This is a genomic window from Neobacillus sp. plas4 (assembly GCF_057221695.1).
In genome coordinates this window covers 285,001-342,671 of record NZ_CM170152.1, presented here as the reverse complement: position 1 = coordinate 342,671, position 57,671 = coordinate 285,001, and the positions used below count along the sequence as shown (strand labels likewise).

General features: G+C 37.6%; 52 protein-coding genes and 4 pseudogenes (2 of these 56 only partly in view). 15 read left to right on the top strand and 41 right to left on the bottom strand.

Features of this window, described 5'->3' with window-relative positions; all coding sequences use genetic code 11:
- Nucleotides 1–602: the 3' portion of a hypothetical protein gene (locus tag AC2TFD_RS01790; protein WP_335517020.1), read on the top strand. Its footprint begins 238 nt before the window's first position; 602 of the gene's 840 nt are visible here — the last part of the coding sequence; the start codon falls outside the window, past its left edge; it ends in the stop codon at nt 600–602.
- A 134-nt stretch (nt 603–736) separates the two neighbouring features.
- Here AC2TFD_RS01790 and AC2TFD_RS01785 read toward each other — a convergent pair whose 3' ends face one another.
- The 3 genes from AC2TFD_RS01785 to AC2TFD_RS01775 form a co-directional block, all read right to left on the bottom strand.
- A complete protein-coding gene (locus AC2TFD_RS01785; RefSeq protein ID WP_335517022.1) occupies nt 737–1,147 on the bottom strand; it encodes a hypothetical protein in 411 nt (136 codons plus the stop codon).
- A gap of 406 nt (nt 1,148–1,553) precedes the next feature.
- Complete coding sequence (locus AC2TFD_RS01780) at nt 1,554–2,150, bottom strand: 50S ribosomal protein L25 (protein WP_484674841.1); 597 nt, start codon at nt 2,148–2,150, stop codon at nt 1,554–1,556.
- Between the two features lie 321 nt (nt 2,151–2,471).
- Nucleotides 2,472–3,254 carry an alpha/beta fold hydrolase gene (locus AC2TFD_RS01775; RefSeq protein WP_335518415.1) on the bottom strand — a complete coding sequence of 261 codons (783 nt, stop codon included), beginning with the start codon at nt 3,252–3,254 and terminating at the stop codon, nt 2,472–2,474.
- A gap of 281 nt (nt 3,255–3,535) precedes the next feature.
- Here AC2TFD_RS01775 and AC2TFD_RS01770 point away from each other — a divergent pair, with 281 nt between their 5' ends.
- A complete protein-coding gene (locus AC2TFD_RS01770) occupies nt 3,536–3,667 on the top strand; it encodes a hypothetical protein (RefSeq protein ID WP_335518419.1) in 132 nt (43 codons plus the stop codon).
- Between the two features lie 378 nt (nt 3,668–4,045).
- Here the strand turns inward: AC2TFD_RS01770 and AC2TFD_RS01765 are convergent, their stop codons facing one another.
- From AC2TFD_RS01765 to AC2TFD_RS01730, 8 genes and pseudogenes are all read right to left on the bottom strand, one after another.
- Nucleotides 4,046–4,432 (bottom strand): YidH family protein, encoded by a 387-nt coding sequence (locus tag AC2TFD_RS01765; protein WP_484674840.1) that lies wholly within the window; start codon nt 4,430–4,432, stop codon nt 4,046–4,048.
- Nucleotides 4,433–4,544: 112 nt separating this feature from the next.
- Nucleotides 4,545–4,835, bottom strand: coding sequence for a hypothetical protein (locus AC2TFD_RS01760; protein ID WP_484674839.1), 291 nt, complete (start codon nt 4,833–4,835; stop codon nt 4,545–4,547).
- Nucleotides 4,836–4,945: 110 nt separating this feature from the next.
- Nucleotides 4,946–5,440, bottom strand: a complete 495-nt coding sequence (locus AC2TFD_RS01755) for a carbonic anhydrase (RefSeq protein WP_335518425.1) — start codon at nt 5,438–5,440, stop codon at nt 4,946–4,948.
- Nucleotides 5,441–5,538: 98 nt separating this feature from the next.
- Nucleotides 5,539–5,904, bottom strand: a complete 366-nt coding sequence (locus tag AC2TFD_RS01750) for a Na-translocating system protein MpsC family protein (RefSeq protein ID WP_335518428.1) — start codon at nt 5,902–5,904, stop codon at nt 5,539–5,541.
- A gap of 185 nt (nt 5,905–6,089) precedes the next feature.
- On the bottom strand, nt 6,090–8,702 hold the full coding sequence (locus AC2TFD_RS01745; RefSeq protein WP_484674838.1) for a DUF2309 domain-containing protein: 2,613 nt from the start codon (nt 8,700–8,702) through the stop codon (nt 6,090–6,092).
- Nucleotides 8,699–10,237, bottom strand: a complete 1,539-nt coding sequence (locus AC2TFD_RS01740) for an NADH dehydrogenase subunit 5 (protein WP_484674837.1) — start codon at nt 10,235–10,237, stop codon at nt 8,699–8,701. Before AC2TFD_RS01740 ends, AC2TFD_RS01745 begins: the two co-directional genes overlap by 4 nt.
- A gap of 440 nt (nt 10,238–10,677) precedes the next feature.
- On the bottom strand, nt 10,678–11,238 hold the full coding sequence (locus AC2TFD_RS01735) for an integrase (RefSeq protein WP_335518438.1): 561 nt from the start codon (nt 11,236–11,238) through the stop codon (nt 10,678–10,680).
- A gap of 400 nt (nt 11,239–11,638) precedes the next feature.
- A pseudogene (locus tag AC2TFD_RS01730) lies at nt 11,639–11,929 on the bottom strand (KGG domain-containing protein); the annotation flags it as partial.
- Nucleotides 11,930–12,295: 366 nt separating this feature from the next.
- Between AC2TFD_RS01730 and AC2TFD_RS01725 the strand changes: the two are divergent.
- Nucleotides 12,296–13,756, top strand: coding sequence for an IS1182 family transposase (locus AC2TFD_RS01725; RefSeq protein WP_484674836.1), 1,461 nt, complete (start codon nt 12,296–12,298; stop codon nt 13,754–13,756).
- A gap of 268 nt (nt 13,757–14,024) precedes the next feature.
- Here the strand turns inward: AC2TFD_RS01725 and AC2TFD_RS01720 are convergent, their stop codons facing one another.
- Entirely contained in the window at nt 14,025–14,453 is a 429-nt protein-coding gene (locus AC2TFD_RS01720; protein ID WP_335519445.1) for a hypothetical protein, read from the bottom strand.
- Between the two features lie 312 nt (nt 14,454–14,765).
- Complete coding sequence (locus AC2TFD_RS01715) at nt 14,766–15,269, bottom strand: hypothetical protein (RefSeq protein ID WP_484674835.1); 504 nt, start codon at nt 15,267–15,269, stop codon at nt 14,766–14,768.
- A 378-nt stretch (nt 15,270–15,647) separates the two neighbouring features.
- On the opposite strand from AC2TFD_RS01715, the gene AC2TFD_RS01710 reads away from it, so the two are divergent.
- The gene (locus AC2TFD_RS01710) at nt 15,648–17,108 is read left to right on the top strand and encodes an alpha-amylase (protein ID WP_484674834.1); all 1,461 of its coding nucleotides are present in this window, start codon (nt 15,648–15,650) and stop codon (nt 17,106–17,108) included.
- 103 nt (nt 17,109–17,211) lie between these two features.
- Here AC2TFD_RS01710 and AC2TFD_RS01705 read toward each other — a convergent pair whose 3' ends face one another.
- Nucleotides 17,212–17,997 (bottom strand): SDR family oxidoreductase, encoded by a 786-nt coding sequence (locus tag AC2TFD_RS01705; protein WP_335519437.1) that lies wholly within the window; start codon nt 17,995–17,997, stop codon nt 17,212–17,214.
- Nucleotides 17,998–18,177: 180 nt separating this feature from the next.
- On the opposite strand from AC2TFD_RS01705, the gene AC2TFD_RS01700 reads away from it, so the two are divergent.
- Nucleotides 18,178–20,184: a catalase gene (locus tag AC2TFD_RS01700; protein ID WP_335569656.1), complete on the top strand. Its 2,007-nt coding sequence runs from the start codon at nt 18,178–18,180 to the stop codon at nt 20,182–20,184.
- Between the two features lie 63 nt (nt 20,185–20,247).
- Here the strand turns inward: AC2TFD_RS01700 and AC2TFD_RS01695 are convergent, their stop codons facing one another.
- Nucleotides 20,248–20,487 carry a hypothetical protein gene (locus AC2TFD_RS01695; protein ID WP_484676395.1) on the bottom strand — a complete coding sequence of 80 codons (240 nt, stop codon included), beginning with the start codon at nt 20,485–20,487 and terminating at the stop codon, nt 20,248–20,250.
- A gap of 501 nt (nt 20,488–20,988) precedes the next feature.
- A complete protein-coding gene (locus AC2TFD_RS01690; protein ID WP_484674833.1) occupies nt 20,989–21,234 on the bottom strand; it encodes a hypothetical protein in 246 nt (81 codons plus the stop codon).
- Nucleotides 21,235–21,538: 304 nt separating this feature from the next.
- Here AC2TFD_RS01690 and AC2TFD_RS01685 point away from each other — a divergent pair, with 304 nt between their 5' ends.
- Nucleotides 21,539–22,414: a YsnF/AvaK domain-containing protein gene (locus AC2TFD_RS01685; RefSeq protein ID WP_335519431.1), complete on the top strand. Its 876-nt coding sequence runs from the start codon at nt 21,539–21,541 to the stop codon at nt 22,412–22,414.
- 236 nt (nt 22,415–22,650) lie between these two features.
- Here AC2TFD_RS01685 and AC2TFD_RS01680 read toward each other — a convergent pair whose 3' ends face one another.
- On the bottom strand, nt 22,651–22,845 hold the full coding sequence (locus tag AC2TFD_RS01680) for a hypothetical protein (protein ID WP_484674832.1): 195 nt from the start codon (nt 22,843–22,845) through the stop codon (nt 22,651–22,653).
- A 301-nt stretch (nt 22,846–23,146) separates the two neighbouring features.
- On the opposite strand from AC2TFD_RS01680, the gene AC2TFD_RS01675 reads away from it, so the two are divergent.
- A complete protein-coding gene (locus AC2TFD_RS01675; protein WP_484674831.1) occupies nt 23,147–24,181 on the top strand; it encodes an ATP-grasp domain-containing protein in 1,035 nt (344 codons plus the stop codon).
- 66 nt (nt 24,182–24,247) lie between these two features.
- Nucleotides 24,248–25,336, top strand: a complete 1,089-nt coding sequence (locus AC2TFD_RS01670) for a M20 family metallopeptidase (protein ID WP_484674830.1) — start codon at nt 24,248–24,250, stop codon at nt 25,334–25,336.
- A 168-nt stretch (nt 25,337–25,504) separates the two neighbouring features.
- Here AC2TFD_RS01670 and AC2TFD_RS01665 read toward each other — a convergent pair whose 3' ends face one another.
- From AC2TFD_RS01665 to AC2TFD_RS01650, 4 genes are all read right to left on the bottom strand, one after another.
- The gene (locus AC2TFD_RS01665; RefSeq protein ID WP_484674829.1) at nt 25,505–25,993 is read right to left on the bottom strand and encodes a hypothetical protein; all 489 of its coding nucleotides are present in this window, start codon (nt 25,991–25,993) and stop codon (nt 25,505–25,507) included.
- Entirely contained in the window at nt 25,974–26,780 is an 807-nt protein-coding gene (locus AC2TFD_RS01660) for a DUF3100 domain-containing protein (protein WP_484674828.1), read from the bottom strand. The genes AC2TFD_RS01665 and AC2TFD_RS01660 overlap by 20 nt, the downstream gene beginning before the upstream one ends.
- Nucleotides 26,773–28,053 carry a zinc-binding metallopeptidase family protein gene (locus tag AC2TFD_RS01655; protein ID WP_484674827.1) on the bottom strand — a complete coding sequence of 427 codons (1,281 nt, stop codon included), beginning with the start codon at nt 28,051–28,053 and terminating at the stop codon, nt 26,773–26,775. The genes AC2TFD_RS01660 and AC2TFD_RS01655 overlap by 8 nt, the downstream gene beginning before the upstream one ends.
- A 450-nt stretch (nt 28,054–28,503) precedes the next feature.
- Complete coding sequence (locus tag AC2TFD_RS01650; RefSeq protein WP_484674826.1) at nt 28,504–28,890, bottom strand: YidH family protein; 387 nt, start codon at nt 28,888–28,890, stop codon at nt 28,504–28,506.
- Between the two features lie 874 nt (nt 28,891–29,764).
- Here AC2TFD_RS01650 and AC2TFD_RS01645 point away from each other — a divergent pair.
- Nucleotides 29,765–30,934: an MFS transporter gene (locus tag AC2TFD_RS01645; RefSeq protein WP_335520448.1), complete on the top strand. Its 1,170-nt coding sequence runs from the start codon at nt 29,765–29,767 to the stop codon at nt 30,932–30,934.
- A gap of 190 nt (nt 30,935–31,124) precedes the next feature.
- On the opposite strand, the gene argH is transcribed toward AC2TFD_RS01645, so the two are convergent.
- Both argH and AC2TFD_RS01635 read right to left on the bottom strand, forming a co-directional pair.
- Nucleotides 31,125–32,453 carry an argininosuccinate lyase gene (gene argH, locus AC2TFD_RS01640; RefSeq protein WP_484674825.1) on the bottom strand — a complete coding sequence of 443 codons (1,329 nt, stop codon included), beginning with the start codon at nt 32,451–32,453 and terminating at the stop codon, nt 31,125–31,127.
- Nucleotides 32,454–33,983 (bottom strand): Na+/H+ antiporter NhaC family protein, encoded by a 1,530-nt coding sequence (locus AC2TFD_RS01635; RefSeq protein WP_484674824.1) that lies wholly within the window; start codon nt 33,981–33,983, stop codon nt 32,454–32,456.
- Nucleotides 33,984–34,351: 368 nt separating this feature from the next.
- Here AC2TFD_RS01635 and AC2TFD_RS01630 point away from each other — a divergent pair.
- A pseudogene (locus AC2TFD_RS01630) lies at nt 34,352–34,533 on the top strand (tyrosine-type recombinase/integrase); the annotation flags it as partial.
- A 552-nt stretch (nt 34,534–35,085) separates the two neighbouring features.
- Here AC2TFD_RS01630 and AC2TFD_RS01625 read toward each other — a convergent pair.
- From AC2TFD_RS01625 to AC2TFD_RS01605, 5 genes are all read right to left on the bottom strand, one after another.
- Nucleotides 35,086–36,126 (bottom strand): aldose epimerase family protein, encoded by a 1,041-nt coding sequence (locus AC2TFD_RS01625; protein WP_484674823.1) that lies wholly within the window; start codon nt 36,124–36,126, stop codon nt 35,086–35,088.
- A 118-nt stretch (nt 36,127–36,244) separates the two neighbouring features.
- Entirely contained in the window at nt 36,245–37,633 is a 1,389-nt protein-coding gene (locus AC2TFD_RS01620) for an MFS transporter (RefSeq protein ID WP_484674822.1), read from the bottom strand.
- A 17-nt stretch (nt 37,634–37,650) separates the two neighbouring features.
- A complete protein-coding gene (locus AC2TFD_RS01615) occupies nt 37,651–39,414 on the bottom strand; it encodes a glycoside hydrolase family 2 protein (protein WP_484674821.1) in 1,764 nt (587 codons plus the stop codon).
- Nucleotides 39,415–39,502: 88 nt separating this feature from the next.
- Nucleotides 39,503–41,266 carry a dihydroxyacetone kinase subunit DhaK gene (gene dhaK / locus AC2TFD_RS01610; protein WP_484674820.1) on the bottom strand — a complete coding sequence of 588 codons (1,764 nt, stop codon included), beginning with the start codon at nt 41,264–41,266 and terminating at the stop codon, nt 39,503–39,505.
- 1 nt (nt 41,267) lies between these two features.
- On the bottom strand, nt 41,268–42,401 hold the full coding sequence (locus AC2TFD_RS01605; protein WP_484674819.1) for a glycerol dehydrogenase: 1,134 nt from the start codon (nt 42,399–42,401) through the stop codon (nt 41,268–41,270).
- 309 nt (nt 42,402–42,710) lie between these two features.
- On the opposite strand from AC2TFD_RS01605, the gene AC2TFD_RS01600 reads away from it, so the two are divergent.
- Together AC2TFD_RS01600 and AC2TFD_RS01595 are read left to right on the top strand one after the other, a co-directional pair.
- Complete coding sequence (locus AC2TFD_RS01600; RefSeq protein ID WP_484674818.1) at nt 42,711–43,751, top strand: PocR ligand-binding domain-containing protein; 1,041 nt, start codon at nt 42,711–42,713, stop codon at nt 43,749–43,751.
- Between the two features lie 33 nt (nt 43,752–43,784).
- Nucleotides 43,785–43,901: pseudogene (locus tag AC2TFD_RS01595) on the top strand (tyrosine-type recombinase/integrase); the annotation flags it as partial.
- A 95-nt stretch (nt 43,902–43,996) separates the two neighbouring features.
- On the opposite strand, the pseudogene AC2TFD_RS01590 reads toward AC2TFD_RS01595, so the two are convergent.
- The 4 genes and pseudogenes from AC2TFD_RS01590 to groES all read right to left on the bottom strand — a co-directional run.
- Nucleotides 43,997–44,331 (bottom strand): annotated as a pseudogene (locus AC2TFD_RS01590) (phosphorylase family protein); the annotation flags it as partial.
- Between the two features lie 40 nt (nt 44,332–44,371).
- Complete coding sequence (locus AC2TFD_RS01585) at nt 44,372–45,484, bottom strand: alpha/beta hydrolase family protein (protein WP_484676260.1); 1,113 nt, start codon at nt 45,482–45,484, stop codon at nt 44,372–44,374.
- 598 nt (nt 45,485–46,082) lie between these two features.
- Nucleotides 46,083–47,711 carry a chaperonin GroEL gene (groL, locus tag AC2TFD_RS01580; protein ID WP_484674817.1) on the bottom strand — a complete coding sequence of 543 codons (1,629 nt, stop codon included), beginning with the start codon at nt 47,709–47,711 and terminating at the stop codon, nt 46,083–46,085.
- Between the two features lie 53 nt (nt 47,712–47,764).
- Nucleotides 47,765–48,052, bottom strand: coding sequence for a co-chaperone GroES (gene groES, locus AC2TFD_RS01575; protein ID WP_283863119.1), 288 nt, complete (start codon nt 48,050–48,052; stop codon nt 47,765–47,767).
- A 276-nt stretch (nt 48,053–48,328) separates the two neighbouring features.
- Between groES and AC2TFD_RS01570 the strand changes: the two genes are divergently transcribed.
- Together AC2TFD_RS01570 and AC2TFD_RS01565 are read left to right on the top strand one after the other, a co-directional pair.
- Entirely contained in the window at nt 48,329–49,051 is a 723-nt protein-coding gene (locus AC2TFD_RS01570) for a CPBP family intramembrane glutamic endopeptidase (RefSeq protein WP_484674816.1), read from the top strand.
- On the top strand, nt 49,048–49,248 hold the full coding sequence (locus tag AC2TFD_RS01565) for a YdiK family protein (protein ID WP_335518383.1): 201 nt from the start codon (nt 49,048–49,050) through the stop codon (nt 49,246–49,248). The genes AC2TFD_RS01570 and AC2TFD_RS01565 overlap by 4 nt, the downstream gene beginning before the upstream one ends.
- 553 nt (nt 49,249–49,801) lie before the next feature.
- Here AC2TFD_RS01565 and AC2TFD_RS01560 read toward each other — a convergent pair.
- The 5 genes from AC2TFD_RS01560 to moaC all read right to left on the bottom strand — a co-directional run bounded on the left by AC2TFD_RS01560 (nt 49,802) and on the right by moaC (nt 53,175).
- The gene (locus AC2TFD_RS01560; RefSeq protein ID WP_484674815.1) at nt 49,802–50,509 is read right to left on the bottom strand and encodes a cytoplasmic protein; all 708 of its coding nucleotides are present in this window, start codon (nt 50,507–50,509) and stop codon (nt 49,802–49,804) included.
- Nucleotides 50,510–50,522: 13 nt separating this feature from the next.
- Nucleotides 50,523–51,239, bottom strand: a complete 717-nt coding sequence (locus AC2TFD_RS01555) for a bactofilin family protein (protein WP_335518376.1) — start codon at nt 51,237–51,239, stop codon at nt 50,523–50,525.
- A gap of 13 nt (nt 51,240–51,252) precedes the next feature.
- On the bottom strand, nt 51,253–51,876 hold the full coding sequence (locus AC2TFD_RS01550; protein WP_484674814.1) for a YhbD family protein: 624 nt from the start codon (nt 51,874–51,876) through the stop codon (nt 51,253–51,255).
- Between the two features lie 118 nt (nt 51,877–51,994).
- Entirely contained in the window at nt 51,995–52,648 is a 654-nt protein-coding gene (locus AC2TFD_RS01545) for a redox-sensing transcriptional repressor Rex (RefSeq protein ID WP_335518370.1), read from the bottom strand.
- A gap of 29 nt (nt 52,649–52,677) precedes the next feature.
- Nucleotides 52,678–53,175, bottom strand: coding sequence for a cyclic pyranopterin monophosphate synthase MoaC (gene moaC / locus AC2TFD_RS01540; RefSeq protein ID WP_484674813.1), 498 nt, complete (start codon nt 53,173–53,175; stop codon nt 52,678–52,680).
- A 187-nt stretch (nt 53,176–53,362) separates the two neighbouring features.
- Here moaC and AC2TFD_RS01535 point away from each other — a divergent pair, with 187 nt between their 5' ends.
- Nucleotides 53,363–55,282, top strand: coding sequence for an ABC-F family ATP-binding cassette domain-containing protein (locus AC2TFD_RS01535; RefSeq protein ID WP_335518365.1), 1,920 nt, complete (start codon nt 53,363–53,365; stop codon nt 55,280–55,282).
- 38 nt (nt 55,283–55,320) lie between these two features.
- Here the strand turns inward: AC2TFD_RS01535 and AC2TFD_RS01530 are convergent, their stop codons facing one another.
- The 4 genes from AC2TFD_RS01530 to tsaB all read right to left on the bottom strand — a co-directional run.
- The gene (locus AC2TFD_RS01530; protein ID WP_484674812.1) at nt 55,321–55,812 is read right to left on the bottom strand and encodes a Gmad2 immunoglobulin-like domain-containing protein; all 492 of its coding nucleotides are present in this window, start codon (nt 55,810–55,812) and stop codon (nt 55,321–55,323) included.
- A gap of 333 nt (nt 55,813–56,145) precedes the next feature.
- Nucleotides 56,146–57,168 carry a tRNA (adenosine(37)-N6)-threonylcarbamoyltransferase complex transferase subunit TsaD gene (gene tsaD, locus AC2TFD_RS01525; protein ID WP_484674811.1) on the bottom strand — a complete coding sequence of 341 codons (1,023 nt, stop codon included), beginning with the start codon at nt 57,166–57,168 and terminating at the stop codon, nt 56,146–56,148.
- A complete protein-coding gene (gene rimI, locus AC2TFD_RS01520; RefSeq protein WP_335518356.1) occupies nt 57,165–57,614 on the bottom strand; it encodes a ribosomal protein S18-alanine N-acetyltransferase in 450 nt (149 codons plus the stop codon). Before rimI ends, tsaD begins: the two co-directional genes overlap by 4 nt.
- Nucleotides 57,615–57,635: 21 nt before the next feature.
- Nucleotides 57,636–57,671 carry the end of a tRNA (adenosine(37)-N6)-threonylcarbamoyltransferase complex dimerization subunit type 1 TsaB gene (tsaB, locus tag AC2TFD_RS01515; RefSeq protein WP_335518354.1) on the bottom strand. 663 nt of this gene lie beyond the right edge of the window, so the window shows 36 of its 699 coding nt (coding positions 664–699); the start codon falls outside the window, past its right edge — the gene reads right to left on this strand; its stop codon occupies nt 57,636–57,638.

Sequence of the window (57,671 nt, the reverse complement as noted above, 5' to 3'; positions counted from 1 at the left end):
CTAACTACATGACCGACGTTTTGGAAGATAACTGTCCACCCTCATGGAAAAAATGCAAGCGACCATTCTGGGAAGAACTAATTTTCACCCAATTGCCTCATGTTATGAAACTTACCCCTGATGAAAAACAAGTAGAAACCTTCCTTTCCCAATTAAAGATGTTTATTCAGTGGCTTGATAAGCGCGTTGGCACAACATGGTTTACAGTCGTTGATAAGTATTCAAAAGAGGCAATTTCCGACCTGAAATTATGTGAACAAGTGCTGAATACTCTCTTTTTGAGAGACTTTCCACAACTCCATCAGAAAGATTTTAGCCCCGAAAAACAAATTGAAATAGTTAACCAGAGTTTTAAGGAATGTACGAAAAGATGGGATAGCCTCTTTGAGGTTACAAGTATCATTGACCAGATTACTGTCTTAAAGGAATTTAACACCAATATAACCTATTACGTAAAAGGCTTGCCCACCTATATAATCGTTCCTAGACTTATTATGAGCGGATGTATTGGACGAAAAAGCGGAACCTTACTTTGGGAGTGGTTTCAAACCGAAGGAATCTATCCACAAAAGGGGAGGAAATACCTTAAACTGAATAGTTAGGATGATAAGGAAGCCTTCGGAATAGACACTCATAGTTTTATATCTAGATAACGAGGTTCTATAATGGCTTTAGGCTGTCGAGAAAGTCTCGACAGCCATTATCTGCGTTCGCATATAGGTGTGTGTAGGTTTTACTATTCCTTGGAAAAGGAATTATAATTTTTGAGTCTTGAAGATGGTTTTTTCTTTTTTAAGTACTTTTCATTAAGAACAACCACTTTTCTGTTATCCGTGGGTATGTATTTTCGATAAATTGTTTTATACTTCTCAAATGCAAGGTGCCCTATTAAATAAATTGGCAGGATAATGAGCATAAGGATTACTGTTTGTAAGAACCAATTGACTTCATTCCCAATGATATATTTCGTCATTACAGTATGTGCCAACATAGAAACCATTAAGATAATAACGACATTGCATATATGAAAAGGAAGCACACTTTTTTCTCGAAATAATCGTTCTAGTTCATTCTTAACAAAAAGTGTGGTAAATACTGATATCACAATGACAAAAAGGGAAACAAAATATGCTAGACCAGCGTACATTTTTTCCGCCCCTCACTCTCACTCTAATATGATTGTATCGAACAAAAATTATATCATCATTGTAACACATGATATGGAAAAAGAAGCTTTCCACAAGTTTGCTCAACTCATGAGAAGCTTCTTTAAAAATCAGCTATATCAGCTGTTCAATCCAATTTACTTAAAACCGTTAGCAGAAGAACAATAAATGCTTAAGCCAAAGACGATTAATAAGATCAAAAGTGCTTAAAAAAAATATTGACATAGTTTTTCGTTTTATTTATACTTTTAATGGTAAAAGACAAACAGTATTAAAAAATACGAAATATTGTCAGAGATAATGAAGTTTAGCGTGGAGTGCTAATCTTCGTAAGTTGATTCCTATTTCTTTAACTTATTTCTATTATTTTTTAATATATAACAGAGACTAAACTGTCGGTGCTTCAACTTTAGCATCCTCTTCGTCCTCTGTTATAGCTTTCACATAGTCGACCATCATGATAGCTTCTTCATCCTCATGTTTGAAGGTACAGTTACTATACTCTTTTTTAATATCTGCTATTTGAACGGTATGACCGATTTCAAAGTTTGTGATATCAATTTCAATACTATCAGGCAAATCATTAACTTTTGCTGTTATATTTAATTCGTGAAGAAACTGTTTAACAACTCCTCCAACTTTTTCTCCACTAGATGTTCCCTTTAAAATTACACTAACACTTGTATCAATTTCAGTGTAATTATCAACTTGAAGGAAATCCACATGAAGTATATCCTTTGTAACAGGGTTATTTTGGTAACTTCTTAATATAACATCTTCTGATTTCCCATCAACGTTTAGCGATATAATACCATTTCTACCAACGTCCTTAATCACATTTCGTAATTCTTTGTTCTTAATAAAAATAGATTTAGTATCAATCTTTCTTCCATAAACAATCCCAGGGATTCCCCCATCATTTCTCAACGATTTCAGAGTAGATCTTTTAAAATCTCTTCTTTCTTGAGCTACTAATGTATTCACTATTTACTTCCACCTTCCTGATTAGTTAATCTTAGACTTGTATTTTAATAGACTAGGTCTATTAAAAAATCATCATACTCTTCAAGTATATCTAATTCTGTATATTATTTCAAAAAAAGAGCTTATCCTTTTTTTTACTTCAAAAGCCTATTTTAAGTAATTTGTTCGTAAAAAGAACCATTCTAAATGTTTTTTCAGTATCTCATTGCCGCCTCAACTAAACACTACTAAGTAACTCTCATGCCCGTTACTTCAAAAAGAAAAGCCGCCAATTGGGCAGCTTGGTTTTCGAAACTTGCTTCCTTTAGTTGAAGAGGACTATCAACCAATAAATTGCCTTAATAATTGGTTAAACTTGTCACGTTCTTCCCAGAAAGGACCATGACCGCTGTACTGGAACGGAACAAGCTGTGAATTTTTTATGGTTTGATTTAGTTCATGAGCCTGTGCAAATGGAATAACTTTGTCATGAACACCATGGATGATTAAGGTAGGGACATGTATGTTTGGCAAATCTCCATAAAGTTTCTCGTCTCTTAGTGTAATGATGATCGCTGCCGTTGACCAACCTGCTGCTTGTAAGCCCATTTGAATAAACCACTCAGAGAATGGGCTTGTTATATATTGAAAGAAAAAGTTGTCTGTCACTTCTAGCATCATCTTAGGACGGTCATTTAACGCTTGAGTAAGAAATTTAGTCGCAGTTTCAGTAGTAAATCCTATAGGAGCTGCAGCGTCAACTAGGACAAGTTTGGATACTCCATAACCATTATGTCGGGACATATATCGAATTGCGATCGCTCCACCTGTAGAATGACCTGCAAGAATAAAATTGTTTAATTGAAGTACATCCACTACTGTACGTATATCATCCGCCAATCGGTTAAAACTATATCCACTTATTGGCTTATCCGACTTTCCAAATCCTCTCCAGTCAATTCCGATACAGCGGTAACCCATGAAGGGAAGAACATCAAATTGATATTCAAACTGTTTATGGCTTAGCGGCCAGCCATGTAAAAACACGATCGTCTTACTGCCCTCGGGATTTATATCTTCCACATATAATTTTACGCCTGATTCTACATTAACATAGTACCCCACTCCGATTCCCCCTTGAAAGCTTTACCAATAAGATATTCACTTAGTTAAGTCTGGGTGAATGCCTATTTTTTTTCAGCCGGGAAAACACCCTATTAAAAAACGAATCTTAAATGAATTGTCGTCACTTCAGAAATTTCTTTATCAAGGATAAGGTTTACAATAGCATTTCCCTATAAAAAGAGAAGGGAGTGAAATAGATTGCTGATATCAACAAACGCAAACGTGAGGATAACAAAACTGAGGCAGCAGGAACCGGTGTAGGTGCTTTTACTGGGGATACTATGGCTTCTGCTATTGATCCATTTGGTTCAGTTGCAGCGGCAGGTGCTGTTTCAGGTAGAGCGCAAAGAAAAAGTCCCATGCACTTCTTAAAACTTATTGTCATTAATACTCTTACTGTTCTCGGTAAATAAGAAAAGAACTACTTCCCTGCACTTGGAAGTTGCTACTATGAATATTGGGATGAATATATTACATCATGCCACCCGTAAGATGAGAATGTGTAATATCTTTAATGACGTGTACGAAAAGTGCGGTCGGTTTATCCCTATTTTGTAAATTCTGTTTGTAACATCTTTACGGGATATCACTGTTTTTCACTGGATTGCATTAGCAAAATGGTAGCAAAGTCAAAAAGATAATCTATTGGCGGTGTACACACACTCCACGTGTCCAGAGTTATTCGGCAATACATGGGATGCTGGTGATTCTTCTTTTCATTTTTTGTTTTTCTTAACATTAAAGCATAAAAACTGTGTTAAAAATAAGAAGGAAAATAAATGGATTTTATATTATAAAAGTAAGAAATAAGAACCAAATAACAGGGCAATTACAATAATAAATATACTTAGAGTAATAATGTATTTCCTTGATGCTGTATATGTTTGATTATTAATCGTATGGATTTTTATTAGATAAACAATGGTTGCCATTATGATTGTTATAATGCCTATACCAACGGAAGCAATTCCTATCATATTTGCAAGTATATCCCCAGCTGGGGAGAGGTTTTCTTTCATATTAATATGTAGATTTGTTACTAGGAATCCAACCCCAATGATGGCAATCGCAGTTCGAATCCAGGCTAAAAACGTCCTTTCATTTGCCAAATGCTGCTGAATATATTTTGAATCGAGTGTTGGTATATTTTCACCCGCTTTTTCTTTCCCCTTGCTCATTGCTTCCAACTCCTTAATCTAGGTTTTTAATTTATACCCTGAATTCCCGTATTACCTGCTTTTCAATATAACTGATACCTTAATTGTTCACGAACACTTATTATTAATAAACCTAACACCCCCCTGTCCTTGGAGCAACTTCAAACCAGCAGACCGGAGACTGACTCTTTTTCTCTAAAGAGCGAATCGTCCGCTTTATCGTACTCACTGACCAAAATGGCAGCTGCCTCTGCCATTCTTCATATGTATTATAAACCCAAGCTCTTCCTGCAATTTTTTTGCTTATTGATTCCAAGCCAAAAATGGATTTGCTGCAATACCACTGCTCATTCAAACCAATCTTAGCTGCCACACGAGCTTTAACATGCCTAGAATTAGTAAAAACATTATCACTATTAGTCAATTTATTTTAATTACTGCAACTATAATTAATCTATAAAACAAAAAGTCTTAATCCCTATAGATTGGAGGAATTAAGACTTTTATTTCATTATATACATAAGCAATAGTTTCTTAGACAATTTCTGATAGCCTTTTATTCGCTTGTTCAATATATAATTCTTTGACCTTAACATGTGACGGCAGAAGCGGATGATTGCGTATGATGTTGACAGATTTTCGTACGCTCTCCGCTAAAGTATTGCCTCCATGCAGCCATACACTTACCGTGCCCTCAGGAAATTCCGGCATGCAATTTTTAAAAAGATAATCTAATGTTTGAATCTTGTCCTGTAATTCTTTGTTTTTATATATTTTGTTCAGTATATCCCTAGTATTCTTGTGATAATCATTTGTGGAGACCACAACGATTTCCTCAACATTATCCTGAAACACAGCAATAATGATGTCCCTCATTAGATCATCGAAGGGGTGTGAAATGACTGGCTGATATGTTTGTAAGATGATCATGTTTTCCGAATTAACATTGGTTTCTTCTTTAATGAATCGTTCTAACTTCTGATCCATTCCAATCACAAATAGTACTTTTTTCTTTTCATCTCTAGACATCAAATTCACCCCATATATGTTTTGATTTTTGTTCCAAATAAGTTTCCCGACTCTTCCTTATCTGAAAAATGCACGAGTCACAACATATCCTTTTGTTTTTAAGATAATTTGCTTTGCAGGTCACTGGAAAGCTTAAAGACCATTACTCGTTCTCCAGTTTGTGTACTAATATCGGTGTAAAAACTTACTACTTCTTCCCCTGTTATCGTTAAGATAATTTCTTTTAAATCATCCAAACCGGATTCCACTAAACTGTTGCGATGTTCTTTTACTGATAACAATCCTTCTTTATCCTGACATACTGTATATTCAGCAGCAGTTAGTATACCGCGGAGTATTACAATCACCATATCCCGTAAGATATCCGATTTAACAGCTACGGAGCCTCGTCCAAGATAATTTTTCTCCCAATGTGTTAAAGCTTTGCTTATTTCAGCTTCAAGTGTTCCTTTTGTTTTTTCCATACAGATCCCTTTTCCTTTTTTCAAAGTTACATTCATTGATGGCCAAATATTGCCTATAATATTCTAAAAAACAATCTTTTCCGCCCATGTGACGACTTTCTTAGGAAAGCTTTGTCATTGTTAGAAAAGCGCCGGAAAGAAAAGCAGCCTTCACACATGGACTTATATAAAAACCGGGAAAGGGGTTAAGACCAACTCTCCCAGTGTCCTTCCGGATCAATGGACGCAAGCCGAATCCATCCGTTTTTCACTTTTTGATGAAAGGCATGATCGTGGTCCAGCATCCGTTTCACATAACCCCTCGGTGCTTGGATGACCACCAGCAAACGCAGTGGCTCATGATAGGCCTCTTCGTCCGATTTCATAACAGACTGCCAGGGTAGTCCGGATAATAAGTCACTGGCATTACCCTGCATGACCCCGAGACCTGCTGTCACGGTCTGGGTTATTTTATTCCCGCTGCCATAATAATGAGGGGCTACAGTAGAGGCATAATATTGCAGGTTAATCCATTGAGCCACCGTTGCCGGCCCGGAAATAATGTTGGCGAGAATGGCACCGTTTTTATCCTTCTTCCAGTTATAATTGTTGAGGAAAACTCTTCCTCCCAGATTGCAGTCTTGGGTCAGCCTGCGTTCCCCAATGATAAACGCAGCGTTACGTGCCAAGCCCCATTCCGGTCGAACCTCACTCCAATCTTCTGAAAGACGCTGCGCCTCAGCCTTCGGATTCTTAAGAAGAGTTCCGAGATTTGGCAATTGCGGAATCCGATCAGCATTGGCTTCCTCACTCACCGTTGTCAGCTCGGCTTGAATCCGTTTAAATGCTTCCTTAGCTTTCACTGAAAGTTCCGGAACATAAAGCCAACGTAATTCATCAAGAGTGGTAATATGCTCCGCGGCTGCAAAAACAGTATCTTTCGGAATGATAATTCCCTCTGTTTCGAGGCTCTTCCTTACATTTGGAAGATTACATAAGGCTGCCAGCACCCGTGCATTAAATCCGCTTGATGCTCCCCCGCATGCACCGCAGTCGAGTGCGGAACGATATGGATTGTTCGTGCTGTGACTTCCATGTCCGCAAATAACCACTAGTGGTGCAAATTGGTCGGTGAGTCCCATCATTTTTAGTGCTTGCCGTACATAGTGTACTTTTTCTTTCATGGAAAAGCCAATTGGCAGACCTGTTTCTGATTTTTGCATATAGTCAAGTGAGAGTTCCGTGGATGGTTTATGCAGCCATGTTTCGAGCAATTTACTTATTGTCCGGCCTGCACTCCGAGGCATAAAGCTGCGGGCCAGCGTTTGCAGGCTGAGCCAGGGACCGCTAATTTCCGGAAGCGCCATGCTGGAAACCAAATTATTTTTCATCGTTTTAAATGTATAACCGAGTGTACTGACTACCTGATGCCGTTGTTGAAAGGATTCAAAATCTGGTGATATCTCTTTTACCTTGTATTGCGGTTTAAACATTACCGGCAAAGAGTTATGCGTGTGGGTACTGCCTAGGTCGCAGGTTTCAATCGGCAATCCGAAAAAGCCTGCTGTTCCAAAGGTCTCAAAATCTCCTGCCTTTTCAAGTTTGCGGCGAAAAGGCTCTGAACGCACATCAATACAAAATACAAATTGAGCGAGTGCCTGCTTTACATTTTCTTCAGCTACAGCAGGCCTTTGGGATGTAATCATCGTCCTCAACTGGTCTTCATATGTTTTTTCCCATGCTTCAAGCAAAAGCCGATTGCGTAGAGTCTTATCAAAACGATACGCAAGGGCCAAACGTGCCTTTATTTCTGTAGAGGATAACTGTAACCAAGCATTGATTGGCAGGTTCCCCCATTCCGCCCAAGCTGCAATTAATGGTTCTAGATTTACTTTATCATTTCTTTTTTCAGGCAAGGGAAGACAGGGTTTAACCAAAGCCCATTCCATCGAAATTCGTACAGCAAAATAGTCCAGCAGGAGTGAAGTTTCTTCGGCTGATTGCTGTGAGCGCCAAAGCAGCATTCCCCCCCAGCCTGGCAAAGCAAGGAAATGTGCTTCAAAATAGTCCTGGATTTCTGAGAAAGGAATTTCCAGCAAAAGCAAAACTTCCATTAAGGCAGCCTCTGCCTCTACCGGCAACTCACTTAGTTGTTTACGTACCTTACGGCTAAGTGCCGGGTCATGCTGGACTAGTTTCCGCCACGCATGATAGAAACCTTCTTCCCGATTAGGCATCGACCAGACAGCCTGGGATTTATCCAAATACAATTTACACCACTTGATCATATGGCGGTTTAACTCGTGTGCTGCATTCACCCTTCCCAATTGTTCCAAGCGCTGACTATAGGTTTTGACACAATGTTTTTCTGTCATTTGGGATGTAAAACGATTTAGTTTTCTTGCCATGCTTTTTAACTCAGGTGCTTCCAAAGTGCTTGAATATGGTTGATTCTGTAAAAGTGCAGTCCGGCAAAACCTCTCTGCGGCCACACGCGGCAACTCCAAAGATTGTGAGTTTAGCCAATGTTGAAATCCCTTTTCTAAAAAGTCCTGATGAATCTCTCCTCGATCTCGTGCTGACTGAAATACGGAGTCATTGGGGTAGATATCTACATCACAAGTATCCTTGAGCCAGCGTGCCATTTTTTCAAACGGTTGTCCCTCTAACCCTACCCAGGGGTTGCGTGCTGCAAATGTGTTAATAGGACCGAGCGGTACAATGACCCTGCTCGCGGATTTCACCAAGTCATTGAGATCAATATCGAGGGTTTCAGGCAGCTTTTCCCAATGTAATGTTTTTGCTAATGTTGTATTCATTGTAAATGACCTCCTTTAAAGAATGATTGTGTCAAATGCTTAGGATGACTTTCGACCGAATCATTTTGAGGCTCACCTAATCGTACAAGCCAAAGATAAATGAGAGCATAGGCAGTTGATGAACGATGACGAGCCAGCCATACAACCGCAGCACTTCCGGCCAATAAGGTAATCAGCAGAAAAATGGCCGCTGGTGCCGGTGGCTGAATTCCTTTCGGGATTGTATCTTGTAACACACCATAAAAAGCGTCATGTACCAAACTGTATACAATTGCGGCTCCTGCAAACAAAGAAAATCCTGCTATGCGCCCGACACGTCCGGATCCAAAAGCCACGAGATGGGTCCAGGAAAATGATACTGACCATCCTAAGGTAAGAGCGCTTATCAATCGATAACCCTCTCCAGGAGAAGACATCCAAAGACCAATTGCCACCAGGAGACCTAAAATCCCGCCAGTAATTGTCAATAACAATGATGTTGGCTGGTTCGTCCCAGAGGTTGGCTTCTCGTGGTCGTGAAGCACAGAGCCAGCTTGTAAGAAAAGGGTTGATTTGAATAGACCATGTAAGACAGCGTGGATAATTGCTGCCAAATAAGCACCTAATGCACATTGGATTAACATGAATCCCATTTGAGCAATCGTAGACCCGACTAGCTGCCGTTTATAATCAACATGAACCAGCATAATTCCGGTCCCTATTATGACGGAAACACTGGACAATAGCAGCAAAACAATTTGGGCTATATCTCCGCTAAAAAGCGGTGAAAATCGAGTCAAGATAATTCCGCCTGCATTCACTAATCCCGCATGCATTACCGCGGAGACAGGAGTTGGAGCCACTACTGAATCTAACAGCCAGCGTTGGAAAGGCCATTGTGCTGCCGGAATCACAACAGACAAGATTAGCAGCAGGTTAATACAAGTCCTTTCCCATGATTCAAGCTGTGCAAGACTGCTTTTGGTAAGGACGAGCGACAGCTGCCAATGCCCGGTGCTTTGGGTAATCCAGATGACAGCTCCCAACAGAATAAGCCAGCCTAGTGCAAACAGACGGCCGGATTGCTTTGCAGCGTTTCTAGCAACACTCCACTCTTTTTTTAATTTTATAAGCAAAGTCAGTCCTAGGAGTGTAATCCCCCAGCAAACCAGCAGCAGGCGAAGGTCATTACTTAGCCAGGCACCTGAATCAGCAGTAGTAGTAATCGTCAGCAGAGCAAAATATTTTCGATAAGAACGATCACCAAGTAAGTAACGAACAGAATAGCGCTGCACGATAAAACCGATGGTAAGGACAAACAAAGCCAGCAGCCATGATAAAGAATCAAGCCGCCAAGGGCCGTAATCAATAGTCTCATTGTTCGTAACAAGGGCCAGCAGGGCAACAACCGGGGGCAGCAGTGTGATACCGACGTGAAACTGAACAAAAGACAGCGGAACCCTGGGGTATAACAGGAATAACCCGCTAAGCACCGAAATGGCAAGCAATGCAAAAAATATTTCTGGCAGAGAAATTAACATTTTACTTCCCCCCATCGGTGTATAGAAGAAACCATCATTCTGAGAATATGACCTTGACCGATTCCCTTCATTTCACTACATTCCTATCTGTTTAATTTTTAAAAACAAAAAAACCGACAATTTTTAAGTATAATGGTTCAAAACCATTAAACTTTGAAAATTGTCGGTTTACTTTTAACTGGCCCAATCTGGCCTTTTATTAGTCTACCTAATTATTTAATATTTTCTTTCTTCCAATTCGGAAGTATATTTAGAGTTTACCCTCATTTTATAGATTTACCTTTTCATAATGTCAATTTTGATGTTATTAACCTTATGCTAAAGTAATCTATTTATATAGAGATATAATTAGCAATTAATTTATGGTAGTAATGTTACTATTTATCAAACATTCTGTCAAGTTAAAGTTTTGTCCTTGTGAATTTCAAGGAACAGAACCTTACAGGTTATAGTCATTAAGCAATTTGCTCGGTTTGTTGCTCCGATATAAGCTTATTGTATATCTGTAAATCTTTTGAAAATAAATTCAAATAAGTTGCCATTCCCTGATTCTTTACTTTTTCAAAGCTTTCCCAGTCAACAATACCGTATTCCATATTCAACTTTTCAGCATTTACCCAAGCCGTTTCTTCAAACGCAATATTCATCTCATGCTCTTCGATTATCATTTTAAGAAGATCGTAATCACTGTATTGTTCGGATATTGTATGGTTTTTTTTCATCTCGTAAAATTCAAGCGTTTTTGTCAGTGAATCCATTAAAGCTTTCCGGTCCAAGGCATGCCCTAACTCATGTAGGGTGAAAGCTTTAATATACGATTTAAGTGAAACTTGAGCCTGCATTTCCTTTATTGCTTCTTCTATACGTTTAACATCATATCCTATATGGTCAAGGATAAAATTATAGCTCATATTCACCCCAGTATGCTCTTGCTTCAGTTCAATTTCTATTCCAACTGCTCTTATAGTTGACTGTATTAATTGCTCAATCCAGTTTTCCCCATTTTTATAGTTCAATTTTTCCCCTTGCTTTCTCATTTAATTTATCTATTGAGATTTATGCTAATTGATTAGTGTGGAAGACTTCTATTCACAAATTTTATGAAATGAAGTTTTCTTTAACTATATGAATATATATCAAAAAAAATTCCGTAGCAACAAGTAGGCGTTCCCTAAATAAAAACCGGGTTCCGTTTTGGAAAAATCCGCTTAAAAAATAGCCTGAATAGACTTAGGGATTTCGCCTATTGGCTCGAGAAATTCAAAAATGGGATCATTTGGAATAAAAAGAAGAACGCCTTCTATGTAATTAGCTTATTGATTTGATTCAACGCAAAAAGGGCGTCCCATAATGTATGGGGCACCCTTTTTGGAAAATATGTCGGATTAACTTTGATGAGAGTTGCTCACGTATTTAATTATTGTCACGTTGTTTGGCGCGGGCTTCGCCGCCTTTTCGTCCAATTTCCTCATAAAACTCTCTGTCGTGGTTTTCTGAAGTGGCTTCGCCGCCTTTTCTACCGATTTCTTCATAAAAATCTCTGTCATGATTTGCAGCGGTAGCTTCTCCACCTTTTCGCCCGATTCTTTCATAAAACTCCCTATCATGGTTTGAGGAGGTGGCTTCTCCACCTTTTCGTCCCGCTTCTTCGACAGTCATGTTACCATTATTGTCTTCACTGCGATTGTTCTTGGTATTCTTAGCCATAGAAAAATTCCTCCTTAATTTTACTAGAATTCAGTTGCACTCTTTATATTCCCGCCCCCTATTAAATTAAACATCATTTTTTTCATTTGCTATTAGAACAATCAAGTAAATACCCTATAGGTCCAAGTAATTTAACCCCCTGCCCCTACTAGTTTTTTCTACCAAATTGGGTAAATATTCAAATACTTTAGATTAACGAACTGGGGAAAAGAACATGCAAAGAAACAACACAAAAAAACACTCCCTAAACTTTAGAGGGCACTGAAAAAGTCCAATATTTAATAAAGGCAGTTGAAAGTTCAATGAACTTTCAACTGCCTTTTTACTTTATAATATTGTTATCAAATGTATGTAGGTGGTATCCAAGTGATTTCAAATCAAGAATCTCTTAACTTAAGTCCATTCATGGCTTTATACGATATTGTTGTTCCAAAAGATAATATGCTTCGTAAAATTAATGAGCTTGTAGATTTTTCATTCATACTGGAAGAATTGAAAACAAAATATTGTCTTGATAATGGTCGTAATGCCGTTTCGCCAATTCGTATGTTCAGATATTTACTTCTTAAATCTATCTATGATTTGTCAGATGTGGATGTTGTAGAACGTTCCAAATACGATATGTCATTTAAATATTTTCTCGACATGGCACCAGAGGATTCTGTTATTGACCCGAGTTCTTTAACGAAATTCCGAAAACTCCGTCTTAATGATGTGGGTTTATTAGATATGCTTATTGGAAAAACCGTTGAGATTGCTCTAGAAAAAGAGATCATTAAAAGTAAAACCATTATTGTGGATGCAACACATACAAAGGCACGTTATAACCAAAAATCACCGAAAGAGTTCTTACAAGAGAAATCAAAAAATGTCCGAAAAGCAGTATATCAAATTGATGAATCAATGAAAGAAAAATTTCCACCAAAAACGACTTCTAACGAAGTTAATGATGAATTGGATTATTGTCGTCAGGTAATTACAGTTATTGAAACTCAGCCACAAATCGCCGAGATTCCTGCTGTCAAAGAAAAATTAAACGTACTAAAAGAAGTTGTAGAAGATTATGCAGAACAACTATGTTTTTCAAATGATCCAGATGCACGCCTCGGACATAAATCGGCTGATTCTTCTTTCTTTGGATTTAAAACACATATTGCTATGAGTGATGAACGGATTATTACAGCTGCAATTGTTACTACTGGTGAGAAAAGTGATGGAAAATACTTAAAAGACCTAGTTGAAAAAAGCAAAAGTGCAGGAATGACAATAGATAGAATCATTGGTGATACAGCTTATTCAGAGAAGGATAATATCCAATATGCAAAAACCGAAGAATTTCAACTAGTATCTAAACTAAATCCACAGATCACACAAGGTGGACGTGCTAAAGAGGATGAGTTTGAGTTTAATAAAGATGCAGGTATGTACGTTTGTAAAGCAGGTCACATGGCAATACGAAAAGCACGAACAGGAAAGAAGAATCAAGGGCAAAATCAAAAAGACACCTATTACTTTGATATTAAAAAATGTAGAGTATGTCCGTTCCGTGATGGCTGTTATAAGGAAGGAGCAAAAAGTAAAACATATTCAGTTTCAATAAGATCCACTGAACACAAGGAACAAGAAGCATTCCAAAACAGTGAAGAGTTTAAGGAACATGCACGCTCTCGTTATAAAATTGAGGCAAAAAATAGTGAATTAAAACATAGACACGGGTATGAAACGGCATCATCTGCGGGTTTATTTGGTATGGAAATTCAAGGAGCCACAGCGATATTTACAGTTAACATCAAGCGAATTCTGAAACTCCTTAATGAAAAAGAATAAAAAAAAAAGGCAATTTTCCGCCTAAAAAACAGACGGAAAATTGCCTTTTTGTATTCATTTTAGATTACAGAAATAAAAAACGTAAGTTTTTCAGTGCCCTCAAACTTTATAGGAAGTGTTTTTTGTTATAGATATAAATTATTTACATGACTACTTCTCAGATAGTGGAAAATGCACTTATCCATTTCTCAAAAAAGAGTGGGCTAGATTACACTACTTATAAGTCAACGTTTTATTCCCTTAACGTTGTAAACTGTCAATTCCTGACCTATTCTTTTTCATGAATCTCTGTTTCAATCGCTTCAACATGCTCTTCATTAAGCTTTTGTTTTGGTTGAGGATGAAACCACTGGATTTCTCCTTCGTGAACAAACCCTTTGAACTCGTGTCCTTGCACTTTAAGAGTGACTTGGCGGCGCTCGTGCAGTCGGTCTTCAAACGCTTGCGTCATTTCAATGTCATCAATCCCACCTGGAACCCCATGCTCTCCCAACAATTCACGGATTTTGTTTTCAATTTTCGCTTCTTTTTCCTCACCTAGTATTTGTTTTGGATAGGGATGCATCCACGTAATTTCACCCTCTTGAAAATGACCTTTAAACTCATTGTCATCAACCTTAAAAGAGAATTCGTGTCTTTGGTGTTCTGGGTGGCCACTAAGTATTTGTTCAACTTCAAAATTCCTAACTTCCGTCATCTGCTTTCCTCCTTAGTACTCTACATATTAAGAGGATGTCCAAAATCTCAGAAAAAATGACTAACCAACTCTCCATTTGATTAAATTTAAATGAATCCTTTGAATAAAAAAACACTATCAATTATTCTTTACTGTTATAAACTCTTTCATAACCGTTATATATACCTTTTAAAAATGGGTCAATTCCTAAATCATATAGTTGATTGAATGTTACATTATAACCCATTGCTAAATCTATCTATCAAGGGAAACATTCACTAATAGGATTCCCTTTTAATTCACTCATTTATCACCATTAAAATTTAACAGGACCTATATATTAAAGACAGGTTTATAGGTTAGCTCAATTTTAATTAAGTATGTTTCTTCATTAGACTTTTCATCCTCTAAAACTATCGTCCAGTTTTTTGAGATGATTCCACGCAGCGATTTAAGGTTGTCTGATGTAATTTTAACTTGATCAAGGAATTCACCAGTATCAACAAAATCTACGCCCTCTTTCATTCCAAACTTTATGGATAAAAGGGTTTTAAGAGCACCTTTTGTCAAGAATGTAATTTCATATCCTTCTTTAAGGACCTTGTGAAATTTCGCTTTATCCATGTGGTAATAATCGACCAGCGTTTTCCATGTTGGAATTCCATCACCACAACTGCCAAGTATTTTTTCATCTCCCTCATTCAAGAGCGCGACTATTGTTGTACTGTCATAACCTTTAGCCTTTATCATTTCAAGCATAAGGGCATAATTTAAAGCTAACTTAACCTTTTCCACAATACCTTCCTTCCCTTCATTAAAATAAATGACAGACCACATAATGTCATCATCCACTTGTTTTAATTGTTGATTAGCTTCTGCGCAGATTGGTTTAGCAAATTTATACTCTTAAATTTGTATCGTCCTGTACCAACTGGGTGAGCATTTTGTGGGCTGTTAGCAATAATTGGTACCACCTTCATAAATATGTTTTGGCACAATGAAAATGTTTCCTCAAGCCTCGAACGCTTCCATACATATTTTACGCAAAGTGAATTTACCTGTATAGTCATCTACCTTTTCAACCTTAACTGGTTGATTATTAAAATAGAGTAGTGTTTTGTCCCAGCCTCATTAGTTTTTTGGCAGGATTCGTTTGGTATCAAACTGGGTAAGTATTGATATACCTATAGATCAATAAACGAGGAGGATTGGAACATGGAAAGAAACAACACAATCATGCAATTTTTCGAGTGGCATCTAGAGCCAGATGGAAGCCACTGGAGACGTTTGAAGGAGATGGCGCCAGAATTAAAAGAAAAAGGAATTACCTCTATCTGGATACCACCAGTAACAAAAGCGACCTCACCTGATGATAATGGCTACGCCCCATATGATTTATACGACCTGGGTCAATTTAGTCAAAAAGGTTCCATTCGGACAAAATATGGGACGAAACAAGAATTGATAGAAGCAATAATTGACTGTCAAAATGTCGGGATTAAAGTGTATGTAGATGTAGTTATGAACCATAAAGCAGGCGCTGACGAGACGGAAATGATTAAAGTTATTGAAGTGGACCAAGAGGACCGGACCGCAGAAATTTCGGAACCCTTTGAAATTGAAGCTTGGACAAAATTTACATTTCCAGGACGTGAAGGAAAATATTCTCCTTTTGAATGGAGGTATGAGCATTTTACCGGTACGGATTATGATGAAAAGACAGGGAAATCAGGAATATTTAAAATTCTTGCCGATGACAAGGATTGGAGTAAACATGTAGATGATGAAAACGGAAATTATGACTATCTAATGCTTGCAGATATTGACTATGAACATCCTGAAGTAAAACAAGAAATGATAGAATGGGGAAAATGGCTTGCGGATACCCTTAACTGCGATGGATACAGGCTTGATGCAATCAAGCACATTAATCACTATTTCATTAGCGAGTTTGTAGAGGAGATGCGTAAACATCGAGGCAATGATTTTTATTTTGTCGGAGAAGTCTGGAAACCTCAGCTTCATGCATGTCAAAAATACCTTGACCATGTCGATTATCGAATAGATTTGTTCGATGTCCCTTTGCATTATAAGCTGCATAAAGCCTCCATCGAAGGCAGTGATTTTGATTTAACCAGTATTTTCGAGGATACCCTTGTAGCTTCCCACCCTAAAAATGCTGTTACATTCGTTGATAATCATGACACTCAGCCCCAAGAATCCCTTGAATCGTGGGTTCAGGACTGGTTTAAGCCAAGTGCGTATGCCCTGATTCTCCTAAGAAAAGATGGAAATCCATGTCTCTTCTATGGTGATTACTACGGAATCGGAGGTCCAGAACCGGCAGAAGGAAAAAAGGCAATCCTGGACCGCCTCCTCTTTGCCAGATACGATAAAGCATACGGGGAACAGCATGATTACTTCGACCATCCAAATACCATTGGCTGGGTTCGGCTTGGTGTGAAAGAACTTACGAACTCTGGTTGTGCAGTCGTCATCTCCAATGGAGAGGATGGCGAGAAAAGGATGTACGTTGGCGAAAGGAAGGCTGGAGAAACATGGGTAGACCTAACAAACTCGAGGCATGACCAAATTACCATCGAAGAAGATGGATATGCCACTTTCCCAGTTAACGGCGGCAGCGTATCCGTTTGGGCTTACCATCCAAGCGAGTAATGCAAACTATAAATGGGAAATTCAAGCAATCCTAAATGCAAAAACAAAATGTCCGCTGTACGTGGACATTTTGTGTGTTTTGTCTTTTTGTGGTGACAGGCACCTATAAAAGCGATTCCGCCCCATCAATGTAGATTTCACTTCCGGTGATGTGGTTTGATAGGTTGGTAGCGAGGAATAGTACTAGGTCGGCGACTTGTTCTGGTTTTCCGGATTTGTGCTCTAATGGTTGGTTCCCTTCCGGGTATTCAATGGGGATTTCGACCTTTTTTAATTTTTCGGACTCTTTCCATGTGTTTTTATTGATATTTGTTTCAATCGCTCCTGGGCAGATTATGTTGACTCTAATACCATAGTTGGCAAGCTCAAGAGCTGCCATTTTTCCAAAGCCCATCTGACCAATTTTTGATGTACTATATGCGGACATGCCAATATTTTTATAGATTCTGTTCCCATTAATGGAACTAGTAATAATGATACTTCCCCCATTTGTCTTTAAATGCGGGATTGCATATTTTACCGTTAAAAAGGTACTCGTTAAATTATTGGAGATGGTTAAGTCCCATTCTTCCGGCTCCAAGTCTTCTATAGGCGCCACTTCCCCATTAATCCCCGCGTTAGCAAAGACAACATCGAGTCTTCCCCACTGATCAATGATTCTTTTGTAGAAGTTCTCTACTTCCTTCGGGTGAGAAACATTGGCTTCCAAGACAAGCGCTTCACTTCCCATATCTTCAATTTGTTTTTTGACCTCTTCCACGTTTTCTTTATGCAAATCTACTAACGCAATTTTTCCTCCATTCTGAGCAAGCTTCAAAGCAGAAGCCCTTCCTATCCCTGAGCCAGCCCCTGTAACAACAGCAACCTGATTTTGAAGTAGATTTTTCACGTTAAAAAACCTCCTTAATGGTGATGTATATTACTATATCCACCATGGAGATTTTGAAACATAAGGATTATATTACTAGGTTTCACTTTCCTTTAAAAAGGGTACCGAATGGAGAGTGTAATTCCTTTACATGCTCTTTTTTTAATTTTGTGGTTACATATTTTCGTGAGGAGGATTTCTATGGATAATAAGAAGGCTGTTCAATTAAGTAGCTTTACCATTAACAATGAAAAAACTGCTCCTTTAACTACTAACCAAGGGCTAAAAGTATCTGAAGATGAGTTTTCATTAAAGGCTGGGTTAAGAGGGCCTACATTGATGGAGGATTTTCATTTTCGAGAAAAGATGACACATTTTGACCATGAACGAATCCCTGAACGGGTTGTTCATGCCCGTGGTGCAGGGGCACATGGAGACTTTCAGCTTTATGAATCTCTAGTTGAATATACAAAAGCTGATTTTCTTACTGACACATCCAAAACTACACCGGTTTTTGTCCGCTTCTCAACGGTACAGGGCTCGAGAGGGTCTAGCGATACGGTTCGTGACGTTCGAGGGTTTGCGACCAAATTTTATACGGATGAAGGTAACTTTGATTTAGTCGGTAATAATATGCCCGTTTTCTTTATTCAAGACGCGATTAAGTTCCCTGACTTTGTACATGCTCTTAAACCCGAACCACATACGGAAATTCCACAAGGGGCTAGCGCTCACGATACGTTTTGGGACTTCATTGGCCAAAATCATGAATCGGCCCATATGGTCATGTGGGCCATGAGTGACCGTGCCATTCCGCGCAGCCTACGTATGATGGAAGGCTTTGGTGTGCACACCTTCAGACTGATTAATGCGGATGGCGAAGCACATTTTGTCAAATTCCACTGGAAGCCTCTTCTTGGTGTACACTCACTAGTCTGGGATGAAGCACAGAGAATTGCAGGTAAAAACCCTGACTTCCATCGCCAAGACTTGTATGAAGCGATTGAGAAAGGGGATTTTCCGGAATGGGAGTTAGGCTTGCAAATTATACCTGAAAAAGATGAGTTCAACTTTGATTTTGACATTTTAGATCCGACAAAATTATGGCCAGAAGAAGAAGTCCCCATAAAGATTGTGGGTAAAATGACCTTGAATCGTAATGTTCAAAACTTTTTTGCCGAAACAGAACAAGTCGCTTTTCATCCTGGTCATGTCGTACCAGGGATTGATTTTTCAAACGATCCTCTCTTACAAGGACGTTTATTTTCCTATACAGATACACAGCTATCCCGCCTGGGAGGTCCGAATTTCCACCAGATTCCAATTAATCAGCCTGTCTGTCCATTTCATAATAATCAGCGGGATGGAATGCATCAGATGGTGATCCATAAAGGACAAACAAGCTATCATCGGAACGGTTTAAATGCCAATCAGCCAGAACCGGCACCGGTTGAACTAGGGGGCTATGAATCTTATCAGGAAAAAATCGATGGTCGTAAAATTAGAGGTCGAAGTGACAGTTTTCTAGATTTCTACTCTCAAGCGAAGTTATTCTACAACAGTTTAGCTCCATTTGAACAAAAGCACTTAAAGGATGCATTAAGCTTTGAGCTAGGGAAATGTAAATCGGAAATGGTTAAAAATAACGCGGTTGCGCTATTAAATCATATTGACCGGCAAGTGGCGGAAGAAGTCGCAGGCAATATTGGAGCAGAACTTCCTCAGGAAAATCTTGAATTAAAATCGGATAAAAAGTCTCCTGCCCTTAGTATGGCAAACACAGTGAAGCAACCGGCTACTAAATGTGCCGCCATTTTGTTAGATGGTGAGCCCGATGATGAAAAATTAACCGATTGGATTCGAACGCTGGCGCAATATAATATCAATTATAGTATTGTGGCAAAAAAGATGTATACGATTAGTCCTGTTCTAAAAGTAACAGATACGTTTGATACGGCAGATTCCAGTCTTTTTGATGCAGCAATATTGATTAGTACGAGTTCCGAAGCTGATCCGTCTGTATTAGATTTTATTGAAACTACCTATAAACACTTCAAACCTTTGGCAATGGCCGTTGAAGATTACACAGCCCTAGAAAGATGCCGTGTGGTGTTAGATGCACCTGGTGTTTATGATTTAACCAAGGCTGATATTCCTAAATTCATAGAAGGAGTAGCACAGGGCCGTTTCTGGGAACGCACATTATAAGCATAAAATCCTGAACATTAAAATTTGCCAGGGCTTTGTGCTAATTTCAACAACATGAAAAGACTACTTCCTTGTTTTTAGGAGTAGTCTTTTCTTTAGAAAAAAGTTATTGGCTTGTCGGCAACCAACTGCTTCAGTTGCTAAGAACATAGCCGCTATAGACGCAGCATTTTGAAGAGCTGAACTAGTAACTTTAGTTGGACCCACGATACTAGCGTCGATCATGTTTACCCACTCACCGCAAGCGGCAGTTTCTCCTGCACTTTTCCCATGTTGTTTTGGGATACCTATCGATACCAGCAAAAAGCTTTCCACCACTAATTACTAGACCCTTCTCCCCGCTCATATCGATTTGTCCTCAAGACCTTTGATTAAGGACTAAACTTCATCTCGACAAAATTTTTTATACTAAGGAGGATTAAACCTAGTTTTGACAGCATTTCAAGCTTTTCTAATCAATCGTTTAATTAAAACTGATTTAGCTAATTAAACGTTTGATTGAATAGTGGATAAACCCTTTAAACAAACATGTATTTGGCTGTTTTCAAATGAAATAATTGTCGTATAAAAGTTGTGTTGTTAAGAATCAACTTAAAAACCGACAATAGAAACTAACGAAATATATAATCTAACAATAAGAAACAAATTTTATACTAACTAATCGATTGATTGAAAGTGTAGTAATCCCTTTTAAACTAAGCTTTTTCCCTTTTCCAAGAAAATAAATTGTCGAGGAAAACACCTGTTTTTCTACAATAGGTGAAACAAATATGGAACAAATCGATGAATAAAAATGTTCAAGTACTAATAGTGTCGGTATGTTCCATACCGATCTTCTCCTGCATTTATATCTAGATCAAACCCACTAGGAATATACCGCCAACTTAATGAATTCTGGACCAAATGACTAATTTTTGGCGGGTGTGGCATATCTACCACAAATTTTAATTGCAATTTATCATACGAATATTTTTGCAGGGCTATGTGCCAGGCATCCAGCTTCTGTTGATCAAAATGAAATTTTTCATAGTATGCTTGTATAAGCACCATTAACGTATAACTCTCTCTTATTCATCTAAGTTAAAATCCTCCTCAGATATTCTATTACCTAGGCTTCCTGTACCCAACGTTCAGATTATTCGCCTTGTGTCTTCCATCTTTTCCGTTTTGATAAAGACATCTGACGAGACCCACTCCAATATTGCTAGACGGTCTATAATTCCTTCTTCCGCAACAACCACGGTCGGTTCTGTTTTGACCAGACAGAGAAAATTTGTTTCCAATGGTGTTAAACCGGGTATGTATATTTTGTACGCTTTTATCAGCAAACAAAAGGGAAAAGGAGGCTATAACTATGAGTAAAATAGTTTTAGGAGTTTATGATTCCAGCGATGAAGTAATTAAGGCCATTGAGGTATTCCAAAACAGAGGATATTCCGTAAAAGACTTTTCTATTATTGCTAAGACAGTAGATGTCCCTTCTACCATCGAAGAGGAAACAGGGGTAACTTCTCAGGAGATAACCACAAGGGATAATTCACCATCAGAAGACCACCTAGGGTTCTTAACAAGCCTGTTTACCCCATTTGTGAATATTACTGCCCAAAATGACGGCAGAAATACCTATTATGATCATTTGATTGCTCAAGGTATTAATCAAGCAGATGCGCTTAAATATGAAGAAGATATCAATTCCGGAATGATTCTGCTTCTCGCAGAAAAAGGAGTAGCGACTGATAGTGCTGCCAACGGTATCTCTACAGAAGACTTTGCTCGTGATAAAACTGGTCTTGAAGATACTTTCGAAACAGATAAGGAGCAATCACTAGAGCTGCGCGAAGAGCAGTTGGATGTGAATAAACAGCGTGTTCAGACAGGTGAGGTAGAGGTGAAAAAAGATGTGGTTGAAGAACAGAAAACAGTAAATGTCCCAGTAACGCATGAAGAGGTCTATGTAGAGAGACGGTCAGTCGACAATACTGATGCAGACACAACCACACCAATAGGCGATGCTGAAACCATCCGCGTACCAATTGTCGAGGAGAAAGTAGAAGTGACGAAGAAACCAGTCGTTGCTGAAGAATTGGTGATTGGCAAGAAACAAGTTACGGAAACCCAACAGGTAACAGAAAATATTAAGCGTGAGGAAGCAGAAGTGACCAAAGAGGGCGAAGCTTCGGTCAATGAAACTACTACTGGCAGCAATAGTTTGAATACTGATAGATTTTAATGGATGGTGTCTAAAGAGTATATCTATTAGGGTCAGTCCCCCGCTACATTAGCACTTTAGCAGACTGGGGGACTGACCCTTTTTCCCTTTTTCCAGAAAGAAAAGACCTCCCAACAGTTTAGTATACTGATGAAAGGCCTTCTCCAATAACTTTCTTTTTCTATTATAGATTTACGCGGACAAATTCTCTGACAACTTTGTCAGTTTATCATTTAAAACTTTGATCTAACATGGTTTTATTCCCTAATATCATTTCTATTATACTTTCGTTCACTTTGTGAATCATCCTTAGTCTTAAATTTTTTCCTTTCATCTTCCATCTCGATTTTCAAATCTTCTAACGGTATTTCATCAACAAATTCCTGACCTTCTAACTTTTCAGCAGCATTTTGTTTTTTCTCTTTTGGTGATTTATTATCTTTACTACTCATACTTTTCACCTCAGATATATCGTTTTGTATTATATAACCTTAAATAATAAGTATTAAACCTTTACTCGTAACCAAACTCCTGTTTTTTGTAATCCAATTAATCCAGAGAAAACCTTTATGGAAGGTTAGGCATTAGAGAATTTTAAGAGCTGAACAACATTGATATGATAGATCGTTTGATAAAAGATAGCATACTTTCATTTCTATATTACTAGAAAAGAGGGTTAAATTTTAAAATGGCGGGTAAATATTAGTATCTTGTTTTCTAGCAACTGATTTAAACAGTGAGGAGTGGAATAAATTGAATATCTTATTGACATCAACTGCAAGACGAATAGACTTTGTAGGATTTTTTCAGGATGCTTTAAAAAATGCTGGCATCGATGGGAAAGTAATTGCTACTGATCCTGAATATAATGCCCCATCGCTCCAAGCAGGGGACGAAAACTATGTCATTCCAGAGCAAACGGATTCAGATTATATGGAAAAAATAATGGAGATTTGTAAGAAACATCATGTGGACTGTCTTGTCCCATTGAATGATTGGGAAGTGCCCCAAATATCTGCACACAAAAAGGAACTGGAGAAATTAGGTGTATCCGTATTTGCGCCGGATTCAGATATTGTCAAAAAGGTACGGGACAAGGGAAAGTACCAGGAGCTGCTTGATCCGTTGGGCGTTAAGAGTCCACTTTCCTACTTGAATGTTGAAGATGCGAAGAAGGCATTGGAAAAACAAGAAGTATCCTTTCCGTTAATTGTGAAGCCCCGTAACGGTTCAGCCTCAATCGGTGTTGAAATTATCGATAATTTAGAGGATATGGATTTTGCCTATCAGCAGGTCGTTCGACAGATTAAAGAAAGTCCATTGGATGGCGCCACATCCAGAGAACCGGAGGACAATGTCATTATTCAGGAAGTGATTGAAGGTGATAAATTTAGTTTGGATATGTTTAATGATTTAAATGGCCGCTTTCTTACTTCATTCGCTCGGAAGCAATTAGGTATGAGGGGCGGAGATATCGATCGGTGCATTACGGTAAATATCCCGGAATTAACAGAAATCGCACAGCGTTTAGGTCAAAGCTTTGGCCATGCAGGCTATATGAACACAGATGTCTATTTCAATGGTACCGATTATTACATTATTGACATCAACCCCCGCTTTGGCGGCGGTTATGCTTTTACCCATTCAGCAGGAGCGGATATTCCATCGGCAATCATTGCGCTAACCGCTGGTAAACAGTTACAAGAGGATTGGCTGCGTCAAAAACCTGATATCGAGCTAGCTCGACATGACACTGTTGTTTCAATAAATAAACAAAAGGTAATGTAAGTACTTCAAGAGGAACAATGAATGGAAAACGATGGATCAAACTTTTAAAAATTGAGGAGGGATAAAATGAGCGATCCAATCCCCCTATTAGAAGAATTAATAAAAATAGATAGTTCTACAAAAGCAGGTGCGAATCAAGCGATTGCCTATTGTGAACAATGGTTAACAGATCAAGGCCTACCCGTAAAAAAATTAGAGAATAATGGGTTTCACATGCTCGTTTCTGAAATAGGCCAAGGTGATCATACGGTTGTATTAAACGGACATATCGATGTCATTGAAGCGGAGGAAAGACAGTTCCAACCCTATATCAAAGATGGAAAAATGTATGGCCGCGGTGCAGTGGATATGAAAGCAGGAGTGGCTGCTTCCATGGTGGCAGCAGCACAATTGAAAGATAGGAACTTAACATCCAGGGTCATGCTTCAAATCGTTCCAGACGAGGAGACCGGCGGCATCAACGGGACCAAATTTTTAACAAAAAATGGATATTTGGGTGATTTTATTATTTGTGGTGAACCAACAAATATGGGGATTGCCATCCAATCTAAAGGCGTGCTTCAGCTCGATATTACCATCCAGGGGAAATCAGCCCATGGGAGTCGTCCATGGGAAGGCACGAATGCAATAACTAAAGCTATTAATCTCTTTGAAGAAATTTTAGAGCTTCCTTTTGCACAAGAAAGCTCCCCTATGTTTAATAAGCCATCTATCAATCTCGCGAAGATCCAAGGAGGAACCGTCTATAATAAGGTACCGGATCTATGCGAAATGTTCCTGGATATCAGATATCTGCCAGACCAGTCTCCGGAGGATATTGTTCATCAGATTCAGGCAATAACAGACAGTACAGTAACAATCCATAATTGTAATAATCCGGTCAAAACAAAAGCAGATAATCCTTATGTAGAAGCATTGGGCGAATCAATCAAACGAATCACCCAGCTCGAAAAAGTAACCATATTCGGTCAGCATGGTTCTAACGATGGACAGTTTTTCAACGAGTACGGAGGTTCAGCCGTAGAATTTGGCCCCGTTGGCAGCGACTGGCATGGGGAGAACGAAATGGTTTTTATCGATTCTGTGAGAGAATATCAGGATGTGCTGGTGGATTTTATTTTGACCTTGGATGATTATCAAAAAACTCATCGATGATTATTTGATTAGGAACTACCTGGTTACCCGATATATATATAAAATTAGAGAATCGTATGAGACGCTTATTGAAAATAGCTGAGCTAAATCCTGAACTAACAAAAGATGAATAAAGAGGCTTCCCATAAGTTCAAGAACTCATGGAAGCCTCTAATTCATCATGCCTTATTACCTTCCTGCCAAAAGTAATCCAATTTGTGCCATCAATGTACTGCCAATATATGTTCCACTAAATACGAAAATAGCAACAATGGCAACTTTCCAAGAAGTATTCTTTAAATCTACCAAACGGTTTGCAACAGAAATTCCGGCAAAAGTAAGAATGGGTGTTGTGATAGAAAGGAAATCCACCGCTCGAATAGCCTGCACAAAAAAGTCAGAGATCAAACACATGACAAGAGAAGTAATAGCCACCCACCCTAATACCGGAAATTCCCTTAGAAAATTAATTGAACATGTTTTGAGCTTTTCCGAAATAAAGATTCCAATCATAGAGAAGACCCATAATGCAATCAGTCCCGCAACTGTCATCCCGGTAACTGCCATGGACTCAGGATTTTTTAAATGCTTAATAAATTGGGTAAACATGATAAGTGAAAGACTTAATAAAATGATTAAACCGTATTTAATATATGAATTACGCAGCGCTTTTTGCATTTTTATCACCTCTGACTAAAAGTCTGTAAATAAATTTCTGTAATGGAGCCGCAAGAAATACCATTGTAAAAGTACCTAGGAAACTAGTAAGCAATTGACTTGCGGACGCATAAGCTAAAATGGTGCTCTCCATTTCTGGAACTTGTGCAACTAAAGAAGCGGAAGCGGCACTCATCATACTCCCTGAACCCATACCTGATGCCATAGCTAAGGCTTCAATACTAAAACCGAACTTGAGTAACAATGGTGCGAAAACACTGAAAAATATCGTTCCAAATAATGTCCCGATGATATATAAAGATAAAACTCCTCTTCCTTCATCAGAATCCAACGTATATTTTTCTGAAATATAAGCAAGTTCCCCTTCACGGCCAATTCCTAGTGTAGCTCCAATTGCTTCTCGTCGTAACCCAAGCATAAGTGCAACCGGCAGGCCTAATAGGACGGTTCCTAGAGCTCCAATTTCCTGAGTGATGAATACCCAGCCAATCTGTAGAATTTCACCTAATTTTGGAGCAACATCTGCACCATATCTCGCCATAAGTGGCAGCATTAAGAAAATCAAGTACTTCCCAGCAAATTCAACGTTTTCTTTACTATAGACTTTTTTCCAAAATCCTTTGCGGAAAACATTTATCCCTAAAACCATCGTTATGATAATGGCAAATACAAGCGGCAATAAGCCTATTGAAAAAGTGCCAAGTTGAACACTTTGGAACCCAATCATCTCAGAAGCTGTAATGACTGCTAGTGCAAAAATAATGAGATAAATAAAATTCTTATTCATTTTCGTTTCCTTTCTTATCCATGATTTCATCTATTAAATTCTTATATTCTTCATAACTTCTTTTATACAATCTTGAAGAATCGATGTTTCCATTCATTTTTTCAAAAACCTGTGCTAAAAATCTTGGGAAAATCTCATATATAAATGGAGGGTCGATATCGATAAAGTCATCACCATGAATCGTTCCCGTAAACCCGCTGTAACCAATCTGAATGCAAGGAAGCATATAAGAAAGATCACCAATATCTCCAGCTGCACTGATCGGATCATCATTATACAGCACTTCAATTTCATTATTTTCTTCAAATGCTTTCCATACAAAATCCGATAAATAACGATCTTGTTTAAAAGGTAAATACCCCATCTGTGTAGAAATTTCTACATCTCCTTGTAACGCTAGAGCACTTCCCCTTGCAGCATCATCTAGTTTAACTGCAACATCCTTCATATAATCAACGGATAAAGTCCTCAAATCTGTCCCTACTGTAATAGCGTTTGGTATAACATTGGTTGACATATCTGATTCGATTACAATTGGATTCATTCGTACCTTTTCTGAATCTTTGAGTTGTTGACGACTTAAGCCGACAGCTACATTAAATAAGGTAGACATGTTATAAGCATTTTTTGAGGAGAACGGATCGAACCCTGCATGAGTTGCTTTTCCGATAAATTTATATCTTTTATACAGGAACCCAGCTAAATCACAGTTTGTATTAATCGTTCGTTTCGCAAATTCTCCGCCTATAGCATGAACACAGAGGCTTAAATCAATATCATCAAAAACACCAAGTTTCATTGCTTCCGGCTTACCGCCATAATGCGTGATCTTGTTTTGCTTTATTAACTCGTCACGATAAGCTAGATCCAAATATTCCTCTGCTGGGATAAAGACAAAGGATATTTTATAATCAAAATCCTTGTATACATTTGACTTCACTAAATAATTGTATAAAGCAAGCGCAATGGCCACCTGTGTGTAATGACCACAGTTATGGGCAGCACCCGTATTTTTATCCGCATACATATGTGAAGGGGCATACACCGCATCTAATTCTGCAATAAATGCAACATGTAATGTTTTATCTTCATCTCCCAACGTTGTTTTGAAACCAGTAGTACTGAATTCTTCAATCTCAATATTCGGATTCATAGACTTTAAAGAAGCTATAATCTTCTCTTTTGTTCGTTCTTCTTTATAACCTAGCTCCGGATGATAATATATATCTTCTGCAACCTTTTTTATTTCCTCGTATTGGTTTTTGAAAATCATTTTGTTAACCCCTTTACTATTAAGTAATCTATCGAAGCAACTTATCATTCTTGAATCGGAATCCTCCACGACTCCACACAACTCAATGAACTATATGGTTAGTTCATTAGAACATTTGTGTTTAATCTCAAAAAAACAATAAAAACGTGTTATCTACCGTGAATTCTGATAAATAACACGAACATTTTTTATTTTATTCTTTTTATTGTTCGTTATCAACCCTAAATTTTTAATTTTTAAAATTTATAATATTCCTATTATTTAAATAAAATGTCTTTCTCCACGGTACACAAAAATAAAAAAAGAGGATTCTCAAAAGTTTGGTCAACTAATGAGAAAACCTCTTTTAATTTACATTATGTTAGCATATTACTCAAAAGCCCTTATTGTTCAAGGGCTGGAGGACATGATTACATCATGCCGCCCGTAAGATGAGAGTGTGTAATAATATTATAAAAGTAAGAAATAAGAACCAAATAACAAGGCAATTACAATAATAAGTATACTTAGAGTAAGAATGTATTTCCTTGATGCTGTATATGTTTGATTATTAATCGTATTGATTTTTATTAGATAAACAATGGTTGCCATTATGATTGTTATAATTCCTATACCAACGGAAGCAATGCCTATCATATTTGCAAGTATATCCCCAGCTGGTGAGAGGCTTTCTTTCATATTAAAATGTAGATTCGTTACTAGGAAACCAACCCCAATGATGGCAATAGCAGTTCTGATCCAGGCTAAATACGTCCTTTCATTTGCCAAATGCTGCTGAATATATTTGGAATCGAGTGTTGGAATGTTTTCACCCACTTTTTCTTTGCCCTTACTCATTGCTTCCATCTCCTTAATCTAGGTTTTTAGTTTATAACCTGATTTCCTTTAAAACCGTAGGGCCTTATTCTATACATATAGATGGCTCCTAGACAATCCGATATATCTCATCCCGTATTTACCTACTTTTCAATATAATTGATACCTAAACCCAAACGAACTACCCACGGTAAGTACCTCAACTGATCGTACTGCATCAATTTTTAATATTACTATAAATCTGTTAACTGCAGAAGCATTTGTAGTATCCCCACAGCTAAAACTAGGGTTTTATGCTGCATTTTGATAAATGTGCTCTCCACCATTTTTTACCAGATCTTTTTCTCGACAATATTTTTTCTACTAAGGAGGAATAAACACTAGTTTGACAGGATTTAAGGCTTTTCTAATTAATCGTTTGGTTAAAACGAATTCAACTAAATTAAACGTTTGAGTGAATGAAGGGTAAACCCTTTAAATTATTGAACTTTGGGCTGTTTTCAAGAGAATTAATTGTCGTATAAAAGTTGTGTTGTTAGGAATCAACTTAAAAACTGACAATAGAAACTAACGAAATACATATTCTAACAAGGACAAACAAATATTATACTAACTAATCGTTTAATTGAAATTGCAGGAAACCCCTTTAAACCATGCTTTCCCCCATTTTTCCAGATAAACTTTTTGTTGAGGAAAATTCTTGTATTTCTACTATCGATGAAATGATAGTGGAACAAATTTATGACTTAGATTCCAAACTAGTCCTGAGCTACCTCTTTATATGCTTTTTCACCATTATGTAATTATGTTAGTGTGACAATTATTATCTTATTCTTGAGTAAACTCTCATCAAAAGATAGTATATAGTCTGGGATATATTTAGGAAGGAGACAACATGGATAAGCGTATTTATTTTTTAATGATCATATCCTTTATTATAGGTCTGGTTGAACTGATCATTAGCGGGATATTAGATTTGATTGCAGAGGATTTACATGTAAGCATCGGCCAAGCCGGTTTGCTGATCACTGTTTTTGCTGTCATTTTTGCAGTTGCAGCGCCAATTTTACTTGTCATGACAGCTAAAATAGAAAGAAAACGGCTAACATTAGTTTGCTTGTACATCTTTTTAATTGGTTGTATCGTAACAGTATTTGCACCTACTTTTTCTATTTTGTTTATAGGAAGAATTATTTTAGCGTTAAGTGGAGCGCTATTAATCATATTGTGTTTAGTTATGGCTCCTAGCTTAGTAGGAGAACAGTATAAAGGCAGGGCCATTGGGATCGTCTCTGTGGGAGTAAGTGCTTCGTTAGTTTTAGGGGTACCGCTTGGGCTTATCATCGGAGATAGTTTTGGCTGGAGAGCTCCATTCGTACTTATAACTATTTTAACAGCATTATCAATTATTGGCGTTCATGTATTAATGGGAAGTATACAACCGAAACCCCAAATTCCGTTGAGGCAGCAGCTTGCAGCATTTAAAAATCATAAGATCACATTAGGGCTAACAACGACATTCCTCTATATGACTGGCCATACGATTATGTATGCCTATTTTAAGCCTTATTTAGAAGCAACCTCTGATTTTAATGCTACTTGGATTAGTGTCATCTATTTCATTTTTGGTTTTTCTGCTGTAGTTGGTGGAGGTCTTGGCGGTGTAATGGCAGATTTATTGGGATCAAGAAAAACAATGGTTATTGCCCTAGTCGTTTTTAGTGCTTTATTCTTTATATTTCCATATTCAACAGATTTCTTTCCGGTATTTCTCATCATCATTATCATTTGGGGGATTCTCAGTTGGGCGATTTCACCGGCCATGCAATCTTATTTGATTGAAATAGCGCCTGAAACATCGGAAATTCAGCAAAGCTTGAATAATTCAGCTCTTCATTTAGGTGTTGCTGTTGGTTCAGTGATTGGAGCTGGAATTGTAGATACACTCTCAGTCGAAGTAAATCCTTTTGCAGGTGGAATATTCATCATTTTATCATTCATTACTGCCGTCATTTCTATTAGCAGTAAGAAAAAGACTTCTTATAAAACAAAGAGCGCAATTTGAATTATTTCAAGATGCGCTCTTTTGATGTATATTTCTTTTCCTACATGGTAGTTTAAAAAAGGATATTAAATACTTTTTGAATTTGAGTCAATATTTTGTACCTATAATATCCAATTTATTTAAATTCTCCTAGGTTAAAGCCTACCTTTTGCAAAAAAAGGACCAATCACATGATTGATCCAAGAATTATTTATTCTGCTATCTGCTTTATTAGTTTTTTATTTCCTTTGTTTAATATATTCTCGTAATCGATATATTCATAAATATCATCTGAAACTCTGTTACTGAATTTGGCTAACTCATCCAAAGTTAAATCTTCAATGCCTTTCTTGTACTGTTCACAATAGATGATGATTTTTCCAACAATTTCGTGGGCATCTCTAAATGCTATTCCTTTACTGACTAAATAGTCTGCAACCTCAGTAGCATTTAGAAAGCCAGCCTTAATGGCAGCTTTCATGTTATCTTCTTTGACATGAAGGGTATCAATCATTTTTGACATAATTTCTAGACAGTCCATTACGGTATCAAGAGCATCGAAAAATTGTTCTTTATCTTCCTGCATATCTTTGTTATATGTGAGGGGTAAGCCCTTTAGTGTTGTCAATAAGGAAAAAAGCGAGCCGTAAACTCTTCCTGTCTTTCCTCTAATCAGTTCTGCAGCGTCAGGGTTTTTCTTCTGTGGCATGATACTGCTACCTGTTGAATACGCATCATCCATTTCAATAAATCTGAACTCTTGGCTGCTCCAGAGTATAAGCTCTTCGCTTAGTCTGCTTAAGTGCATCATGGTGATGGAAAAGCTCGACATAAGTTCTAGCAAATAATCACGATCGCTAACGCCATCTAAAAAATTATCTACTGGCTTAGAAAAACCTAAAAGCTCTGTAGTTATTTGCCGATCAATATTATGCGTCGTTCCCGCTAATGCACCGCAACCCAGTGGGTTTTCATCCATGATATCAATGGCGTTGCTGATTCTATTTTTATCACGGGTAAACATTTGTACATACGCACCAAGGTGATGGCTGAATGTGACAACCTGGGCACGCTGCAAATGAGTATATCCAGGCATGATGACATTGTTTTGAACAGCTTTGTTTTTTAACGATTCTATTAGTTGTTGAAGGGCAGCCATTACGTCCTTTGCCGTTTGTTTAGCATAAAGTCTCATATCGACAGCTACCTGGTCATTTCTACTTCTAGCCGTATGTAATTTTTTACCAGTTTCACCGATTCGTTCCGTTAAGTTCATTTCTACAAAGGAGTGTATATCTTCATAATTGCCTTCTACTTGTAGAAGACCAGACTCAATATCCTTTAAAATGGACTCTAGACCGTTTACAAGTAAAGTACCCTCAGCTTCTGACAGCAATTCACATTTTACAAGCATTTTTACATGGGCAATGCTTCCTGTTATATCCTGAAGGTAAAGTCTATGATCGACAGGTAGAGAAGTATTAAACTTCTCCATCATTTGATCTTCTCGCTTTGTAAAGCGTCCGCCCCATAATTTCACCTATATTCCAACTCCTTCGGTTCCATCATACTTCTTTTTATGAATTTTAGATAAAATATAAATAGCAAGAATGAGTAAAACAAAGATTAATAGTAAGGTGAACACACTGCCTGTAATGCCAGCAACAATATATCCAATTAAGGCAATAAATGCATTAAGAAGGGCATATGGAAATTGTGTTTTCACGTGGTCAATATGGTCTGCACCCGCTCCTGTAGATGATAGAATGGTTGTATCAGAAATAGGTGAACTATGATCACCCATTATTCCACCAGAAAGGACAGCCCCTATACAAACTAATAAATGTGCATCTAGTGCAACAGCCATAGGAATGGCAATTGGTAACATAATCGCAAATGTTCCCCATGAAGTACCTGAAGCAAGAGACATTAAAACTCCCACTATGAATAAAACAGCTGGGATAATGAAGGCAGGCACATTTCCATTCATTGCTTCAACCACAAAGTTAGCCGTACCCATTTCCTTCATTACCTTTCCAAGGGACCAAGCCAGGATTAATGTAACTGCAACATAAACCATCTTTTGCATCCCGGTTGTATAGATGGTAAAAATATCACTGAATTTTTTTAATTTGTATACAAGCATTAAGATGATAATCGTAATAGCTGCAAATAAATAGGCTGTACTTAAGGAAACTCTAAAATCATTTCCTGGTACTGGCTTAAATGGGAAGCCATATGAAATCAACAAACCGAATAGAGTAACAAATAATACTGCCAAAGGCAGCCAAATTAATATGGCATGTCCGTGTTCTGTTCCTTCTTCACCAATCTCTGCTCTTCTTAGCGGCTTAGAAGTTGGCCAGTACAGCTCACCGGAAGTTTGAACTCTTCGCTCAGCTTTTGCCATTGGCCCAAAATCTAACTTAGAAAGAGCAATTAAAGGGACCATCGTCACAGCCAATATGGCATAAAACTGAAAAGGTATAACCTGAACCAGAGTAGTAAATTCAGATGTAGTAATATTTAACGCTTCATATTCCTTTTGAATAAGTCCCATAATGTATACGCCCCATCCAATAAAAGGAACTAATACAGCGACAGGAGAAGATGTTGAATCAATAATCCAAGCGAGCTTTTCTCTTGAAATTTTCGCCTTATCAAAGATTTTTTCAAATACTGGTCCTACGATAAGCGGCGTACCCAAATCAGAGAAGAAGATGATAATTCCTCCGATCCAAGCTGAAATCTGTGCCTTTGCCTTTGTATTAATAAATTTTATCGAATTTGCTGCAAGAGCGGCTCCACCTCCAGACTTCTCCATAAGCCCTACAAATCCGCCAATAAAGAATAATAATACGATAATAGCTGCATTGTAGCCATCCGCTGCAAGTGGGAAAAAGTAATTTCCGATTGTCTCTGTTGTTGCTGCAATAGGATTTCCTCCAACAAGAATGAGCACTCCGATAAAAGCACCGGAAAAAAGAGACACTACTACATTCTTCGTTATAATTGCAAGAATGATTGCTATTATAGGGGGGAGTAAAGATATCCAGCCCATGTGTTCCATAAAACATTTCTCCTTTTAATAAATAAGTATAGTATTGCATAAATATAAATGGGTAAATATTTAGAATTTACCTTAAAGTTAGATTATAAGGAACACTGACATGAAATGCAATAAGCTATTTAAATATAATTTTTTAAATAAACATTAGCTATGATTTTGGTTCCAAGTATCGATGGTATTAGTGATAATCCTAAGGAGTATAAAAAAGATTTAACCTTTTATTTAATTTAATCTTAGAAAGTCAGGCTGCTAATGAAAGATTTTTCAAAAGGCACTAGAACTGGAGCTAATTACGAAGGACCCTACAGAATTTGCTTATGTGAAAAAGGATAAGAAAACGATTGAACAGCTAGAAGAAGAGGAGGTCTATGTCCGGTCTAAATTACGATTTAACACCGCATAGTTTAAGACATAAGCATACATCTCTCTTAGCAGAGGCAGGAGTCTCACTCAAACAAAATATCGATCGGCTGGTTATACTGATGATCAAATTACAAAAAATGTGTATCCCCACGTAACGCAAGAAATGAAAAAAGAAGCTTCCCATTAGTTTTGTGAACTAATGAAAAACCTCTATAAGAAATTCTCTATGTTAGCAAAATGTTAGCATTTCACTCAAAAACCCTTATATATCAGGGGTTTAAGCAGCTATTACATCATGCCGCCCCTAAGGTGAGAGTGAGTAATATCTTTAACGATATGTTTCAAAAGTGCGGTATATCAAGGTTTAAAGAAATCTGAAGTGTAACATCTTTAACGGGAATTTACCGTTTTTTATAGGATGGCGTTAGCAAAATGTTAGCATTTTGTTTAAAGGAAATCGGACTATTACTATATTCATTACAACGATTAAAACTTGGATATGATTGCAGATATAATGATGCTGTAAGTGTTCACCGAAGATTAATATATTTCGTACCAAGAATTTGTCTTTAAAACAAAAAGGCTCAGAGTATATTACTCCGGAACCTTTTCAAAAATCTCGGTTTTCTATTTTTAGGATTTTCCACAAATAGCAATACTCCGTGAACTTCCAACTACCTTTTTAAAAAATAATCATCTCATACCTTAAATATGAGGAACAAACGACCTCTACATTCCATTACCGAAACTGCCACTTTGTGCGGGCTTTGTAAACTTGACCTTTATCCAGGATACACGATGGAAAGTGTTGATGGTGAATGGAGTCCGGCAGGCCTTGAGTTTCAAGACATAAACCTAAATACTTCCGCATTGGAGTACCATTGACGGAGATATCTCCTTCTAATTGATTTCCCGTGTAAAGCACTACGCAAGGCTGATCGGTTTCTATAATTAAAACACGGCCGCTTTCCTGATCACTTAGAACAATTTTGTTTGGTTCGTTTTCCTCTAATAAGAACGGATGATCATAGCCATTTCCGGCAAGTATATTTTGTGGATGTGTTGATACTACGCCATCCCGGATTACTCTTCCGCCAGTAAAGTCAAACGGTGAATTCTCCACTGAAAGGATTTTCCCAGTTGGCAGCAACTCCTCAGTTAGTTCAAGAAACTGCTTGCTCTTTAACTGCAACACATGATCTTGTATATCCCGTTTAACATCACCAGAAAGGTTAAAATACGTATGGTTGGTGACATTGAGCAAAGTTGATTGATCGGATACGCCTTCGTATTCTAGGAGAAACTCATTGCTATTATTCAAGGTATAACTGACCTTCATGTGAAGATTCCCAGGATATCCGTTTTCGCCGTCTTTACTCATATAGGAAAATACAAGACTAGCATAGTCTTCACCTTTTTGAACCTCGACGCTCCAAATGACCTTATCAAAGCCCCTCAATCCGCCATGTAGATGGTTTTGATGGTCATTTTTCTCTAATTGGTACACTTTATCATTTAATTCAAACTGGGCTCCTTTGATTCTTCCCGCTACACGGCCGACTACTGCTCCAAAATAAGGGGAATGGCTCTCGTAGTACTCTATGGTATTAAAGCCAAGAACGACATTATCAAAGTTTCCTTGTTGATCTGGGACAATCATTTTTGTGATGGTGCAGCCATAATCAAGGCACGTCACCTTCATCCCGTGATCATTTTCTAAAGTATAGGCAGTCACTCCCTGCCCATTCAACTCTCCAAACTTTTCTTGCTGTATATTCATTTTAGAAACTCCAATCCATTTTGTTAAAAGAATAATCACAAACACGAGAACCGTTCCCCGTATTTTTGCGAGAACCGTCCCCGTGTTTTAACAATCTAAGTTTTATAGGGCAGAGTTTCTATATCTCTTTTGCTTTTCTTTCCTGAATAATTCGTATGCATTCATTAAATTCAGTTTCTGTATAATCATATTTTGATAACAATAATAATCGTAAGATTGATCCTAAAGCTGGTAAAATCGATACGACTAGAAATAATCCTTTTAAAGTAAATTCTGTTTGTTCAACATTCGCTTGGTAACCAATTAATGTTAAAATAAGTCCCGTGAAAGCCCCTGCTAACGCAACAGAGATTTTTCCGGCAAATGTTTGTCCACCAAATACAATGGCTTCAAATCTTTGTCCTGTTTTCGCTTCACTATATTCAACAGTCTCTGATAGCATCGCAGAAATAATCGGGCCTGTCGCAGAATATAAACATTGAGTAATCGCTAAAAATGTGATAACTAATGGGATACTCTCATAACCCACGGAGAAGAAAATAATACGTAAAACGATATCACTTATTAACAGTGTGATTAAAATGTGTTTCTTCTTAAAGTATTTTGTTAAAAGTGGAATAAATAAAAATCCTACTGCACTTAATGTCCCGATGATTCCAAATACACTCATTAATTGAGGAGCATTCAAATTATAGGTAAAGAAATAAAGGATAATTCCTTGTACAATATTCATAAAAATATTTAAGAAAAATACCGTTAAAATCATAAACATATACTTATTAACTTTAGCGGATGCTATAACATCTTTAAATGTAACTTTTTCACTATGAGTTGGTTCAACTCGTTCTTTTGTATATTTATAGCCAATAAACATTAAGATATAGGCTGCTACCATGATAATCCCAACGGTTATCAAATAACTTGTAGATGGAGTGAAGCTTTTATTGAAAACCCCTAACATGATTGGAACTAAAAATCCTACCATGCCGATTCCGCCGTAAACGCCTAAATTAGCTACTGTTAGCAATGTTGTACGATCTTGACCCTTTTTAGAAATCACTGTAGAAAGAGACCAAAACGGAATATCAGAAAATGCGTACATCGTTCCCCAAAGAATATAAGTAGCTCCTGCATAAAGGATTTTCCCTGTTACACTTATGTCTGGTGAAATAAAACAAAGGATGGATGAAATCACAATAAATATGGGAGCAAATTTCATATACCCTCTAAATTTCCCATGTTTTGTTCTTCTTGTATCCATAAATCCCGCTACGATCGGATCAATAACTGCATCCCAAATTCTAGCAACTAAGAAGATCACACTTGCTGCTACGGCTGAAATCCCTAAAATATCCGTATAAAAGAATAAAATGAATGTACCTACCAAACCAAAACTAAAACATTGCCCGAAACCATAAGAAAAATAGGCAAGATATTCCTTAATACTTATTTTTTCATGAAGTTCATCTATCTTCGTTTCTTCAACACGAACTGCTGCACTTTGCATTTTATTTCCCCCCCGTATTATTTGAAAATGAACCCATATTGACGGTCAGAATCCATAATCGCTTTAATTGTTTTAGGATCAAATTTATAGTTATGATTGTGATCTAATAATCCATTCACTTCTTGCTCAACATCTGTTAACTGTGTATAGCAAAATCCACTGCAAAACTCTATTTTCATTACGGCTTTTGTTAGATTCTCTATTTTTTGTAACACATCATCTTTCGATTGAATACGTTCCCCATATCCCCAGGAAGCTTCTGAAATATCTTCCTGATAGGCTACACCGCCGTATTCACTAATAATGAATGGTTTTTGTTGGTACTCATAACCTTTACAGTATGTTTTTCGACCACTCGTTAAGGAAGGGCTTTCCTTTATCGCCATTTCTTTATTTTCATAAGAAGCGATTAATGTATCCTCATTCGTATTGTAATCATGAATGGTACATACATCTGTCAATGTATGCTCCCAGCCATCATTTCCAATCACTAAACGTGTGCGATCTAATGATTTAACGGTGTAGTACAAGGCATTCACAAAATGTTGTTCTTCTTCATGGTGAGATATTTCATTTACTCCCCATGACTCATTCATCACAACATAGGTAATAACGGAAGGATGATTGATATGTTTGTCAACAAATGGATGAATCTCTTTGAACATATTTTCGTTTGACTTACGGCTAAACTCAAACATACTTGGCATTTCTGCCCATACAATAAGTCCTAATTTATCACAAAGATATAATAACTTATGACTTTCGATCTTTTGGTGAATTCTCAAGCCATTAAAGCCCATTTCCTGAATTTTCTTCAAATCATCTAAAAATTCATCTGTCGTTCCTGTTAAACCAGCATTCGGGTAGTATCCCTGATTTAAAATGAGTTTTTGATAGAATTCTTGATCATTGATATAAATTTTTTCTTCATGAGCCTCAATACCTCTCATCCCAAAATAACTCACGATTGAATCTTCTACTCTATCATTCTCATCCAAAACATTGAGCTCAATATCATATAAATTAGGATCAGTTGGATGCCAATAAAATAATCTGAAATGAGGCAAATTACTACTAACATCGATTGAAAATTTAGCACGTCTATTTTTAAAGGAGCTCAACATTTTCGCAATCAATTGACCCTTATAGGTAACTTTTGCTTCAATAAAAACGTTTTTATGATTGTTGATTGTTGCATCAATTGATAGTTCTGCGCTGTGAATATTAGGCTTCATCGTAAAGTTAGTTATGTAAGTGCTTCCTGTTTCCTCTAACCAAACACTCTGCCATATTCCAATTGTACGTGTATACCAACATAAAAAGTTTTCATCTTTCCAACTTTGTTTTCCGATAGGTTGATTTGTATCATTATGATCTTCTACTCTAATGGTGATTGTATTATTTGTACTTACATGATTCGTGATATCCACTTCAAAAGGCACATGCCCTCCTTCATGAGTACAAACCAAAACATCATTGATCCAGATATCGCATTTATAGTCAATGGCTTCAAAATTTAAAAGATAACTTTTATTTTCTTGTTTATTCAATTGAAATTCTCGATAATACCAAACGACAGGGTAATATTCCTGAATATCAATACCAGACTTTTTAAACATATAACTATAAGGCACTGTGATTTCTAAATCAAATTCTTCCTTGTTAATCGGCCCAGTAATGTTTGCGCCTCCATTTTTATCTAACTTAAATAACCATTTTCCATTTAAATCAAACCATTTACTCCTAATTTTCTGTGGATTTGGATACTTTAGTTTTTCCAAATTAGACACTCCTTTACGTTAACTCTTAGTTGATAGTAATAGACTCAATATACCATACTAACTGTAGGTTTTATTTTTCCTATTTTTACTACTTTTCCTGTATGACCTGCGATAATTCAGTAAAAATAACTCCTAACCCATGCGCACCAGCATCTGGATACCCAATACTTCTATCCCCAACAGTTCCTGCTCGTCCCATATGCGCTACAATTTTTTCCGTGGCTTTCGCTCCTTCTACAGCAGCTTCTGCAGCTTTAACAAAAGCATTTTTTATCCGATCTCCAGTAGCAGCGCAAGACGACAATGTATCTGCATATGGTACCAACGCATCAATTAACGTCTTATCTCCTACAACCGCACCACGACCAAAAGAACGTTCTCCAACTGCTTGGATACCCTTCACTGAGGCTTGGACCATATCGGCAAATTCAGATAAAGTCAATTCTGTTTTGGGACCAACATTTTTACCGGCTGCTCTAAATGCAGATCCCCAAATCGGACCGGATGCCCCGCCACAATGCTCCATAATGACCATGGAACAAGCTTCAAGGAAAGTGCCAATGTCACTCGATTTGCTTTCCATCATTTCATGCCATTCAGCTTTTAGCTGTTTAAAGCCTTTCGCAACACTCATGCCAAAGTCTCCATCACCAGCATGGGAATCTAATTCACAGAATGGTACTTCATTTCGAATAATACATTCACTCATTTGATCGACGATGAAGATCATATTATTTAAAGTGATTTGATTATTTTCAATGTAAGAGTAATCCTTATTTGTTTCTATCACATAAGAAACCTCTTTGTTTTCTTTATCATTTCCTACAATTTCTGCATAAGAAACAGGTGGGAACTCACCACTAATTTTAAGTGCTGGAGTATCACAAGCGTCTGATAATAGACTTTTTAGGTCTTCATCTAATTTCATAATTGATACAGATGCTCCTGCCATATCAATAGCCGTCATATAGTTTCCGACAAAAGCTCTTGCAATGGTAACATTTTTACGAGACAATTCGCGAATCACAGAGTGATTTAATAAATAGAGTTCTTGAAGAGGCGTGCTGCCAAATCCATTTATCAATATAGCTACTTCTTCTTCTCCATCTTCTATTTCCAGCTCTTTTAATAGTGAAGTCACCATGCGTTCTGCAAGTTCATCTGCTGAAACGATCTTTTCACGACGAATACCAGGTTCTCCATGAATACCGACCCCAAATTCCATCTCATCTTCAGCAATCTCAAACGTAGGAGTTCCTTTTGCAGGGACTGTACAAGAAGTAAGGGCAAAGCCAATACTTTTCACATTATGAATGGCTTTCTTTGCAGCAGCCTTAACTTCAGAAAGCTCATACCCGCGTTCCGCTGCTGCACCAGCGATTTTATGGACAAGAATAGTCCCAGCAACTCCACGTTTTCCTACTGTATATAAGCTGTCCTGAACAGCAATATCATCGTCTACTTTTACATAATCGACTAGAATTCCATCTTCCTGTGCAAGATAAGCTGCATTCTTGAAATTCATCATATCGCCACTGTAGTTTTTGATAATCAATAACGTTCCTTTATCGCTAGCCGTTTCTCGAATGGCTTGATAGATCTGGATTTGGGAAGGTGATGCAAAAACATCACCACAAACGGCTGCATCCAACATCCCTTTACCGACATAGCCAGCGTGAGCAGGTTCATGTCCACTACCGCCTCCACTAAGAAGGCTTACTTTATTTTTGTTGATTTCTTTCCTTTTAATCACTTTATACTTTTCTAACAGATCCAACTCCGGATGTGCAAAGACAATTCCCTTGCACATTTCACGAACGACATCTTCAGGTTTATTAATAATTTTTTTCATATTATATGAACCTCTTTTTATAATCGGAGCCAATTTTATCTGCTGCAATGATTGCGGCAGCTACTGATTCTGGTGAAACTGGGAATGGCATCGAATAGATTGATTCTTCTGGGATACAAGCTTTTTCAGCCACTTCCATTAACTCTTCCTGTGTAATAGTGTCTACACCGATATCAGAAAGACAAACCGGAAGTCCAATTGCCAAACAGAAATCTAATACTTCTTCTATTTCTTCAGTAGGTGCGTTTTCCAATACTAATTGTGCCAATGTACCAAAAGCTACTTTTTCACCATGATAGTAATGGTGTGCTCCTTCTAAAATTGTAAGACCATCATGAATTGCATGTGCGCCTGCCAATCCAGCACTTTCAAAACCCAATCCTGATAATAAAATATTGGCTTCAATAATATTTTCTAAGGCTGGAGTTACAGTATTACAATCGCTGGCAGCTTTTGCTTTAACCCCATCCTCTAACAATGTCTTATAGCAATGTGCAGCTAATGCTAATGCTGCATTGGTTCCTTTTGCAGGCGGGCATAAGCCTTCACGTACTCCGCAAGGCAAACCGGCATTGACGTTAGAGTAAGAACGTGCAGTTGCTCTTGCTTCGAAATAAGTTGATAATGCATCTCCCATACCAGCAACTAAGAATCTAGTTGGTGCATTTGCAATGACCGTCGTATCAATTAAAACAACGCTTGGACTTTGTTTGAAGTATGCATAATCATCAAAAGCGCCATCTGGTGTATACATAACAGCAGAATGGCTTGTAGGTGCATCTGTAGCAGCAATTGTTGGAACGATGATTAATGCATCACCCTCTGCTACACATTTTGCTGTATCAATCGCTTTACCGCCGCCTAAACCAATCGTACAATCACAGTTACTTTCTTTAGCTACTTGTTTTAATCTTGCAATTTCCTGGCGCGAACATTCACCATTGAATCCGCTTTCTACGAATGTAATCTCGAACTTGTCTGCTGTTGCATCCAATTTTTCCTTTACACGCTTCACATCTTCAGGATGTGCGATTAAAAGAGCAGATGTACCGAATGTTTTCACAAAATAACCTAAATTTAATATTTCATCTTCACCTTGAATATATTTTAAAGGACTAATAAATGCTTTTCTCATTTGTAAAACCTCCTAATAAAACTTTGAAATCCCTTCCATAAATAAGTCTACTATCCTTTGATGGAGATTACATTAGAATTAAATGCAGAGTTTTCACAATAATATATAGTACTTTTTTGATTTTTCACAATTTAAATGGTATTATTTTGACATCTTAATAGGTTAAAAAAATATCATTTTCAACCTATTAACCTTTGAATATTACTATTATTTTTTCGGTTTAAAATGACCATTTTCAATCTAATCAAATAGAAAAAAATAATAAATATTAAGTAAAATCTGTTTTATCTCACAGGAGGAAGAAACAAATTGAAAGCTAGTTTATTGAATTTAAATAAAATACTAGATTTAACAAAGTGGAAAAGTCTTCAAGATTCTCTTGCACTTGTTACAAAATTAGCGATTATTACAGTTGACTATAAAGGAGTACCAGTCACCCATCACAGTGGTGTTCGTCCATTCTGTAAGGCTATGCGTGACGATCCAAATACGGCAAAGCTTTGTGAAAAGTGTGATGCAAGAGGAGGATTAGAAGCAGTCAGAAAGAATGCCCCCTATATCTATTTATGCCACTGGAATGTTATCGATATTGCCATTCCAATCATCATTGATGATAAATATGTAGGTGCCATTATGGCGGGGGAAGTAAAGCTTGCAGATGGTAAAGAACATGATTCATTGGAACAAATGCTTACCGTTCCATCAAAGGAATTTGAACACATCAATAATAAAGAAGAAATTCAACGTTTATACGATTCCATCCCTACTCTCTCCTATTCTGAAATTAACGAGGCGGCTCAAATGTTATATAGTCTTTGCAACTATATCGTAGAGGAAGCCATGAATAAAAATTTAATGTTAGAAGTATATGAAAAGATGGTTCCGGCAAAAGAAGACCTTTCAACTGTTGATTTTACTAATGGATATTCTCTAGATAATATCCAACATATACAGAAAGAGTTGGCAAATACCGTTACTAATGCTTACGTAAAAACTTCACTGAATGATCATTTTGTGTGTAAAAACAAAACATTACAGCCTGCCTTTGACTATATATATAAAAATAAAAGTGAAAAAATATCTCAACAGATGATGGCTGGTTTATGCCACATCACCACCAGTTATTTCAGCCGATTATTTGTAAAAGAAACGGGTAAGAATTTTTCTACCTTCATTTCTCTTCAAAAAATAGAATGGTCAAAACAACTATTAGAAAAAACAGATCTACCCATTGCACAAATTAGCGATGAATTGGGATTCAACGAACCTGGGTACTACATTAAGACATTTAAAAAATATGAAAATATAACTCCCAGCGTATATCGGAAATACTATCAAGAAAAATTATAAAAACTTTTTTGCATAAAACTTTATGTGGAGCATATGAAACGATTAGGTCATAAAGATGAAGATACTACTAAAAATATTTACTTGCATGTAACAAAAGAGTTGAAAAAAGAGGCTTCCCAAAAGTTCAAAGAACTAATGGAAAGCCTCTAATTTTAGCCTTATTAGGAGTAAATGTTAACTTAATGTTTACCCCTTAAAGAGCATTGAAGGCAAGATCCCTATGAATCTACTACCATCATTAAAGTCTATTCATTAATAAGAGTTTCTAACGCTACAACAATCATGTCATTGAACGTTGTTTGACGTTCTTCCGCTGTGTTTCTTCACCTGTAATAACATGATCACTCACTGTCATAATACTTAATACGTCAATGTTGTATTTTGCTCCAAGTGTGTATAGGGCTGATGTCTCCATATCTACACCTAACACACCGTAATCAGCCAGCTTATGGATCATTGAATCGTCGTCTTCATAGAATGAATCGCCAGTGTCAACATTCCCTACATGAACTCTCAACTCATCATTTACTTTAGATAAACGATAGGCTCTCTCAAGAAGAGTAAAGCTTGCGTTTGGCGCAGAAGGTTTCTGTCCCCTTGTCCCCCACAATTAGATTAAATTATGACAAAAATTCTGCTACTTGATTACTAAATAAATGTGTATCGAATATTCCAGCCATGTGCCCTTTTATGCTTTCTATCTTATATAGTCGAGCATCTTTCCCTTGATTTTGTAATATCTCAACCATCCGCTGATTATAAACTGTTGGGAATAGCATATCACTTGTACAGGATACCATTAATACCTTGGCTGTAATTCTATTTAACGCTTCCTCAAAGGAATGGAAATCATGTGCAATATCCTGCAACATTGTAGCACGGCTAGTATAATACCAATGGCTTGCATCAACCGTAGCTGAACTTACATTTTTGATTAATTCATATAATTGCTTTTCATAGGATGCTTTAGCTTTAATATCGAAATAAGGATCAGTTTCACTACTATCACGTTTAAAAGTTTGCTCAAAATATTCTGATGTATATGCGCCAATATTCATTAACTGGCAGGCTAAACGAGTCGCCTCATCTGGTCCATCGTTATCCTCATAATCACCATTATTCCATTTTGGATCCAACTCAATAACCCGCATGGCGTGTTGACATACATTGAATGCTGTATGAACTGGAGTTTGTGAATTGGTTATGACACCAATTAATCTCTCCACCATTTCAGGATAGAGAACTGAACAGTTAATAGAGATAATACCACCCGCAGAGGGTCCCATAACAGCATACAATTTTTTAATGCCTAGTTGTTTTGTTAAAAATTCATGTTGAATTCTAGCCATATCTCTATAATTAAATTGTGGGAACTCAAGGCCATATCTCTTTCCTGTTTCTGGATTAATTGAACGTGGACCAGTAGTGATAACCTTTGGATTTTTCACATGTACATTCGCAATATTATCTGTACTGATTACAAAGAATCTATTTGTATCGACCGCTTTTCCAGGGCCAATTAAATCATCCCAGTATCCTGGAAGAGGATCTTCCGGTGTATATTTCCCTGCTGCATGCGAAGAACCACTAAAATAATGATTGACTAGGATAACATTAGATTTGTCTTCATTTAATTCACCATATGTTTCATAACCTAATGTAACCGGAATGGTTTTTCCACTTTCAAAAGTAAAGTTATCGACAGTAAAACTTTGCTTTTCAACATAATTCATATCCATTTTTTATTCCTCCTTGAAATGGAAATATTATATTTGATTGAAAATTCACCACAGAAATAAATTATGAGTTGTATGGTATATTTCTAACTAGGTTTATACCAAAGATGTGATACAGGATTACTATAAGTATATTTTCAGGGTTAAACTTCTTAATTTCAAGATAAGAATTCTTCTAGTTATTCACTAAATAGATGAGTATCAATTACTCCTCCCATATGCCCCAGCTTTATAAAGCGAATTAGTGTGGGAACAGTGAGAGAGAATAACGATAGGGTTAAGGATCCAGCAATAAAAAAGTAGCTCATATGACGTTTGTTACAACTAAACATGAAACTGATGATTTTTATAAGTATAATAACATTTTAGTAAAAAAACTATGTAAATACTTGTTAATCTAATCAAAATAATAGTACTCTCCATTTCAGTGGGGATGTCATATAAGAAATGAAAAAAGAGGCTTCCCAAAAGTTCAAAGAACTTATGGGAAGCCTCTAATTATTAACCTTATAAAGGTTCAATGTTACCCTTATGTTGCCCCTTAAAGAGCATTACAAGCAAGACCCCTATAAAATCAAGGGATAGTGGGCTGATATTACATCATGCCGCCCATTCCACCCATGCCGCCCATGTCAGGCATTGCAGGAGCGTTCTTTTCTGGCTTGTCAGCAACAACTGCTTCAGTTGTTAAGAACATAGCCGCCACAGATGCAGCGTTTTGAAGTGCTGAACGTGTAACCTTAGTTGGGTCAACGATACCAGCGTCAACCATGTTTACCCACTCACCGCTTGCAGCGTTGAAGCCTGTTCCAACTTCTTCGCGCTTTAAGCGATCAACGATAACAGATCCTTCTAGACCAGCGTTGTGAGCGATTGTACGAACTGGCTCTTCGATCGCACGTAATACGATGTTTACACCAGTTTGGATATCGCCTTCAGCTTGAATTTCAGCAACTTTGCTGTATACGTTAAGAAGGGCAACACCACCACCGGATACGATACCTTCTTCAACAGCAGCGCGAGTAGCATTCAAAGCGTCTTCGATACGAAGCTTGCGCTCTTTTAATTCCGTTTCAGTCGCAGCACCAACTTTAATTACCGCAACACCGCCAGCTAATTTAGCTAGGCGCTCTTGTAATTTTTCACGGTCAAATTCAGAAGTAGTTTCTTCTAATTGAACACGGATTTGGTTTACACGAGCTTGAATCGCAGCAGTTTCGCCTGCACCTTCAACGATTGTTGTGTTTTCTTTTGTTACAACAATTTTAGAAGCACGTCCTAAAGATGTGATAGTAGTTGTTTTCAATTCACGGCCAAGCTCTTCAGTGATCACTTCACCGCCAGTTAATGCAGCGATATCTTCAAGCATTGCTTTACGACGATCACCAAAGCCAGGAGCTTTAACAGCAACTGCATTGAATGTTCCGCGAAGTTTGTTCAATACTAAAGTAGAAAGTGCTTCTCCTTCAATATCTTCAGCGATTAACAATAATGGTTTGCCTTGTTGAACTACTTGTTCAAGGACAGGAAGGATTTCCTGGATGCTTGAGATTTTCTTGTCTGTGATTAAGATATATGGATTTTCTAAAACAGCTTCCATTTTATCTGTGTTTGTTACCATGTAAGCAGAAGTATATCCGCGGTCAAATTGCATACCTTCAACCACATCTAATTCAGTTGTGAAGCCTTTAGATTCTTCGATCGTGATAACACCGTCGTTACCAACGCGCTCCATCGCTTCAGCAATTAAATTACCTACTTCTTTATCATCAGAAGAAATAGCAGCAACTTGTGCAATCGACTCTTTGCCTTCGATTGGCTTAGAAATAGCTTTTAATCCTTCTACAGCTGTAGCAACAGCTTTTTCAATCCCTTTACGGATACCCATTGGGTTTGCACCAGCTGTAACGTTTTTCAAACCTTCACGAATCATTGCTTGAGCAAGAACCGTTGCAGTTGTTGTACCGTCACCAGCAACATCGTTTGTTTTGCTAGCTACTTCAGCTACAAGCTTAGCACCCATGTTTTCAAAAGCATCTTCTAATTCAATTTCTTTCGCGATGGTTACACCGTCATTTGTAATAAGTGGTGAACCAAACTTCTTTTCAAGAACGACGTTACGTCCTTTAGGTCCAAGTGTAACTTTTACTGTATCTGCTAGAGCGTCAACACCACGAAGCATTGCGCGGCGTGCATCTTCACTAAACTTAATTTCTTTAGCCATGTTCAAAAAACCTCCTCGTATTTTTTAAACTCATTATTGATTTTTAAAAATCCTTATTGTCCAACTACAGCAAGGATATCGTTTTCGCGTAAAATTAAATATTCGTTTCCTTCAAACTTCACTTCTGTACCAGAGTATTTTGAGAAGATAATACGATCGCCTACAGAAACTTCAAGAGCAACACGTTCGCCACTTTCAAGCACTCTGCCTGTACCTACAGCAACAACTTTTCCTTCTTGAGGCTTTTCCTTAGCTGAGTCTGGTAACACGATACCGCTTGCAGTTTTTTCTTCTGATTCAACAAGCTCAATGACAATACGATCACCTAATGGTCTTAACAAATCAAACAACCTCCTCAAATAGATATGTAATTCTGACTTATTAGCACTCTCCTTACTTGAGTGCTAACACAATTATTATAATAATAAATGCATAGAAAATTTGCAAGTATGAAGCTAAATTTTTTTTTACAACCTTAACCAGTATGCGAATCATTCAAAGGAATATACATATCTCTAAAGATAAAATCATTAAAATTGAAACGAGCCTGCGATTATTAGTAAAATGGAGAATAGGTTAAAATAAGAAGAAGGCTTCTCTAAAGGAGATAAAACAATTTGAAAAGAGAATATTGGATTATTTTAATTGTTTATATAGCCATGCAGTTATCCAGCATTGTAGGAATACCGGGAATGATGTTTTTATTTGGCTATTTAGGGATAAATCAAGGCTTAGTTGTCCCCTACTGGTTAATTTTCAGCTTTACCATTGCCTTGCTTATTATTCTTTTCCTATTACGAAAGGAAATTAAGAGTCCTAGCCTGAATGAAAGAAGCAGTTCATTTGGATTTTCTGCTGTATGGGCTGTATTTGGTGTTTTCCTCGCCTTATTCGCCCAAGCCCTTGCTGCTAATATTGAACAGCTTATTGGTGTTGAAATGGGCTCAGAAAACACACAGCAAATTCTTGCCATTATTGAATCCTTTCCCCTTGCTATGGTGGTCAGTTCAGTAATCGGTCCCATTCTGGAGGAAATCGTTTTTCGCAAAATTATTTTCGGTTCTCTTCATAAACGGTTGAACTTTTTTTTCTCAGCATTAATCAGCTCGGTCATCTTTGCCCTTGCCCATATGGAACCGCAGCATATTCTTCTTTATTCTGCAATGGGCTTTACCTTTGCTTTTCTCTATGTAAAAACAAAACACATCATTGTACCGATTTTCGCCCATGTCGCCATGAATACATTGGTTGTCGTGATTCAATCTGTTTACAAAGATGAGATAGACGAATTCATTCGTGAGGCAGAATCGATTCAAAACTTTATCGGAGGCTTTCTATGAGACGTTCACCTATGTTTTCCGGGATTATCTATTTTGTTTTAGGAGGTTTGTTTACCTATTTTGCCATTGAGGATGTTCAGCAAAACGGCTGGGGATTTTTCAGCTACCTGCTCGTTTTATTGGCTACCTTTGACTTTGGTTCAGGTATACGAATGATCTTCCTTCACAATAGATATAAGGAAAAACCAAAAAAATAACAAACCAGCCTTTTCACTTTGTGGGTGAAAAGGCTTTTTCCTTTGGCTGTTTTATTGTTCATTGTTGATTATCTGTATAGCGATATAAAAGATTGATTAAGGACATATCAGGAGATTCTTCAATGAGATTTGTCCTTCATGACAAGGATGAAAGACATCTCAGGAGTTTCCTTATCGAGTTTTGTCCTTCATAACCAGGATGAAGGACATTTCAAGAGTTTCCTCAACGAGTTTTGTCCTTCATAACCAGGATGAAGGACATTTCAAGAGTTTCCTCACGAGTTTTGTCCTTCATAACCAGGATGAAGGACATTTTAAGAGTTTCCTCAACGAGTTTTGTCCCTCATAACCAGGGTGAAGGACATTTCAAGAATTTCCTCAACGAGTTTTGTCCTTCATAACCAGGATGAAGGACATTTCAAGAGTTTCCTCAACGAGTTTTGTCCCTCATAACCAGGGTGAAGGACATTTCAAGAATTTCCTCAACGAGTTTTGTCCTTCATAAATTATTTTCGAAAAATACCCCACATCAGTCTTTAACAAAGCCCTTCCTCTAAAGCTTTATCTTTGTTTTAACCGTGGAACTTTGATCATGTGCTAATTCCGTCGTATACTCCACTGTCCCAATTTGGCAGCCAGTGCCGATTTTTACTCGTTTACCGCGAACGATGTCAGCTTTTGTATTTTCCAGGTAAATGTCATCACCTTCGATAACTTTAGCGGTTAGAGTTCCTGTATCTTTGCTAAAAGGAAGAAAAGAACTTTTTTTCTTAACACTTATGACCCCTCCGCCAATTTCCTCCGCTGAACTTTGCCCAAAACGCAATGAAATTTTTATCTTATCGGCATTAAGAAGACCTTTGATTTCAAACCCTCCTGTTGATTCAAAGGTTTCATATTCGACGTCTCCGTTTACAGATATACTGCCTTTTATATTCGCTTCTTCTCCCGTTAAATCCTCGCCCACTTCCAGCATCCCAAGGATTTTAATTCTTTTTAAACCAGCTCGGCCGCCAACCTCCATTGATCCCATAATCAGCGTTTCATCGGACTGTAAATCCCCTTTTACCTCTGCCTCGCCGTACACTTTGATCGACCCTGTTTTAACACTTTCTAATGCCTCACTTGTTCCATACACATGAATAACGGAGCATTCGATATCATTCACAATCGTGCCTTCTCCTCGAATGCTGATTTTGTCATATTGACCGCCAGGATAACTGCCAGACCCTTTAATCGTTAAATTTTGCATTTTTGCCATTTCTCTTCCCCCCTTAAGCCTTTCGGACTTCTTTGACCACTGCTTTTTCATCCATCGAAAATTCTCCCGAATATTCTACAACACCAATAAGGCAATTCGGACCTATCGTAACGTTGTTTCCTCGGACAACAGCAGCCTTCGTATTTTCGATTTCAATCCTATCGCCTTCAATTAATTCTGTTTCTAGTTGGGTTGGAATGAACGCTTTTAATAAACAAAAAAATGGCGATTTTTGTCTAATAAGAATCGTTTGACCGCCAATCTCTTTTGCTCTGCACTCAGCAAAAATCGTGATGTCGATCAGATCAGCATTTAACAAACCGCCTATTGTAAATTGTGATTCTGCCTTAAAGGTTTCCGCTTCACAATCTTCTCCCACCGTCATTCTACCTTTTATTTTTATCTCATCACATTTGATTTTTCCGCCAACAGAAGCTTTCCCTGATACCTTTAAATTTTTTACAGCCACATGATTTTTAACCTTTGCAGTGCCATCAATCGAAAGGAATTCTCCTTCTATTGATCCGTTTATTTTCCCATTCCCGCTAATCTTTGCTGTAGCGGCTGCCACATTCCCATTTACTGTCCCTAATCCACTGCATTCAAACTGGGTACATTCTACATCAGTATTAATCGTTCCTTTACCATTTAAGGTAACACGTTCAAATTGTCCCCCATTAGATGACCCAAGCCCATTGATGATGAGGTCTCCTCGTTTTTTCGTTTCCATCGTTCATTCCCCTTTATACGAATCTCGCTTTGATTTCTTCCATACATGCATTTATTGAAATATGTGAAACCAGTTTCGTTCCTGAATCAAAATGGTATCCTTCCGTATTCATTAGCAATAGGCATTGTGTAACCCCTAATTTTCTCGTCATCACCAAGTCCGTTCTTTTTTGCTTGATTTGATCCCTGTTTTCAATCAATACCTGCAAGAGCATTTTCCCTTCATCCAAATTAATTTCTCCTGACTGCAGCAGCTTTTCTAAAATAAATACTTCCAGGATCCTTGAAAAATGAAACGAAAGATTTCCCTTTTCATTTTCCAGATAGAAATCCATTACTGGACGAGAAACAATGTTACGTCTCACTAATTCATCTGCTTCAAGTTTTATATCGCTTACATTTGGGGAAAACATATCTGCCAATTCATCTAAGGATAGATTTTCTTTCATCGTTTGAATTTTATCAATTCTCTCTAAAATCTTTTGTTTAGGAAAAAAGGTCTCCTGTCCGGTAAACGTTGATTTGCGAATAAACCAATCTTCTGGTATTAAGTCTTTTCTTTTCCATCTATATAATTGTCCATAAGAGATTCCGGTCAAGTCTAATAAATCTTTTTTTGAAATTAACTCCTCATTCATCTTTATAACCCCTTTCCAAATACAGTGTAACATAACACTGTTACGCTAGTAAAGTTCACACTCTCTATTTCTTATCGACAAAAAAAGACCTTTTCGGCTGCTGAAAAGGTCTTTACTCTTATTCTTCTGTATCATCAGTTGGATAGTGCTTTAGGAAATAGATTAGAGATTGCAGTTCAACTGCTAAGTCTATATGGTGCACGCGAATAGATGGAGGTACATTTAATCTTGCAGGTGTAAAATTTAATATCGCCTTTATATTTGAATTTACCAGGCGGTCGGTAATCATCTGCGCCACAGGTGCTGGCACTGTTAGAATGGCTACATGAATATCATCATTCTTTAAGTACTCTTCTAAATCATCCATCGGATAGATGGGAACATCCCGGATAGTTGTTCCCATCTTGTTTGGATCGACATCAAAGGCACATTCAATTCTTGTATTATTATTTTTTAAAAAGTTATAATTTAAAAATGCTGTACCGAGATTACCAACACCTATTAGAGCTACTTTTGTTAATTCATCTTGGTCCAGCGTTTTCCGGAAAAATGTTAATAAATAATTGACATTATAGCCATATCCCTTTTTCCCTAAGGCACCAAAGTAGGAAAAGTCTCTGCGAATGGTTGCCGAATCTACCTTTACTGCCTCACTTAGTTCTGCTGACGATACCCTCTGTTTACCGGAGGAATGTAGATTCTTTAAGAATCGATAATATAAGGGCAGCCGCTTTGCTGTCGCTTGTGGTATTTTCATTGTTTCATTACTCATATTCTCCCACCCCCTATAGTTAATAATTGTTACCTTACTGATTCCGTTCTATGGAAATCTCCGTTTTTCCCTCCGGTTTTTTCAACCAAATAGGTCTTTCCAATTACCATACCTTTATCCACTGCCTTACACATATCATAAACGGTTAAAGCACATGTGGAAGCAGCTGTTAACGCTTCCATTTCCACACCTGTATTTCCTTTTGTTTTGACAGAAGCTGCAATATTTAATGTAAAAGCCATATCATGTTCCTTTTTCCATGAGAAAGATATATTTACCCCCGTCAAAGGAATAGGATGGCACATCGGGATGATATCCCACGTCTTTTTTGCTGCCATTACCGCAGCAACTTGAGCTACTGCAAGAACATCGCCTTTTTTCATTTCATTATTGGTTATTTTTTCGTAAATTTCTTTACTAACAGTAATGCTGGAATGAGCAAGTGCCGTACGAGTGGTTTCTGGCTTATCGCTAATATCCACCATCTTCGCTCTTCCTTCTTCGTTAAAATGAGTAAATTCAGACATAAACAGTATCCTCCCACCAAAAATCATACTATATTTTTCACAATTTGTCTGTGAAACTTTGAACTCATGATAAAAAATTACATGATTTTATGTTTGATTATCCCCTTACTTTCCCCAACAACAAGGCAGTTTATTGCCGACAATCCCCGAATGAGGTACACTTATTAGAGTAATTGAGGTGAAAACAATGATATTATTACAGGTTAATCAATTAGCAAAATACTATGGTGCAGACCTTATTTTATCGAATATAAAACTAGAATTACAAACCCGTGATCGTGTGGCACTTGTGGGACGAAACGGTGCTGGTAAATCGACATTATTGAAAATCATTGCCGGGCATTTATCCCATGATGGCGGGGAGATTATTAAGCCAAAGGGTGTAAGTATTGGTTATTTAGCTCAGAATACCGGTTTAGAATCACATTTATCAATTTGGGATGAAATGCTGTCCGTATTTGAATCATTAAGACGTATGGAAGCCGCCATCAGGCAACTAGAGGTGCAGATGTCAGACCCTGCTGCTATCGAGAATACAAGCAGCTATGAGCGCATTCTAAAAGAATATGACGAGCTGCAAGTGAAATTCAAGGAACAAGGCGGCTATCAATATGAAGCAGATATTCGCTCCATCTTACATGGATTAAATTTTCACGATAGCTCATTAATGATTTCCAGCCTAAGCGGCGGGCAAAAGACGCGTTTAGCGTTAGGAAAACTGCTTTTATCAAAGCCTGATATTTTAATCCTGGATGAACCGACAAACCACCTTGATATTGATACGCTTACTTGGCTGGAACAATATCTTCAAGGGTATGACGGAGCCATCTTAATCGTTTCACATGACCGTTATTTCTTAGACAAAGTAGTAACGCAGGTTTATGAAATTTCGCGTAAACAAATTCAAAAATTTATCGGGAACTATAGTGCGTATCTCGATCAAAAAGCAGCCAGTTACGAACGTGATTTGAAGTTATACGAGAAACAGCAACAAGAGGTAGCCAACCTTCAAGATTTTATCCAGCGCAATCTAGCCCGTGCCTCCACGACGAAACGAGCACAAAGCCGGCGCAAAAAGCTTGAGAAAATGGATCTGATGGATCGCCCATTAGGGGATGAGAAATCTGCAACCTTCTCTTTTGAAATTGAGAAACAGACCGGAAATGATGTTCTAACAGTGGATTCCCTTGCGGTTGGTTATGATGGACAAAAGGTATCTGAGAATATTTCCATGCGGGCTTACCGTGGTGAAAGTATTGCTTTAGTAGGTCCAAACGGAGTTGGGAAGTCTACTCTTCTAAAAACCATTATCAAAAAACTCCCTGCTCTTTCCGGGAAGGTTCTATATGGTGCAAATTTAGCCATTGGCTACTATGACCAGGAGCAAGCTGAATTGACCTCAAATAAGCGCGTTCTCAACGAGCTTTGGGATGAATGGGCGTTAATTAGTGAAAAGGAAATACGTACTGTCTTAGGCAACTTCCTCTTTTCGGGTGATGATGTATTAAAAATTGTCTCCACCCTGAGCGGTGGTGAAAAAGCAAGGCTAGCCCTCGCCAAACTAATGCTTGAGAAAGCAAATGTCCTGATATTGGACGAGCCAACCAACCATTTGGACCTAGACAGTAAGGAAGTTCTTGAAAATGCCTTAGTCGACTACCCCGGAACGATTATTTTTGTATCACATGATCGTTACTTCATTAACCGAATTGCAACTAAGGTAGTGGAGCTTAGCGCCCATGGCAGTACTGAATATCTCGGGGATTATGACTATTATGTGGAAAAAAAGCTTGAGCAGGAAGAGCTAAAGGCTTTAGAAGCTGCAAGTGTGAATAAAAGGCAGACACAAATGGAAGTACTAGAGAAAAATAACTATCATCAGGATAAAGAAACCAAAAAGCTCGAGCGGCAGCGGAAAAGAAAATTAGAAGAAATAGAAATTCGTATAGAAGAACTGGAAACACTCATTCAAGATTTCGAGGAAAAGTTATGTGAACCAGAAGTATTCCAGGACCATGAGAAGGTCTTGGAAATTAACTTGAAAAATGAAAAAGCAAAAGCTGAACTCGAACAGTTAATGGATGAATGGGCCGAACTGGCGGAATAATAAAAAAGGGGCTTGATGATTATGTCCAAGCCCCTTTACTATTTAATAGGAATCGTTAGAATGTTTGTTTTTGATCCATCTTTAGCTGAATAAACGAAAAGCTCCATCGAAACATTGTCTTTTGCTAATAGATCCTTTTCAATCGTAATCTCAAAATTCCCCCAAGCCGGGGCACCATCCGTTTGATAATGGTTTGCTCGTAATATCTCTGTTCCAGAAATGACGGCATATTGAAAAACACCTTCAAAAACTCTTGCCTTTCCTTTTACTACTACCTGATCACCTGTTTTTAATACGGTTACTTCATTAAATACTTCATTTCCATATTGCTTGTTCTCACCTTCTACACCATCAGATTCTTCATCTTGATTGTCTTCCTTATTTACCACATCAGGTTCCTTGTCTAGATTGTCATCTTCCTTTACCACATGAGGCTCTTTTTCACCTTGTGACGTGTCAGGCTGTAGGCTGCATGCAGCAAGTACAAGAAAAAGTCCCATTAACACACTTATCCATAATTTTTTACTCATTCTTATCCTCCATTTATACAATTCCTGTTTATTAATTATATTCATGTATTCGTCCATTCTATATAGTATCTACCCTTACATTTTCAACTATGAATCGACAAAATGCTATAAATTTCGACTTCAATGATAGATGCCCCCCTTTTCCACAGCTTTATACACATATTAGAACTGATTGATTCAACTATCCAGATACTTTTCCACATTATCCACAAAAAACGATCGACTTATCCACATTATCAACAATTAAAAGGCACTTACCCACATTTTTCTGTGAAGTCCAATTTTTCTAAAAAAGTTATCCACAAAAAAAGCCCTTCTTTCTCAGAAGGACTTCTAATTATATAACTCAATATCTAATCCTGGATTTGCATTCAAGGTTAGATCTGCTCTAATTCCTTTATCAAACATGATACTTCCTGCTGCTGCAATCATCGCTGCATTATCCGTACATAAGTTTAAAGGCGGAATCACTAATTCAATACCTGCTTTGTCAGCGTACGCTTTTTCCAGTGCCTTTCGAAGCCCTTTATTTGCAGCCACACCGCCAGCCAGCAGTACTTGTTTAACATCATATTCCTCTGTAGCCTTTACTGTCTTTTTCACCAGAACCTCAATAACGCTTTCCTGAAAGCTTGCTGCAAGATCCTCCGGAGCGATGGTTTCACCACGTTGTTCTGCATTGTGGACCGTATTAATAACCGCAGATTTTAAGCCGCTAAAGCTAAAATCATACGATCCTTCTTCTAGCCAGGCTCTAGGCAATTTAAGGGTATCACTGCCTTCCTGAGCGAGTCTATCAATATGAGGACCACCAGGATAAGGCAATTTTAGTGTCCTTGCAACCTTATCATAAGCTTCTCCAGCTGCGTCATCTCTCGTTTCGCCAATGACCTCGAAATGGACCTGTTCTTTCATATAAACTAATTCCGTATGCCCCCCTGACACCACTAAGGAGAGAAGAGGGAACTTTAACTCTGTCACCAGCCGATTTGCATAGATATGTCCTGCAATGTGATGAACAGGAACTAGTGGAATATTATGCGCAAACGCTAGAGCCTTGGCCGCATTTACACCTATTAATAAAGCTCCTACTAATCCTGGTCCTTCCGTTACAGCAATGGCATCCAGCTCAGGGATTGTAAGATTCGCCTGCTCCAATGCTTCTTCAATTACCAGCGTTATCTGTTCAACATGATGACGCGAGGCAATTTCTGGAACGACTCCGCCAAATCGCTTATGGCTTTCAATTTGTGAAGCAACGACATTGGCTGCAATCTCCCTGCCATTTTTAATTATTGCAACTGCTGTTTCATCACAGCTTGTTTCAATTCCCATTATCCACTGATCTTTGCTCATATATTCACCCACATCACTAGGGCATCTTCTTGATTATCTGAATAATAATTTTTCCGAATGCCGCCATTTTGAAATCCTAATTTACGGTAAAGTGATTGTGCTACATGGTTCGTCACGCGGACTTCAAGAGTCATGCTCCTTGCACCCATTTCCTTCGCAACGGTCATCATTTTCCGAAGCAATGCTTCCCCAAGCTTCTTGCCTCTGTAGAATGGCAATATAGCCACATTTGTTACATGGGCCTCATCAATGACCACCCAGGCACCACAATATCCAATTATTTTATGATCCTCTTCTAACACGATATATACTGCAAACTTGTTATTAGATATTTCATTATAAAAAGCTTCTCTGCTCCAAGGGGTAGCAAAAGAGGCATGTTCAACCTCTAATATTTGGTCGATATCCTCTTCCCTCATATAGCGAAAAACAAAAGAATCTACCATATCTCTCTAATCCTATCCATTTTAGATTTTACCATTCGCCTCTAACCACTTCGCTTC

Coding starts and splice junctions, on each gene's coding strand:
- AC2TFD_RS01720 (WP_335519445.1), bottom strand. CDS start 14,453: ATGACGGAAGTTAGGAATTTTGAAGTTGAACAAATACTTAGTGGCCAC.
- AC2TFD_RS01785 (WP_335517022.1), bottom strand. CDS start 1,147: ATGTACGCTGGTCTAGCATATTTTGTTTCCCTTTTTGTCATTGTGATA.
- AC2TFD_RS01535 (WP_335518365.1), top strand. CDS start 53,363: ATGATATTATTACAGGTTAATCAATTAGCAAAATACTATGGTGCAGAC.
- dhaK (WP_484674820.1), bottom strand. CDS start 41,266: ATGAAAAAAATTATTAATAAACCTGAAGATGTCGTTCGTGAAATGTGC.
- AC2TFD_RS01740 (WP_484674837.1), bottom strand. CDS start 10,237: ATGGGGGGAAGTAAAATGTTAATTTCTCTGCCAGAAATATTTTTTGCA.
- AC2TFD_RS01755 (WP_335518425.1), bottom strand. CDS start 5,440: ATGTCTAGAGATGAAAAGAAAAAAGTACTATTTGTGATTGGAATGGAT.
- AC2TFD_RS01690 (WP_484674833.1), bottom strand. CDS start 21,234: ATGGTGCTTATACAAGCATACTATGAAAAATTTCATTTTGATCAACAG.
- AC2TFD_RS01635 (WP_484674824.1), bottom strand. CDS start 33,983: ATGGAACACATGGGCTGGATATCTTTACTCCCCCCTATAATAGCAATC.
- AC2TFD_RS01750 (WP_335518428.1), bottom strand. CDS start 5,904: ATGGAAAAAACAAAAGGAACACTTGAAGCTGAAATAAGCAAAGCTTTA.
- tsaD (WP_484674811.1), bottom strand. CDS start 57,168: ATGAGCAAAGATCAGTGGATAATGGGAATTGAAACAAGCTGTGATGAA.
- AC2TFD_RS01530 (WP_484674812.1), bottom strand. CDS start 55,812: ATGAGTAAAAAATTATGGATAAGTGTGTTAATGGGACTTTTTCTTGTA.
- moaC (WP_484674813.1), bottom strand. CDS start 53,175: ATGTCTGAATTTACTCATTTTAACGAAGAAGGAAGAGCGAAGATGGTG.
- AC2TFD_RS01700 (WP_335569656.1), top strand. CDS start 18,178: ATGGATAATAAGAAGGCTGTTCAATTAAGTAGCTTTACCATTAACAAT.
- AC2TFD_RS01765 (WP_484674840.1), bottom strand. CDS start 4,432: ATGAGCAAGGGGAAAGAAAAAGCGGGTGAAAATATACCAACACTCGAT.
- rimI (WP_335518356.1), bottom strand. CDS start 57,614: ATGGTAGATTCTTTTGTTTTTCGCTATATGAGGGAAGAGGATATCGAC.
- AC2TFD_RS01585 (WP_484676260.1), bottom strand. CDS start 45,484: ATGAATTATGTTGAAAAGCAAAGTTTTACTGTCGATAACTTTACTTTT.
- AC2TFD_RS01660 (WP_484674828.1), bottom strand. CDS start 26,780: ATGAATAAGAATTTTATTTATCTCATTATTTTTGCACTAGCAGTCATT.
- AC2TFD_RS01620 (WP_484674822.1), bottom strand. CDS start 37,633: ATGCAAAGTGCAGCAGTTCGTGTTGAAGAAACGAAGATAGATGAACTT.
- AC2TFD_RS01655 (WP_484674827.1), bottom strand. CDS start 28,053: ATGATTTTCAAAAACCAATACGAGGAAATAAAAAAGGTTGCAGAAGAT.
- AC2TFD_RS01625 (WP_484674823.1), bottom strand. CDS start 36,126: ATGAATATACAGCAAGAAAAGTTTGGAGAGTTGAATGGGCAGGGAGTG.
- AC2TFD_RS01555 (WP_335518376.1), bottom strand. CDS start 51,239: ATGGAAACGAAAAAACGAGGAGACCTCATCATCAATGGGCTTGGGTCA.
- AC2TFD_RS01670 (WP_484674830.1), top strand. CDS start 24,248: ATGAGCGATCCAATCCCCCTATTAGAAGAATTAATAAAAATAGATAGT.
- AC2TFD_RS01665 (WP_484674829.1), bottom strand. CDS start 25,993: ATGCAAAAAGCGCTGCGTAATTCATATATTAAATACGGTTTAATCATT.
- groL (WP_484674817.1), bottom strand. CDS start 47,711: ATGGCTAAAGAAATTAAGTTTAGTGAAGATGCACGCCGCGCAATGCTT.
- AC2TFD_RS01680 (WP_484674832.1), bottom strand. CDS start 22,845: ATGAGTAGTAAAGATAATAAATCACCAAAAGAGAAAAAACAAAATGCT.
- AC2TFD_RS01710 (WP_484674834.1), top strand. CDS start 15,648: ATGGAAAGAAACAACACAATCATGCAATTTTTCGAGTGGCATCTAGAG.
- AC2TFD_RS01645 (WP_335520448.1), top strand. CDS start 29,765: ATGGATAAGCGTATTTATTTTTTAATGATCATATCCTTTATTATAGGT.
- AC2TFD_RS01560 (WP_484674815.1), bottom strand. CDS start 50,509: ATGGCAAAAATGCAAAATTTAACGATTAAAGGGTCTGGCAGTTATCCT.
- AC2TFD_RS01550 (WP_484674814.1), bottom strand. CDS start 51,876: ATGAATGAGGAGTTAATTTCAAAAAAAGATTTATTAGACTTGACCGGA.
- AC2TFD_RS01650 (WP_484674826.1), bottom strand. CDS start 28,890: ATGAGTAAGGGCAAAGAAAAAGTGGGTGAAAACATTCCAACACTCGAT.
- AC2TFD_RS01685 (WP_335519431.1), top strand. CDS start 21,539: ATGAGTAAAATAGTTTTAGGAGTTTATGATTCCAGCGATGAAGTAATT.
- AC2TFD_RS01545 (WP_335518370.1), bottom strand. CDS start 52,648: ATGAGTAATGAAACAATGAAAATACCACAAGCGACAGCAAAGCGGCTG.
- AC2TFD_RS01715 (WP_484674835.1), bottom strand. CDS start 15,269: ATGTGGTCTGTCATTTATTTTAATGAAGGGAAGGAAGGTATTGTGGAA.
- AC2TFD_RS01745 (WP_484674838.1), bottom strand. CDS start 8,702: ATGAATACAACATTAGCAAAAACATTACATTGGGAAAAGCTGCCTGAA.
- AC2TFD_RS01605 (WP_484674819.1), bottom strand. CDS start 42,401: ATGAGAAAAGCATTTATTAGTCCTTTAAAATATATTCAAGGTGAAGAT.
- AC2TFD_RS01565 (WP_335518383.1), top strand. CDS start 49,048: ATGAGACGTTCACCTATGTTTTCCGGGATTATCTATTTTGTTTTAGGA.
- AC2TFD_RS01770 (WP_335518419.1), top strand. CDS start 3,536: ATGGCTTCTGCTATTGATCCATTTGGTTCAGTTGCAGCGGCAGGTGCT.